At 65.5% G+C, this 55,550-nt stretch carries 55 protein-coding genes and 2 pseudogenes (1 of these 57 running past the window's edge); 24 read left to right on the forward strand and 33 right to left on the reverse strand.

The window, feature by feature from the left end; translation table 11 throughout:
- From AB4099_RS20675 to map, 9 genes and pseudogenes are all read left to right on the forward strand, one after another.
- A pseudogene (locus AB4099_RS20675) lies at positions 1 to 563 on the forward strand (outer membrane protein); the annotation flags it as partial.
- Between the two features lie 44 nt (positions 564 to 607).
- Positions 608 to 1,306, forward strand: a complete 699-nt coding sequence (locus tag AB4099_RS20680) for a hypothetical protein (protein WP_441479441.1) — start codon at positions 608 to 610, stop codon at positions 1,304 to 1,306.
- A gap of 138 nt (positions 1,307 to 1,444) precedes the next feature.
- Positions 1,445 to 2,887, forward strand: a complete 1,443-nt coding sequence (locus tag AB4099_RS20685) for a DUF1254 domain-containing protein (protein ID WP_441479442.1) — start codon at positions 1,445 to 1,447, stop codon at positions 2,885 to 2,887.
- Between the two features lie 200 nt (positions 2,888 to 3,087).
- Complete coding sequence (locus AB4099_RS20690) at positions 3,088 to 3,444, forward strand: HdeA/HdeB family chaperone (protein WP_113511793.1); 357 nt, start codon at positions 3,088 to 3,090, stop codon at positions 3,442 to 3,444.
- Positions 3,445 to 3,609: 165 nt separating this feature from the next.
- Complete coding sequence (locus tag AB4099_RS20695; RefSeq protein WP_441479443.1) at positions 3,610 to 3,831, forward strand: hypothetical protein; 222 nt, start codon at positions 3,610 to 3,612, stop codon at positions 3,829 to 3,831.
- Positions 3,832 to 3,940: 109 nt separating this feature from the next.
- Positions 3,941 to 4,336: a hypothetical protein gene (locus AB4099_RS20700; RefSeq protein ID WP_113511789.1), complete on the forward strand. Its 396-nt coding sequence runs from the start codon at positions 3,941 to 3,943 to the stop codon at positions 4,334 to 4,336.
- Between the two features lie 115 nt (positions 4,337 to 4,451).
- Positions 4,452 to 5,177 (forward strand): outer membrane protein, encoded by a 726-nt coding sequence (locus tag AB4099_RS20705; protein WP_441479444.1) that lies wholly within the window; start codon positions 4,452 to 4,454, stop codon positions 5,175 to 5,177.
- A gap of 68 nt (positions 5,178 to 5,245) precedes the next feature.
- Complete coding sequence (locus tag AB4099_RS20710) at positions 5,246 to 5,467, forward strand: hypothetical protein (protein WP_113511785.1); 222 nt, start codon at positions 5,246 to 5,248, stop codon at positions 5,465 to 5,467.
- A gap of 208 nt (positions 5,468 to 5,675) precedes the next feature.
- Positions 5,676 to 6,428: a type I methionyl aminopeptidase gene (map, locus tag AB4099_RS20715; RefSeq protein WP_113511783.1), complete on the forward strand. Its 753-nt coding sequence runs from the start codon at positions 5,676 to 5,678 to the stop codon at positions 6,426 to 6,428.
- 137 nt (positions 6,429 to 6,565) lie between these two features.
- Here the strand turns inward: map and AB4099_RS20720 are convergent, their stop codons facing one another.
- On the reverse strand, positions 6,566 to 6,940 hold the full coding sequence (locus AB4099_RS20720) for a hypothetical protein (protein ID WP_441479445.1): 375 nt from the start codon (positions 6,938 to 6,940) through the stop codon (positions 6,566 to 6,568).
- Positions 6,941 to 7,252: 312 nt separating this feature from the next.
- Entirely contained in the window at positions 7,253 to 9,160 is a 1,908-nt protein-coding gene (locus AB4099_RS20725) for a potassium transporter Kup (protein WP_441479446.1), read from the reverse strand.
- A 504-nt stretch (positions 9,161 to 9,664) separates the two neighbouring features.
- Here AB4099_RS20725 and AB4099_RS20730 point away from each other — a divergent pair.
- The 5 genes and pseudogenes from AB4099_RS20730 (at position 9,665) to AB4099_RS20750 (ending at position 13,553) form a co-directional block, all read left to right on the forward strand.
- Positions 9,665 to 10,942, forward strand: coding sequence for a PQQ-dependent sugar dehydrogenase (locus AB4099_RS20730; protein ID WP_441479447.1), 1,278 nt, complete (start codon positions 9,665 to 9,667; stop codon positions 10,940 to 10,942).
- Positions 10,943 to 11,165: 223 nt separating this feature from the next.
- Entirely contained in the window at positions 11,166 to 11,480 is a 315-nt protein-coding gene (locus AB4099_RS20735) for a c-type cytochrome (protein WP_113511977.1), read from the forward strand.
- Between the two features lie 179 nt (positions 11,481 to 11,659).
- Positions 11,660 to 12,103, forward strand: coding sequence for a hypothetical protein (locus tag AB4099_RS20740; RefSeq protein ID WP_162767961.1), 444 nt, complete (start codon positions 11,660 to 11,662; stop codon positions 12,101 to 12,103).
- Between the two features lie 90 nt (positions 12,104 to 12,193).
- A pseudogene (locus AB4099_RS20745) lies at positions 12,194 to 12,284 on the forward strand (sugar ABC transporter ATP-binding protein); the annotation flags it as partial.
- A 156-nt stretch (positions 12,285 to 12,440) separates the two neighbouring features.
- Positions 12,441 to 13,553, forward strand: a complete 1,113-nt coding sequence (locus AB4099_RS20750; protein ID WP_113511775.1) for a Gfo/Idh/MocA family protein — start codon at positions 12,441 to 12,443, stop codon at positions 13,551 to 13,553.
- Between the two features lie 53 nt (positions 13,554 to 13,606).
- Here AB4099_RS20750 and AB4099_RS20755 read toward each other — a convergent pair whose 3' ends face one another.
- Positions 13,607 to 14,437 (reverse strand): acid phosphatase, encoded by an 831-nt coding sequence (locus tag AB4099_RS20755; protein ID WP_441479448.1) that lies wholly within the window; start codon positions 14,435 to 14,437, stop codon positions 13,607 to 13,609.
- 41 nt (positions 14,438 to 14,478) lie between these two features.
- Complete coding sequence (locus tag AB4099_RS20760) at positions 14,479 to 15,219, reverse strand: hypothetical protein (protein ID WP_113511773.1); 741 nt, start codon at positions 15,217 to 15,219, stop codon at positions 14,479 to 14,481.
- Positions 15,220 to 15,569: 350 nt separating this feature from the next.
- Between AB4099_RS20760 and AB4099_RS20765 the strand changes: the two genes are divergently transcribed.
- Entirely contained in the window at positions 15,570 to 16,571 is a 1,002-nt protein-coding gene (locus AB4099_RS20765) for a helix-turn-helix domain-containing protein (RefSeq protein ID WP_441479449.1), read from the forward strand.
- A 134-nt stretch (positions 16,572 to 16,705) separates the two neighbouring features.
- Here the strand turns inward: AB4099_RS20765 and AB4099_RS20770 are convergent, their stop codons facing one another.
- The 4 genes from AB4099_RS20770 to AB4099_RS20785 form a co-directional block, all read right to left on the reverse strand.
- Positions 16,706 to 17,647, reverse strand: a complete 942-nt coding sequence (locus AB4099_RS20770) for an ABC transporter substrate-binding protein (protein ID WP_441479450.1) — start codon at positions 17,645 to 17,647, stop codon at positions 16,706 to 16,708.
- Positions 17,648 to 17,881: 234 nt separating this feature from the next.
- Entirely contained in the window at positions 17,882 to 18,220 is a 339-nt protein-coding gene (locus tag AB4099_RS20775; protein ID WP_441479451.1) for a 4a-hydroxytetrahydrobiopterin dehydratase, read from the reverse strand.
- A gap of 126 nt (positions 18,221 to 18,346) precedes the next feature.
- Entirely contained in the window at positions 18,347 to 19,444 is a 1,098-nt protein-coding gene (locus tag AB4099_RS20780; RefSeq protein WP_441479452.1) for a CapA family protein, read from the reverse strand.
- Positions 19,445 to 19,531: 87 nt separating this feature from the next.
- A complete protein-coding gene (locus AB4099_RS20785; protein WP_113511765.1) occupies positions 19,532 to 19,990 on the reverse strand; it encodes a YbhB/YbcL family Raf kinase inhibitor-like protein in 459 nt (152 codons plus the stop codon).
- Between the two features lie 537 nt (positions 19,991 to 20,527).
- Here AB4099_RS20785 and AB4099_RS20790 point away from each other — a divergent pair.
- The 6 genes from AB4099_RS20790 to AB4099_RS20815 all read left to right on the forward strand — a co-directional run bounded on the left by AB4099_RS20790 (position 20,528) and on the right by AB4099_RS20815 (position 26,752).
- On the forward strand, positions 20,528 to 21,358 hold the full coding sequence (locus tag AB4099_RS20790; protein ID WP_441479453.1) for an AraC family transcriptional regulator: 831 nt from the start codon (positions 20,528 to 20,530) through the stop codon (positions 21,356 to 21,358).
- Positions 21,359 to 21,557: 199 nt separating this feature from the next.
- On the forward strand, positions 21,558 to 22,283 hold the full coding sequence (locus tag AB4099_RS20795; RefSeq protein WP_441479454.1) for an alanyl-tRNA editing protein: 726 nt from the start codon (positions 21,558 to 21,560) through the stop codon (positions 22,281 to 22,283).
- Positions 22,284 to 22,293: 10 nt separating this feature from the next.
- Positions 22,294 to 23,229, forward strand: coding sequence for a DMT family transporter (locus tag AB4099_RS20800; RefSeq protein WP_441479455.1), 936 nt, complete (start codon positions 22,294 to 22,296; stop codon positions 23,227 to 23,229).
- The gene (locus tag AB4099_RS20805; RefSeq protein WP_441479456.1) at positions 23,226 to 24,293 is read left to right on the forward strand and encodes a Glu/Leu/Phe/Val family dehydrogenase; all 1,068 of its coding nucleotides are present in this window, start codon (positions 23,226 to 23,228) and stop codon (positions 24,291 to 24,293) included. Before AB4099_RS20800 ends, AB4099_RS20805 begins: the two co-directional genes overlap by 4 nt.
- Positions 24,294 to 24,299: 6 nt before the next feature.
- The gene (argE, locus tag AB4099_RS20810) at positions 24,300 to 25,412 is read left to right on the forward strand and encodes an acetylornithine deacetylase (RefSeq protein WP_441479457.1); all 1,113 of its coding nucleotides are present in this window, start codon (positions 24,300 to 24,302) and stop codon (positions 25,410 to 25,412) included.
- 47 nt (positions 25,413 to 25,459) lie between these two features.
- Complete coding sequence (locus tag AB4099_RS20815; protein WP_441479458.1) at positions 25,460 to 26,752, forward strand: MFS transporter; 1,293 nt, start codon at positions 25,460 to 25,462, stop codon at positions 26,750 to 26,752.
- 72 nt (positions 26,753 to 26,824) lie between these two features.
- Here AB4099_RS20815 and AB4099_RS20820 read toward each other — a convergent pair whose 3' ends face one another.
- The 3 genes from AB4099_RS20820 to AB4099_RS20830 all read right to left on the reverse strand — a co-directional run bounded on the left by AB4099_RS20820 (position 26,825) and on the right by AB4099_RS20830 (position 28,692).
- Positions 26,825 to 27,412: a hypothetical protein gene (locus AB4099_RS20820; protein WP_441479617.1), complete on the reverse strand. Its 588-nt coding sequence runs from the start codon at positions 27,410 to 27,412 to the stop codon at positions 26,825 to 26,827.
- A 168-nt stretch (positions 27,413 to 27,580) separates the two neighbouring features.
- Positions 27,581 to 27,886: a hypothetical protein gene (locus AB4099_RS20825; protein ID WP_441479459.1), complete on the reverse strand. Its 306-nt coding sequence runs from the start codon at positions 27,884 to 27,886 to the stop codon at positions 27,581 to 27,583.
- Complete coding sequence (locus AB4099_RS20830) at positions 27,883 to 28,692, reverse strand: DUF2092 domain-containing protein (RefSeq protein ID WP_441479460.1); 810 nt, start codon at positions 28,690 to 28,692, stop codon at positions 27,883 to 27,885. The genes AB4099_RS20825 and AB4099_RS20830 overlap by 4 nt, the downstream gene beginning before the upstream one ends.
- Before the next feature lie 544 nt (positions 28,693 to 29,236).
- Here AB4099_RS20830 and AB4099_RS20835 point away from each other — a divergent pair.
- Complete coding sequence (locus AB4099_RS20835; RefSeq protein WP_441479461.1) at positions 29,237 to 31,843, forward strand: diguanylate cyclase; 2,607 nt, start codon at positions 29,237 to 29,239, stop codon at positions 31,841 to 31,843.
- A gap of 457 nt (positions 31,844 to 32,300) precedes the next feature.
- Here AB4099_RS20835 and AB4099_RS20840 read toward each other — a convergent pair whose 3' ends face one another.
- The 7 genes from AB4099_RS20840 to AB4099_RS20870 all read right to left on the reverse strand — a co-directional run bounded on the left by AB4099_RS20840 (position 32,301) and on the right by AB4099_RS20870 (position 39,458).
- Positions 32,301 to 32,954 carry a glutathione S-transferase family protein gene (locus tag AB4099_RS20840; RefSeq protein ID WP_441479462.1) on the reverse strand — a complete coding sequence of 218 codons (654 nt, stop codon included), beginning with the start codon at positions 32,952 to 32,954 and terminating at the stop codon, positions 32,301 to 32,303.
- 114 nt (positions 32,955 to 33,068) lie between these two features.
- Positions 33,069 to 34,145, reverse strand: coding sequence for an ABC transporter ATP-binding protein (locus AB4099_RS20845; RefSeq protein WP_441479463.1), 1,077 nt, complete (start codon positions 34,143 to 34,145; stop codon positions 33,069 to 33,071).
- A 78-nt stretch (positions 34,146 to 34,223) separates the two neighbouring features.
- Positions 34,224 to 35,300, reverse strand: a complete 1,077-nt coding sequence (locus AB4099_RS20850) for a Gfo/Idh/MocA family protein (RefSeq protein WP_441479464.1) — start codon at positions 35,298 to 35,300, stop codon at positions 34,224 to 34,226.
- Positions 35,300 to 36,340: a Gfo/Idh/MocA family protein gene (locus AB4099_RS20855; protein ID WP_441479465.1), complete on the reverse strand. Its 1,041-nt coding sequence runs from the start codon at positions 36,338 to 36,340 to the stop codon at positions 35,300 to 35,302. Before AB4099_RS20855 ends, AB4099_RS20850 begins: the two co-directional genes overlap by 1 nt.
- Before the next feature lie 11 nt (positions 36,341 to 36,351).
- Positions 36,352 to 37,230: a carbohydrate ABC transporter permease gene (locus AB4099_RS20860; RefSeq protein WP_113511741.1), complete on the reverse strand. Its 879-nt coding sequence runs from the start codon at positions 37,228 to 37,230 to the stop codon at positions 36,352 to 36,354.
- The gene (locus AB4099_RS20865) at positions 37,223 to 38,167 is read right to left on the reverse strand and encodes a carbohydrate ABC transporter permease (protein WP_441479466.1); all 945 of its coding nucleotides are present in this window, start codon (positions 38,165 to 38,167) and stop codon (positions 37,223 to 37,225) included. The genes AB4099_RS20860 and AB4099_RS20865 overlap by 8 nt, the downstream gene beginning before the upstream one ends.
- 4 nt (positions 38,168 to 38,171) lie before the next feature.
- Entirely contained in the window at positions 38,172 to 39,458 is a 1,287-nt protein-coding gene (locus AB4099_RS20870) for an ABC transporter substrate-binding protein (protein WP_441479467.1), read from the reverse strand.
- A gap of 415 nt (positions 39,459 to 39,873) precedes the next feature.
- Between AB4099_RS20870 and AB4099_RS20875 the strand changes: the two genes are divergently transcribed.
- Positions 39,874 to 40,614, forward strand: a complete 741-nt coding sequence (locus AB4099_RS20875) for a GntR family transcriptional regulator (RefSeq protein WP_113511735.1) — start codon at positions 39,874 to 39,876, stop codon at positions 40,612 to 40,614.
- Between the two features lie 85 nt (positions 40,615 to 40,699).
- Positions 40,700 to 41,968, forward strand: a complete 1,269-nt coding sequence (locus AB4099_RS20880) for a Gfo/Idh/MocA family protein (protein WP_441479468.1) — start codon at positions 40,700 to 40,702, stop codon at positions 41,966 to 41,968.
- A 96-nt stretch (positions 41,969 to 42,064) separates the two neighbouring features.
- On the opposite strand, the gene dhaK is transcribed toward AB4099_RS20880, so the two are convergent.
- The 15 genes from dhaK to AB4099_RS20955 form a co-directional block, all read right to left on the reverse strand.
- The gene (dhaK, locus tag AB4099_RS20885; RefSeq protein WP_441479469.1) at positions 42,065 to 43,051 is read right to left on the reverse strand and encodes a dihydroxyacetone kinase subunit DhaK; all 987 of its coding nucleotides are present in this window, start codon (positions 43,049 to 43,051) and stop codon (positions 42,065 to 42,067) included.
- Complete coding sequence (locus AB4099_RS20890) at positions 43,048 to 43,506, reverse strand: hypothetical protein (RefSeq protein ID WP_113511731.1); 459 nt, start codon at positions 43,504 to 43,506, stop codon at positions 43,048 to 43,050. The genes dhaK and AB4099_RS20890 overlap by 4 nt, the downstream gene beginning before the upstream one ends.
- Positions 43,503 to 45,107, reverse strand: a complete 1,605-nt coding sequence (gene ptsP, locus AB4099_RS20895; RefSeq protein WP_441479470.1) for a phosphoenolpyruvate--protein phosphotransferase — start codon at positions 45,105 to 45,107, stop codon at positions 43,503 to 43,505. The genes AB4099_RS20890 and ptsP overlap by 4 nt, the downstream gene beginning before the upstream one ends.
- A gap of 6 nt (positions 45,108 to 45,113) precedes the next feature.
- A complete protein-coding gene (locus AB4099_RS20900) occupies positions 45,114 to 45,392 on the reverse strand; it encodes an HPr family phosphocarrier protein (protein ID WP_113511727.1) in 279 nt (92 codons plus the stop codon).
- A gap of 53 nt (positions 45,393 to 45,445) precedes the next feature.
- Entirely contained in the window at positions 45,446 to 45,844 is a 399-nt protein-coding gene (dhaM, locus tag AB4099_RS20905; RefSeq protein WP_113511725.1) for a dihydroxyacetone kinase phosphoryl donor subunit DhaM, read from the reverse strand.
- A 4-nt stretch (positions 45,845 to 45,848) separates the two neighbouring features.
- The gene (gene dhaL / locus AB4099_RS20910; RefSeq protein WP_113511723.1) at positions 45,849 to 46,451 is read right to left on the reverse strand and encodes a dihydroxyacetone kinase subunit DhaL; all 603 of its coding nucleotides are present in this window, start codon (positions 46,449 to 46,451) and stop codon (positions 45,849 to 45,851) included.
- A gap of 3 nt (positions 46,452 to 46,454) precedes the next feature.
- Positions 46,455 to 47,468: an ABC transporter ATP-binding protein gene (locus tag AB4099_RS20915; protein ID WP_113511721.1), complete on the reverse strand. Its 1,014-nt coding sequence runs from the start codon at positions 47,466 to 47,468 to the stop codon at positions 46,455 to 46,457.
- Positions 47,461 to 48,582, reverse strand: a complete 1,122-nt coding sequence (locus AB4099_RS20920) for an ABC transporter ATP-binding protein (RefSeq protein ID WP_113511719.1) — start codon at positions 48,580 to 48,582, stop codon at positions 47,461 to 47,463. Before AB4099_RS20920 ends, AB4099_RS20915 begins: the two co-directional genes overlap by 8 nt.
- Positions 48,583 to 48,585: 3 nt before the next feature.
- Complete coding sequence (locus AB4099_RS20925) at positions 48,586 to 48,834, reverse strand: hypothetical protein (RefSeq protein WP_441479471.1); 249 nt, start codon at positions 48,832 to 48,834, stop codon at positions 48,586 to 48,588.
- Positions 48,831 to 49,799 carry a carbohydrate ABC transporter permease gene (locus AB4099_RS20930; RefSeq protein WP_113511717.1) on the reverse strand — a complete coding sequence of 323 codons (969 nt, stop codon included), beginning with the start codon at positions 49,797 to 49,799 and terminating at the stop codon, positions 48,831 to 48,833. Before AB4099_RS20930 ends, AB4099_RS20925 begins: the two co-directional genes overlap by 4 nt.
- Positions 49,796 to 50,716 (reverse strand): carbohydrate ABC transporter permease, encoded by a 921-nt coding sequence (locus AB4099_RS20935; protein WP_441479618.1) that lies wholly within the window; start codon positions 50,714 to 50,716, stop codon positions 49,796 to 49,798. Before AB4099_RS20935 ends, AB4099_RS20930 begins: the two co-directional genes overlap by 4 nt.
- A 137-nt stretch (positions 50,717 to 50,853) precedes the next feature.
- Complete coding sequence (locus tag AB4099_RS20940; protein WP_113511715.1) at positions 50,854 to 52,182, reverse strand: ABC transporter substrate-binding protein; 1,329 nt, start codon at positions 52,180 to 52,182, stop codon at positions 50,854 to 50,856.
- A 621-nt stretch (positions 52,183 to 52,803) separates the two neighbouring features.
- Positions 52,804 to 53,940 carry a M24 family metallopeptidase gene (locus tag AB4099_RS20945; protein ID WP_441479472.1) on the reverse strand — a complete coding sequence of 379 codons (1,137 nt, stop codon included), beginning with the start codon at positions 53,938 to 53,940 and terminating at the stop codon, positions 52,804 to 52,806.
- Positions 53,937 to 55,157 carry a M20 family metallopeptidase gene (locus AB4099_RS20950; protein ID WP_441479473.1) on the reverse strand — a complete coding sequence of 407 codons (1,221 nt, stop codon included), beginning with the start codon at positions 55,155 to 55,157 and terminating at the stop codon, positions 53,937 to 53,939. Before AB4099_RS20950 ends, AB4099_RS20945 begins: the two co-directional genes overlap by 4 nt.
- A gap of 17 nt (positions 55,158 to 55,174) precedes the next feature.
- Positions 55,175 to 55,550, reverse strand: the end of a protein-coding gene (locus tag AB4099_RS20955; RefSeq protein WP_441479474.1) for a dipeptide ABC transporter ATP-binding protein. 1,247 nt of this gene lie beyond the right edge of the window; the window shows 376 of its 1,623 coding nt (coding positions 1,248-1,623); its start codon lies off the right edge, out of view; its stop codon occupies positions 55,175 to 55,177.

Here is a 55,550-nt window from a genome sequence, read left to right on the forward strand (position 1 = left end):
CGCGCTGGATCACGCCGGTGATCGCGCAACCGGCCCTGACGGTGAATGGCGAGCGCGAGTTCGGCCTCGGCGACATCAACCCGAGCTTCTTCTTCTCGCCGAAGCAGCCGACACACGGCATCATCTGGGGCATCGGCCCGACCTTCGTGCTCCCCACCGGCACCGACAAGACCCTGACCGCCGGCAAGTACTCGGCGGGCCCGGCCTTCGTCGCCCTGGCGATCGAAGGGCCCTGGGTCGTCGGCGTCCTCGTCAACAATGTCTGGTCCTTCGCGGGCAAGAGCAATCGCAGCGCGGTCAACGCGATGACGCTGCAGCCCTTCGTGAATTACAATTTCCACGGCGGCTGGTACCTGACCTCGTCCCCCATCATCACCGCCAACTGGGAAACCGGCCATGGCGACCGCTGGACGGTGCCGATCGGAGGCGGTTTCGGGCGCGTGTTCAAGATCGGCCATCAGCCCGTCAACGCGCAGCTCGCAGCCTATTACAACGTGGCAAAGCCCAGCGGCGCCGCCGACTGGCAGCTCCGAGCCCAGCTCCAGTTCCTGTTCCCGAAATAGAGTCAGTAGACCGCACTAACGCATTCAAACGAAGGAAGAGCGCCATGAAAACCGCGCGAAATACAATTGCCCTGTTCTTTCTTCATGCTGTCGCGGTTTCTGCCCTGACATTGATGTCCAACTCTGCGTCAGCTCAGGCGACGCCGGCCGTTCCCCCGCATGTGCCGCTGCAGAAAGCGATCGGCACGCCCGCGAAGCCCGAACTCGTGCCTTCACTCTTTGTCCTGAGCGCTCGCGGTGCGACCTTGCAGGGTGGGAAGCTGGTGCTGAGCGGCCTGTCGCCGAATTCCATTGTGTTCGCCGACCGTCCCGTGAGGTCCGCTGGTCACGAACTCACGGCGCATATCCTCGAGGAGTGGCTGCCGGGCAACCAGAGCCCCGACAGCTTCTACAAGGACCCGCCGAATGCGACCGTGTCAGCTTTCACAAGGGATGGCTCGGGTATTCGCGACGCGGTCGTGGTCCTGAAGACACCGAAGCTCGAAGGCGACCAGGTCACATTCGACGTCGACGTGATGGAGGGCGACCTTGCGGGCGGCGACGGCCCTGCATCGATCTTCATCGACCTGATTGGCCGGCCCTTTACGCCATTGTCCTTCGCCGGCGTGGCGCGCCGCAGCGCATTTCGCGGAGCCTATTACAGGGGCGCGGTGGCCGCCGGCGCACTGGGTGCCGCAGCGTATTACGCCCCGTATGCCTATCGACCGGCCTGCGGATATTATCCGTATCCGCCCTGCTACTGACCCTCGGCTGTCGAATCCGATGTCCGCTCCAAGGATCGGTCATCCCTGCATTGTCGATCATCGCCAAGGCCGCATAGCGTTCACCTGCGACCTACGCGCGCTTGACCACACGTTGCGAACCAGAAGGAAGCTCCTCACATGCTGACGAAACGCGATCTGCTTGGCTCTGCTGCGATGGCCGCATTCGCCGCCGCCACAGTGAAGTCCAGCCCTGTCTTTGCACAGACCAAGCCCGAATGGCCCAACGTCTTCGAGGCGAAGGACATCGCCGAAGAAGGTTTCATCTACGGCCTGCCGCTCGTGATGAACTATGCGGTCATGCAAGAATTTGCCGTGGACAGGAACTCCGGCCAGTTCAAGGCACCGTTCAACGAGATCGACAACCAGCACCATGTCTCCACCCCGGCGGACACGGCCGTCATCACGCCGAACAGCGACACCCCATACTCGACGATCTGGCTGGATTTGCGCGCTGAACCGATGGTCATCTCGGTGCCGGCGATCGCAAGGGAGCGCTACTATTCGGTCCAGCTCATCGACGGCAATACCTATAATTACGGCTATATCGGCACGCGCGCCACGGGCACGGAGCCTGGCGACTATCTGGTGGTCGGCCCCGACTGGAAGGGGGAAAAGCCGGCCGGAATCAAACAGGTCTTCCGATCGACGACGCCGTTCACGCTCGCGCTGATCCGCACCCAGCTCTTCAACCCCGGCGACATGCCCAATGTCGAAAAGGTCCAGGCCGGCTACAAGGCCCGCCCGCTTTCGGCCTTCCTCAAGCAACCCGCCCCGCCGGCCGCGCCGACAATCGCCTTCGTTCCCGCCACCACGGCCGGGATCAAGGACAACTTCTTCGAGTATCTCGACGCGGCCCTGCAATTCGTCCCCGAGACGCCAAGGGACAAGGCGGTTCGTGCGAAACTCGCGAAGATCGGCATCGGCCCCGGCAAGACCTTCGCGTTCAAGGATCTCTCGCTCGAGCACAAGGCTGCAATCCTGATCGCCATGAAACAGGGCGACGACAGGGTCGCCAAATGGCTGGCCAGCGGAATGAAGACCATCAACGGCTGGAATATCGGCTCGTTCTTTGGCGACGAGGCCTTCTACAACGGCGATTGGCTGATGCGGGCCGGCGCCGCCAAGGGTGGTATCTATGGCAACGATGCCGTGGAAGCCACGTACCCCTATACCCGAGTCGACGCGGCCGGTGAGCCGCTCGACGGCAGCAGGCACAAATACACCATCACCTTCGCACCCGGCCAGTTGCCGCCGGTCAATGCGTTCTGGTCCGTGACGATGTATGACGGCAAGAGCCAGCTCCTGGTCAAGAACCCGATCGATCGCTACCTCATCAACTCTCCGATGCTTTCGGCGATGAAGAAGGACGCGGATGGCTCGCTGACGCTGTACATCCAGAAGGACAGCCCGGGTGCCGACAAGGAAGCCAATTGGCTTCCGGCGCCGGATGACACGATCTATCTCGTGATGCGCCTCTATTGGCCGAAGCCGACGCCGCCCTCGATCCTGCCGGCGGGCGAAGGGACATGGCGGCCGCCGGGTGTGAAACGAGCCTCATAGCGGACGAAAGCTTCCTCCGCCTCTCCATCGCAAGTTCGTTGCGACAACGTCGCCGGTTCTCCTGCTGTGCGCCCATAGCGCCGGCAAAGGACGCACCGCGCGATCTCTCCAGGGCGGTCCGGAACCAGGCCGCCGGCGCGATCAGCGCGCGATTCCAGCTCTTTAGTCACGCTTCCCACAGTTCAAAACAGGAGATCATCATGTCAAAAATTCTTGCCGCCATGGCGGTATCGGTCGTTTGCGCAGCCTCGACTGCCGCGACCGCCCAGGTTCCGCTGACGAGCTATGCCGATGCCAACGGCTTCATCGACGTCCAGGCCCTGACCTGCGCCCAGCTGGCGGGGACCTTCCAGGAGGACGCCGATGCGCTCTCGGCATGGTATAGCGGCTGGTATAACGGCCTCGCCAAGAAGCATTTCCTCGACCTGAAGAAGGGCAAGGTCGTCGAGCACGAGGTCATCCTCTACTGCAAGGCCAATCCAGGTAAGAAGATCATCGAGGCGCTCGCAGTCGTGTTCAAGGATGAGCGCGCCAAGCTGGGCATCCAGATGAAATAAGCGCCTGCCGGTAGGTTCGCAGGCGGGCAGCTTGCGGCCGATCGGATCAACGACGCGAAGGCCGGTCAGACCGGCCTTCCGAGGCGACATGGCGGCCGCCCGAACGGGGCGTCCGCCTCTCATCGAACCGGCAAGCTCCAGTACTGCAGGCACACAGAGGGCGACATGAACAGGTCTATCCTGGCAGGGATTGCGTTATCGATCGGACTGATCCTGGCAGGCTGCCAGTCGTCGCAATCGCGGCAGGCGCAGCTTGCCGCAATCTGTGCAGATCCCGCCAATCGGCAGCCCAAGACCTTCTACTGGGCGGAATGCCAGACGCTTTATCCGTCGTCGGACCAGGCATTGCAGAAGGATTATCTGCTCGGCTCCGCCGTCGGCAACTAGGTCCCGGAACTCCTCCTCTCGCCCGTTTGGCGCCCGACATGCGCGGCGAATGCCGCCGCGTGCCGGCGTCAACACGTCGCCTAAGTCGAACCTATCTCTGGAGAATGTCATGACATCGCGCGTCGTCGCTGCGCTTGCAGTCTCGCTCGGGCTGGCCCTGGCCGGTTGCCAGTCCACGCCCCAGGCCGTGCAGCAGAAGGAAGACCTGCTCTCGGCGGCCGGCTTCGTTCCACAGCCCGCAAACACGCCACAGCGCCTTGCGGCCATGAAGAAGCTGCCCCCCAATAAATTCGTTCAACAGGCGAAAAACGCTGAGATCGTCTACGTCTACGCCGATCCCATCGTCTGCCAATGCGTCTACTTCGGCAGCCAGGCGGCTTACGCCCAATTTCGCCAGATGGTCTTCGCGCAGAAATTGGCCAACGAGCAACAGATGACAGCAGTGATGAACCAAGACGCCTTCGATTTCGGACCCTGGGGTGGGCCAGGACCATTCATGTACTGAAATCGCTGTCGAATCTGAACTGAATAAACCCGAACTCCATGAAAGCTGATCGCCCGCATCCATTTGCGGGCCGGCGCATGCAATCGATCCGACATTCACGAAGGGCGCGTTGAAGATGTCTACCTCATCTACAGTATTCGGTGCCGGACTTGCTTTCGCACTGTTCTCGCTCCCCGCGCAGGCTGCCGATCTGCCGTCGCGGCGGATCGAACCTGCCATTCCCATGCCGCCGGCCTTCACATGGACCGGTTTCTATGTCGGTGCCCAGGCCGGCTGGGCGCAGACCAGAACCGAACTGACGCCGGGCGCCGTGATCGCCGGTCGGGCCGCTGCCGCTTCATTGCCGAGCCTGAACAGGGACGGCGCTACGGTCGGTCTGCTGGCGGGCTACAACTACCAGATCGGCCAGCTTGTCCTCGGCGGCGAGATCGACGGTGCAGCCCTGATCACCGGCAAGCAGCGCTTCACCGCGCTGACCGGCGATTTCATCACCGCCCATACCAACTGGGCCGGCTCGGCCAGGCTGCGCGTCGGTTATGCCTTCGACCGGTTCATGATCTACGCAACCGGCGGCCTCGCATTGGCCGACGCCAAGTCGACGGTGACGGGCACGGGTTATTCCTATGGCGCAGGCGACAGCACCCGCCTTGGCTGGACGCTCGGCGCCGGCGCCGAATACGCCATCACGAACAACTGGATCGCCGGCCTGGAGTATCGGTACTCACAATTCCAGGAGGATACCTACACCTACCCGGTTAGCGTCGGCGGGCTCGGGATCGTCGGTTTCAAGCAGCAATTGAGCACCAATCAGGTTGTCGGGCGCTTGCTCTACAAGTTCTGATCCTCTCATCGCCAAACTTTGATCCTCTGGGAACCTTCCCACTCTTAAACTCCAAAAGGGACCACGACATGAAATATGCCATCTTCGGCCTCGGAGCCTTGGCCTTGGCCGCTGCCCTCTCTCCGACGGAGGCCAGCGCCGTGGTCTGCGCACGCGGCGTCGTGCGAGCTGGTTGTGCCGGGCCGAACGGTGCGGTCGCAGTGCGTCGCCCGGTCGCCCCGCGTGCCGTGGTTGTCGCGCCCGTGCGACGCGGCTGCACGATCATCAACGGCAGGCGCGTCTGCCGCTGACGGCAAGCCGGTCCCCGCCGATTCTACAGAGATCGGGAGTAGCTTAAGCCGCGGCCGACAGCCTGGGTCTTGCATCGCCCCCGAAAACCGCGCTCCACTTTTCCCGCCGATGCTTTAGCCTTCTTTGCATCGGCTCTTTCCGAAAACCGCGCTCCACTTTTCGGGCCGATGCTGTAGAGCCTCATCCGGCTTTGCCAGGGGAAACGACATGACGGTGACGAACGACGACGATTTGACCGGGCTGAAGCAGATCGGGCGCATCGTTGCCAACACGCTCGAGGTGATGGGCAAGGCCGTCGAGCCCGGCATGACCACGCTCGAACTCGATCAGATCGGGCGCGCGTTCATGGAAGCCGCCGGGGCCCGCCCGGCTCCGGAACTGGCCTACGCCTTTCCCGGAGCGACCTGCATCAGCGTCAACGAAGAGATCGCGCATGGCATCCCGGGTGCCCGCAGGATCAATCCGGGTGACCTGGTCAATATCGATGTCTCCGCAGAGAAGGACGGCTACTTCGCCGATACCGGGGCGTCGTTTGCCGTGCCGCCCGTGACGCGCGCGGTCGAGCGGCTGTGCCGGGACGGGCGCCGGGCGATGTGGACAGGATTGCGCCAGGTCGGCGCCGGCAAGCCACTTGCCGGCATCGGACAGGCTGTCGGCACCTTCGCGCGAAAGAACGGCTACACGCTGGTGCGCAACCTCGCCAGCCACGGCGTGGGCCTGTCGCTGCATGAGGAGCCGACCGAGATCGCAACCTGGCCCGATGCCTCCGAGCGCCGGGTCATGCAGGAGGGGCTGGTCTTCACCATCGAGCCCTTCCTGTCCCTCGGCGCCGAATTCGCCGAAGATGGCGACGACCCCTGGACCCTCTACAGCCAGCCGCGAGCCCTCACGGTCCAATACGAGCACACCGTCATTGCCTCGCGCCACGGACCGCTGGTCCTGACCCTGCCGGGACAATAGAGGCGCAAGGCCGAGACTGCCGTCTCTGCTCGACCAAGCATCGCCTGAACACAGCGCCGAGACGCCTGGCGTCAGGAACGCCACATCCTGAGGCGGCATCGCCGCAGGTTCAGCGCCGTCTCGGCGAAAGGCGCGCCTCAGCGCGCTGGTCGGGTTTCCAACAATGCGCGAAGTCCAAGAACGGTGGTCTCGTCGAAGCTGATATCGATATCCACGCCGGAGCGGGTTTTCGTCCTCAGGATCAAGGTTCCATCCTCCGCCTTCACGAAACTGGTCTGTTCGGCCAGGACGGCGTTGACAACATCGGCATGTGAAGGAGAGCCGCGCAGTTCGGCGGCGTGCATGGCGGCAGCTTCGAACCGCGACAGGAAATCCCCTTCGAGCAGGCGCGGAATGTGAAGGATGAAGCGACGTCCATTGCTGTCCGTCAGATCGAGGCAGCTACTTTGCCCGCTCGCGGAGGCGCCGTGGCCATTGACGCGGCTCAAGAGGATCGTGGCGGGCTCTGTCATCCTGGCATTCCCTGGGATGTGCTGATGTCGCCCGCCTCATTAGCCGTTTCCCCTCGAAGTCGGAACTCGGATGCTGTCCGGTTCAGGGGGCATTCTCCAGCCACCCCGGGCACCTGACAGCGGACGTCGCGATACTCCGCAGGGGGGGGTGAATTTTCGCGTGGACGTTTGGCCTGGGGGATGGCGGGCCGGTCCAGCCCAGGACACGGGCCTCGCGCGGCGCCAATGCCCCGCGTCGCCTCGCGGGCCAGCCCACTGGAGGAGCTGGGCTTCCATGCCACGCCGGGGATGGCGTGCCTCGCCTGGCAGGCGTCAGATCTCGATCTCGGTTCCGAGCTCGACCACCTGCTTGGTCGGCACGCCGAAGAACGCAGCCGAACGCTCGGCATTGCGCTGCAGGAAAGCAAACAGCGTCTCCCGCCAGACCGCCATGCCGGCGACCTCCTCGCTCGGGATGATCGTCTCGCGGCTGATGAAATAGGTGATCTCTGCAGGGTGCACTCCGGGCAGCCTGCCCTGTTCGCAGGCCATCCGAAGTCCGTCGGCGATGTTTGGATACTGCATGAAGCCGAAATGCAGGATGATCCGGGTGATGCTTTCATGGATTTCGATCACCTCGACCCGAGCGTCCTCCTCGACGCGGGGAACCTCTGCGATGACGACCGTCACCAGCAGGATGCGCTCATGCAGCACGCGGTTGTGGCGGACGAACTGCGTCAGCGCCAGCGGCACGCCATGGGGAGCAGACGCCATGAAGACGGCGGTTCCGGGTAGCCGCGAACGGCAGGTCGCGACCGCGCTCTCGATCAGTTCCTCCTCCGGCTGGCGCAATTTGCGGCGCGCCCGCTCGACCAGTTTGACGCCGGCGCGCCAGGTCAGCATCACGAAGGCGGCGGCTCCGGCCAGCAGCAGCGGAAACCAGCCGCCTTCAAACAGCTTGGTCGTGTTCGCTGCGAAGAAGATGCAGTCGATGACGAAGAAGAAGCCGTTGACCGCAATCACGATCACCGGCGGATAGCCCCAGTGCAGCGCGACGAGCGCGGCCAGCAGAGTGGTGATCGCCATCAGCAGGGAGACGGCAATGCCATAGGCGCCGGCCAGCGCGTCGGACGAGCCGAAGCCGACCACCGCGCCGAGCGTCGCTGCCGCCAGCAGCCAGTTGACCAGCGGCACATAGATCTGGCCGATCTCGTGGCTCGCGGTGTGCGCAATATGCATGCGGGGCAGGAATCCGAGCTGGATCGCCTGCTGGGTCAGGGAGAAAACCCCGGAAATGATGGCTTGCGAGGCGATCACCGTCGCCACCGTGGCAAAGGCGACGAGGGGGTAATGCGCCCAGTCCGGCGCCAGCTGGTAGAATGGATTATCCAGCGCGGCAGTGTCGGTGATCAGGAGCCCGGCCTGGCCAAAATAGTTCAGCACGAGCGCCGGCAGGGCAATGCCGAACCAGGCGAGCCTGATCGGCAGGCGGCCGAAATGTCCCATGTCGGCATACATGGCTTCGCCGCCGGTAACGGCCAGGAATGCTGCGCCGAGAATGGCGAAACTGACATGGAAATCCTGGTGGATCAGGAATGTGACGGCGTAGAGCGGGCTGAGCGCCGCGAGCACGCCGGGCGCCCGGGCGATGCCGTGGAGGCCAAGCAGCGCGATGATGATGAACCAGCAGAGCATGACCGGCCCGAAGATCGCGCCGATGAAGCCGGTGCCCTTCTTCTGGACGGCGAACAGGCCGATCAGAATGACCACGGTCAATGGCACCACGACATGCTGCAGCGCCGGTGCGTCGAGCTTCAGGCCTTCGACGGCGCTCAGCACCGAGATCGCCGGGGTGATGGCGCCGTCGCCGTAAAGCAGCGCCGCACCGATCAGGCCGACGACCAGAAGATAGGCGCGCCAGCTTCCAGGCTCGGCGTTGCGGGCCGAGAGCAGGGCCAGCATGGCGACGATGCCGCCCTCTCCGCGATTATCGGCGCGCAGGATCAGCAGCGCATATTTCATGGAAATGATCAGGATCAGCGCCCACAGGATGAGCGAGACGATGCCGAGCACCGCATCCTGGCCGAGGCTGCCGCCCTGGCTCGCCGCCCTCGCCGCTTCCCGCAAGGCATAGAGCGGACTTGTCCCGATATCGCCATAGACGACGCCGAGAGCGCCGAGCGTGGCTGCGATCGGCAGGGTTGCGGGCGGTCTCGTCACCTGAACGCTGTTGGCAGTCATGGTTCGATCCCAACTGCAACCCAACACATAATCTGCGAACGTTCGGGGCAAATTGCTAGGGGGACGCTGGTCTTGTGCTGCGTAAAGCAGCTGCCGGACGGAAGCCGAGAATAATCCAGACATGTTCTGGATTACATCTCCCCGGCTTTCTTGGCCTAGACAATAAGTTCCCCCTGGCTGATCGATCACCAGGTCACGCACCGTAACCCCGGCATGACCTATGGGTATGCTCTCGGATGACGGCATTTCGCGCTGCACCCCCGGTACCTATCCTCTTGCGGAAGCTGTCTCGTCATCGCCAATATTGGAACGGGCGGTTGGCAGCCAAGATCAGCCTTGACCCAAAGTCCGATGTACGCGATCGGCATCCTCCACCCCCGCGAAACGATGTTGCGCGATCCTTGACGCTCGCATAACAATCGATCTGTCGAACAATGCTTTCGGCCCAGGTCCGGCAGATCGCTGACCGTTTCAAGGATGCTCAATAACTCGGAGGAGACATCGATGACTCGACGTATTCGCTTCGTGTTGCCCTATACGTTACTGGCCTCACTCGCCCTGCCCGGGGCGGCGGCGGCCCAAAGCCCAAGTGGAACGCCCGGACTCACCAGCACCACCGTGATGTCCGGACGCGAGCTGACCTGGGACATGGCCTTCCTGCCCGACGGCACGATGTTCTTCACCGAGAAATGCGGCGGGCTCTCGGTCCGGCTGCCGTCGGGCAAGATCAACGCCCTGCTCGGCATCAAGGATTCCAAGAACTACCCTGAGACCGCATCCGACCTGTTCTGCAGCGGCCAGGCCGGCATGAGCGGTGTGGCGATCGACCCTGACTTCGCCACCAACCGCTTCATCTACGTGTCCTCGGCATCGAACATGACCGCGCCAGGAACCAATCGGGTGCTGCGGCTGACGGTCAATCCCGATCTGACCAAGGTCTCGAACCGGCAGGATATCGTCACCGACATCGTCTACAAGGCGGCGCCCAGCAACCATCCCTTCGGCGATGCCGGCGCGCATAATGGCGGGCGCCTGCGCTTTGGCCCCGCCGACGGCTTCCTCTACGTGACGACGGGCGACACCCATAATGGCGAGGTGCCGCAAAGCCCGACCCGCATGGGCGGAAAGGTGCTGCGCATCGACCGGGACGGCAAGGCCGCGCCGGGCAACAACCCGCCGCAGGGCTTCGATGCCCGCGTCTTCACCTACGGCCATCGCAATCCGCAAGGCATCTGTTTCCGCCCCGGCACCAATCAGCCCTACACGGCGGAGAACGGCCCCTGGCATAGCGACGAGGTGACGGCCCTGACCGCCGGCGGCAATGGCGGCTGGGATCCGCGCCCGAACATGGCCGGCCGCGCCGACTGCCCCGACAAATATTGCGGATACTCGCCGAACCAGATGGGCGCGGTCGATCCGAAGGAGCGCTCGGCCTTCATGCCGATGACCGACACCAAGACCTATCCCAACGCCATGAAGCCGGCCTGGAACAACGACACGCTGTCACAGGGCATGTCGTCATGCGTGTTCCTGAAAGGCCCGCAATGGAAGGACTGGAGCGGCCGGATGGTCGTGACCTTCATGGGCATCGGCATCCACGGCACGCCGGTCGGCAACCGTCTCGACGTGCTCGACATCACGCCCGACGGCTCGTCCGCCACGCGCAGCACGGTGTCCCTGCCGATGCCGGCCGGACGCTTCCGCTCCGTCGTGCAGGCGCCGGACGGCAGCATGTACGTGGCCACCGACCAGGGCGACGTCTACCAGCTCAAGCCCAACTGAGCCTGATCGGCAGCCGCGTCTCCCGCAGGGGCGACGCGGCTGAGCTTTCGCCCGCGCCCGCAGAGGACGCGACCGGATTTCGCAGCCGCTTCCGGCACCGGATGTCCGGTTCGGGTCCGCCCGCCGAGCCGATGATGGTGCTGCGCTGTTGCCGGTCGCTTTGTTTCGATCACTGGCCTGCGATACCGCCCGAGCCGGATCGCGCATGATGGGAAACCTGCCCATGCTTGACTTTCGCCACCTCACCGCAGCCGCTTTCGTCGCGATTCTGTCCTCGTCGGGCGCCTTCGCCAGCGCCGAACTGGCCAGGAGCAAAAACTGCGTGGCCTGCCATTCCATCGAACGGAAGATGATCGGCCCGGCCTACAAGGCCGTGGCAGAGCGCTACGCCAAGGACGAAACCGCGCTCAAGGCCTTGAGCGAAAAGGTCGTGAAGGGCGGCGGCGGCAATTGGGGTCAGATGCCGATGCCGCCTCAACCCGGCGTTTCGCCAGAGGAGGCCGAAGGTCTGGTGAAGTGGATTCTGTCCCAGCAATAGGACCTGCCGGCGGCGACGGCCTTCGGCCATGGTGCCGACATGTGCCGGAGCCGCCGGGCGGGTCTGCCCCCCGGTTGGGACGACTTCTGCTTGCCGCCCGACTCTGGCACTGTCGGCGCGGTGTCGCGACGTCGGCAGCCGGCCTGCTGCGAGATCGACAGCGGAGAGGAATGCAAACGATGAAGCGAATCTTCGTAGCCACGGCGCTTGCGGCAAGCTTCGCCTACCCCGGCATGCTTGCCGCCCAAGACCTCCCGCGATCCATTTTGGAGCTCGGCCTGACCGACATTCAGACCCGCCCGAAGCCGCACATCGCCTATGGCAGATATGTCTACGGCACCCTGCCGGGCGGCGCGCGCATCAAGGTCGAGCTGGAGCAGAACGGGGAAATCGATGAAATCGAAGCACGAGGGCGCGCTCTCTTTCCCATTGACCAGATCCGCTCGCTGGTTCCGGCCCCAGTGCTGCAGAACCCGTCCTGGCCCGCCGGTGCTACGCTCGAACGGATTGAGTTCGAGCGAGGCGGACGCATCAAGATCGAAGGCCGCCTTGCCGACGGGACCAAGTTCGATGCCGAATTTGCAGCCGATGGGCAGCTGATCGATTTCGACAGGGACGACTGAAGACGTGGCCGAGGCGCGAGCGTGGGCGCCGCCAAAGGTCGATGTCATCACAATGCAGGGGCGCTGCGCAGCCTTTCGCCATTCCGTACAAAATCCGACATTGCCATGGACGAACTGCAGAACCTGATGGCTGGCGGCCAGGAACTGCACGCTCTCGGCGGGGTTCGGCGGCACGGTCTAAAGCACCGGCCCGAAACGTGGATTGCGGTTTTCGAGAAAGCCGATGCAGACACAAAAGGTTAGATCATCGGATCGGATACGATATCCGACCCGATGATCTAGAGCCCAACCTCTACCCTGACCTGAACAACCATCCCCCAAGCTCGGGAGAACTTGCATGCGCGCACTCGGCGTCGGCCTCATCGGCACCGGTTATATGGGCAAGTGCCATGCCCTGGCCTGGAACGCGGTTGCCCCGGTCTTCGGCGATGTGGCGCGCCCGAGGCTCGCCATGCTGTGCGAGCTGGACGATGCGCTGGCTGCAAGACGGGCACGCGAGTTCGGCTTCGCCCAGTCCACCGCCGACTGGCGAGCGCTCGTCGCCCATCCCGATGTCGACATCGTCTCGATCACCACGCCCAACGCCTTCCATGCCGAGATGGCGATCGCAGCGCTCGAGGCCGGCAAACATGTCTGGTGCGAGAAGCCGATGGCGACGAGCCTCGCCGATGCGCAAGCGATGCTGGCTTCCGCCCGGGCGGCCGGAACGGTCGCGGTGCTGGGCTACAACTACATCCAGAACCCGGCCATCCGGCTGGCGGCGCGGCTGATCGGCGAAGGCGCCATCGGGCCGGTCAACCATGTCCGCGTCGAGATGGACGAGGATTTCATGGCCGATGCCGAAGCCCATTTCTCCTGGAAGAGCGCGGCACAATCGGGCCATGGCGCGCTCGACGATTTCGGCGTGCACGCCTTCTCGCTGCTCAAGGTGCTGGTCGGCGAGGTGGCGCAGGTCATGGCCGACATGGCCAGGCCCTATCCGACGCGTCCGCGGCCGGAGGGCGGCGCGCGACCGGTCGAGACGCACGACATCGCGACCCTCCTGCTGCGCCTCGCCTCGGGCGCGTCCGGGCTCGTCGCGCTCAATCGCTGCGCCTGGGGCCGCAAGGGCCGGATCTTCGTGCAGGTTTTCGGGGCGAAGGGAACGATCAGCTTCGACCAGGAGAGGATGAACGAAATCGAGCTGTACACGGCCGACGGGCGCAGCGACCTGCAGGGCTTCCGCCGCATCCTGACGGCCCCGGCGCACGAGCCCTATGACCACTTCGTCCCTGCGCCCGGCCACGGGCTCGGCTTCAACGAGCTCAAGATCATCGAATGCCGCGAGCTGATGCGGAGCATCGCCGGCGAGCCGGCCCATCTCATCGATTTCGAGACCGGTCTGCGCATCGAACGCACGGTCGAGGCCGCCGCCCGGAGCTTCCGCGAGGGACGCTGGGCGGCGGTGTAGCGGCGGCCGGCGCCGGCTTGTGCAGGCGCGTGGCGGCCGCCCAACCGGGGGCGTTACTGCCCCGCCAGGGCCGCAGTTTCGGCAGCGCAATCCGGCGGGTTCAAGCGCTTCGCCTTCGCAGCCCGAACCTCCGCCTTCGCCGCTCTGAGATCGGCAAGGAAGGCCGCATTGGTCTGGAGCCGCGCGACGGCCGCCGCGCCCATGATCCGCCCCGCATCGACATCGCTCTGCCAATGCGCGTCGCAGATCACGCGGCTCTGCCCGAATTCGATGCCGCGCTTGAGCAGCTCGTTCGAGCGCTCCGGATTGATCTGCGCGAAGACGAGGGCCCATCCCCAGCCCGCGGCGGTGTGGCCGGACGGATAGGAGCCATCGCTCCGCAGAATCGCCTCCTGATCCGCCCTGCAGGTTGATTCATTGTGAACGACGAAGGGACGGACGCGATTGTACTTGTTCTTCACGCCATAGGTGGAGAGGCCGAAATCCGACAGCATCTTCTGCGTCATCGCATAGAGGCGGGGGGTCTGCTTCTTGTCGATCCGGACACCCATCGCGCAGGAAAAATTGTCGGCCGCTTGTGGAAAGGCGAGATCGGCATCGGTAGAGGCGAGCTTCCAGCGGCTGGTGTTCCGCAGCGGGAGCGTCGCCTTGCGCGCTTCTTCGTCCCTGGCCAAGGCAGCCGAATCCTTCTCGGGCGGCGGCCCCAGCAGGACCAGGCTGTTGGGCAGGTCGGATGGCTTGAGATAGCCCGGCGCGATCTTGAAATGCGGATCGGTGACCTTGGACTGGGCGTCACCCGCTTGTGCAAAGGCCTGCCCGCAGAGCGCGATGAGCGCAACCATCGAAACACCTGTGGCCCGAACCGCGTTCACCGTCATAGACATTCCCATTCCTTTCGACATCGCCGAACTCATAAGCTGCCCGGTCAAAACCGGTATGTTGCCGCAACCGCGGGACCGTGCTGCGTCACATCGTAGGAGAAACCGCCCCTGCGATAATCGACATGGAGCGCCCTGTAACCGGCTTTCAACGTCAGGCTCTCGCTCCAGGCGTAGTTGACGCTGCCCAGCCCTTGCCAGGTCAGGTGCGAACCGACGCCGAAACCGCCGACATCGCCAGCAACCGTCACGCTCCATGGGCCGCCGAGCTTGATCCCAAGCCGGGCACCGAGGATGGGGTCGGCCCAGATCTCGGAGTCGCGGTGGTCGATGCGGAGATTGGCGAGGCCCGGCAGGACCTCCAGCTTATTGTTCAGGTTCCAGAACCGGACACCGCCGCCCAGGTCCAGCGAAACGGCCGCGTCCTCATAGACGCGATAAAGGGCGGAGCCCTGCACGATCGTGCTCTGCGAGCGCAGCTTCAGCGCGGAAAAGAAGGGCCCGGGCAGGTTGCCGCCGGAGGTCACCTGCGAAAACTGGCCGTCGACCAGGAAGCCCCAGCGGTCGATACGCATCTCGGCGGATGCCATCATCGCACCGTTCAATTCCTTCAGCACATCGCGAAAGCGCAGGTGGATATCCGCGGCCGGCAGCGGCGGGAAGGTTGCGCTCTTTCCGTCGATCGCCGTCGCCCAGAGATAGCTCGTGATGGAAAAGCTTGGCCCTGAAGCAATGACGGGAGCTAGCGGCGGGGCAGGCTGTGGGAGATCGGACGCCCAAGCCGGCATGCATAATGCTGCCGACGTCAACGCGATGATGAGAGAGCGCACCGTTTCCCCTGTCATTGATCTCTGGTCTCGTGGCCTGTCCGCAGCCTGTTTCGAGCCGCCGCACGGGTGGGGCGACAGCGTTGCCGCCCCTTCGCGCAAGCGGACCGTCCGCGGAAGCCGACGCCTTCCGCCCCGCCGATCATGTCCCGACCGGCAGGCGAACTCCGTTCCGAGCATTTCGTGCATGGGCAGATCACAGTCTTGCCATTTCGCGCCAATCACGACCGGCTATTCTGCGCGTCGTTGGCGAATCCCAGGGAAGCCCCTCCCCAGGAAACGCGGCGCCCCGATGATCACTGCGAGATCCGATGGCTGATATCCCTTTGACGCGCGGCCAGTTCCTTCTGCCCTTCGTCGGAATTCTCGACGAGATGGGTGCGCCGACACATTCCCTCCTGGAGAAGTTCCGGCTTCCCTCGTCCCTGGAGGAGAAGAGCGATTTCTATCTCCCCCTCCTGCCGGTGCTGCGCTTCGCGGCAACCGCCGGGAGAACCCAGGGCATCGAGGATTTCGGCTTCCTCGCGACCCAGCGCCTGCATTTCTCGCATTTGAGAGAAAGGACCCGGGCCCTGATCGCTCACTCCCCGACCCTGCTCGTTGCCCTCAGGCACGCCTGCCGCTGGGCGTCACGGGAGGATACGATCCTGAGCATGTGGATCGAACACCACGACGATCACGCGCGGGTCTGCAGCAGGCTCGCCGGGACGAATGGGCTGCTGAACCTGGAATACGCGCAATGGATCCAGAACATTTTCCCGATCTACATCATCCGGCAATTCGCAGGGCCCGACTGGATGCCGACGACGATTGCCTTTGAAACGCGGTACACGCCTGGTCCCGCGACGCGATCCTCCTGGCCCAATGTGCGGTTCCTGTCAGGCCAGCATGCGGCCTGGATCAGCCTGCCGATCTCGCATCTCAGTCTTTCCAACCGTTCGACCGGCTCATCTGCTGCGCCGCACGATCACGCGGATGGTCCCTCCGCCTTCGACATCGTCGACCTGCTCAAACTGATGTTGCCGGCCTATCTGGATGAGCGGACGCCGGCTTTGGCCGAGGTCGCGGAGATGGCGGGCGTCAGCGCGCGCACCTTTCAGCGCAAACTCTCGCATGTCGGCCTGACCTATTCCGACATCCTCGACACGGTCAGGTATGAGAATGCGGCCAGGCTTTTGCGCGACACGGATTGCAGGATCATCGAGGTCGCATTTTCCTCCGGATATACGGATCCAGCCCATTTCAGCCGCGCCTTCCGCCGCATTGCCGGCGTAACGCCGCGTCAGTTCCGTGAGCAATCGCGGCTGGGATAAGCGCGTTTCGCCTTGCGCATCCTGTCGCTCGGCATCATCGCAAGAACGCAACAAAGCCTGCGCGGATTGCGGTAGCGCCCGTCGTGGCGGGTAGATCGAAGCCGCCCTGCGCAAGGTCGCCGGCAGGTCTGCGCCTACTCAAGAACCTCGTCGCTGCTGGCGATGAGGCTCTGCGGGACGGAGATGTTCAACATCCTTGCCGCCCTGAGATTGATGCTCATCCGAAATTTGGTCGCGAGCTGGATCGGAAGGTCGCCAGCGCGCTCGCCTTTGACGATCCGATCGACATAGTCCGCCGCTTGCCGGAAGAGTTCGGGGATATCAGCCCCGTAGAACATCAAGGCCCCGGACTCGACGAATGTCGGCCACTCCGAAATCACGGCGATCCTCAACTCGATGGCTGCGCGGATGATCTCGTCCCTGAGGCTCACGGTCAGGAAATCAGTGATCACGATGACGGCGTCACCGCCCCGGCTCCTCAAGGCCCGCAGATGTTCGATGACGTCTCCAGCCGAGCTGCTCCGCAAGCCGAGGCGCATGGTTTCGAAGCCCTGTGCCCGGGCTGCGATATCCGTTTGGGCGCCCCAATCCCTGAACACCGGATCGGCAACATTGTGCAGGATGCCGAGCACGGTGGACCCTGGCAGGATCTCGCGCAGGGCCTCGATCCGCTTCGCCGACAACGCCTCTCCGAAATAGGAGAAGCCCGTCACGCTGCCGCCGGGCTTTGCCAGGCTTGCAAACAGGCCCTGATCGTCGGCGACAGGGGGCAGGCCGAGTGCGACGATCGGGATGCGCGTGGCGCGGTGAATGGCCCGGGCCGCGGCCGGTCCGGGCGCGACGAACACATCGACCGGCCGGCGCACCATGTCGTCGATGAACTGAGCAGCCAGGCGCAAATCACCAGCGGCGTGGCGTGCTTCCAACAGGATCGTCCGACCCTCGACATGACCGCGCTCCCTGAGCCCTTGCCTGAATGCGACAAGCAGGGGCTGGTCGGCCGATTCCGAGGCAAGACCGAGGAAGCACACGACAGGCATACCGCCCTTCGCCTGTGCCAGGCTGCGTGGGGCCATGGACAATCCAGCAAGAAGAGCAAGGATATCGCGCCTGTTCATGCGATTGCCTCGGCCATCAGACCGACGATCACCCTACGCGCGTTGGGTCGGCTGTTCCACCGACGGCTTTCTCCGGACCGCTTCCGTCGATGCGCTAGACATCCTGCACGCTGGCTTGTTCGCACCGTAACCGCAGCCGGCCTCAGGGCCGCGCTGTCGACCCTGCCCGGAGCAACCGAAAGGCCGGCAGCGTTACGAAGCGACGAGTCGAGTGATTTTCGCCGCCATGATGAAGTCGTTCTCGTGCAGGCCTTTGATCTTGTGGGTGTGCAGCGAAATGGCGGCGTAGCCCCAGCCGAAGCAAATGTCGGGATGATGCCCCTCGTCTTCCGCCAACTCGCCGATCCTGTCGATGAAATCGAGCGGCTTGCGAAAATCCGAGAATGTGAACCTGCGACGCAGCAAGTGCCCATCCTCCGCGAGTTCCCACCCTGGTGTCTGTGGCAGATAGGCTGCAGCTTCCTCCCGCGTCAGCGGCGGGACGCCGCCGCGGCACGGCGTGCAGGTTTTCCGGGCAATGTCTTCAGTCATGACAACCTCCCCTTTCATGCCAGCGACAGTCTCGCGCTTCGTACCAATAGGGCCGCCTCACGGCTCTCGGCCCGGTCGTCCCCATGCCGCAATCCCGCAAGTCCGCCGGCATCGGAGGCGCTCACTTCATGGTGTCGGCCAGGATAACACGAGCCTGCCTCGTGACGCCGGCCCGATGCGCGTACCAAACGGCCGACTCTCCCGGTCCAGTGTCTGCTGCAACCAAGCAACGTCCTTCTCTGCGGGCCGTACGAGCCGGAAGCTGCGGATCCGAAACGGTACAAGCTCGAGCGCGAGCAGATCCGCGTTCCCGGGCTCGAGAGTGGCAATATACATCACCGCCAGGTCGGGCCGGAATTTCTCGTGGCCCCGGATGCCTTCATAATCGTTCAGGAAATCGCCGCAGCCATAGAGAATCAGCCGATTCCTGTAGATTTCGATGGCTTTGGGGTGATGCGATGAATGGCCGTGAATGACGGCAATGTCCGCCCGGTCGATCAGTTCATGGGCGAACCGTCTCTGCTCGTCCGGGATGCGGTAGCCCCAGTTTCCTCCCCAATGGACAGACATCACCACCACATCGTTGGCGCATCTCGCTGCAGCCACCAGATCGGCGATCGCCGCGGCGGTCGCGCTGGACAGTCCGGGCAGAAGGTTCACCCCGGCCTCAGTCTGGCTCGCCGCCCATTGCCGGGGTACGCCGCTTGTCTCCGATGCGTACGAGAAGACGAGCACCCGCCTCGCATCGGCGCCAGCCAAGACCGCCGGGGCGCTCGCCTGCGCTGCATCACGCCCTGCCCCCGTGGTCCTGATCCGCAATCGCTCCAGCGATGCGAGCGTCTCGCGCAGCCCGGCGCGGCCCCAATCGAGGACGTGATTGTTGCCGAGCACGCAGCAATCGATCCCTGCGGCGGTCAGACAATCGGCATTCTCGGGGCTCATCCTGTAGTTGATGCCCTTGGCGACATAAGCGTCGCTGCGCGTGATGCTGGTCTCAAGGTTGATGATCCGCGCATCGGCCTGGTTCAGTTCCTGCAGCGCCGCCCCCCAAATATAGGTCGGACTGACGGGTGCGGGTATTGGTCCGTGTGCCTCCTCCGCCAACCGCAGGTAGTCGATGGCCGATTGCACATAGGCCTCGTGAAGGCGCGGGGCGCAGGGACAGGGCAGCGCCTGATCTATGCCGCGCCCCGTCATCACGTCCCCGCAAAGAACAATTCGCATCGCGCCGTCCAGGCGGAGCCACGGCGGCCGCTCAGAATGCCGTGCCCCGCGCCTGCCTCACCGTGCCGAAAGGAGGAGGCATGATCATCACCGCTCAAAGACCCCGACCAGAATCGCCTCGGCGAGCAGGTGCTTGCGGGCCTCCTTTTCAACCTCCTGGCACGACGGGGTGTGGCCGAAGGCCAAATGATCGATCGACAGCGCAAGCAGCCGGAAGTGATAGTGGTGAGGACCGTGGCGACGCGGCGGACAGGGCCCGCCATAACCCGGCCGCCGGAAATCATTGATCGCCTGCTTGAAACCGCCCTTGCCGGAACGGCTGGCCTCGCCTTCCGCCAGCCCTGCGCGATCGGCCGACATGTCATAGATCGCCCAGTGGTGCCAGGTTCCCGCGGGAGCATCGGGATCATCACAGAGAAGAACGAAGCTGCGGGTTCCCGCCGGAGCGCCGCTCCAGTCGAGAGGAGGCGAAAGATCGTCTCCGTCGCAGGTAAAGCGCAGCGGCATCGTTGCGCCGTCCGCGAAACTGCTTGATCCGAGTTTCATGGGGCGCGCCTCCCTGACGTCCCCCCGGCCCTGCAGCGCTGCCCCTCACGCATCGCTGCACCATCTCCGCAGTGCGGCCCGCCTCTCCTGGCTCGCCGCAGCGGCGACTTTTCGACATCGAAGCCGGCCGCCCGTTTGCCGGGAGCGCACCGCGTCAACATTACCCCAAATGCCGCGACAGAGTCTCCTCAAACCGTCCTGTGAGACGCGCATAGGCAATGGTGGCAACAGCGCGATATCGCTCCGGAAACTGTTTCACCGTCATGTGCGCCCCTCGCCTGCTGACCGGATCGGTGCGGATCATGGCACTCTGGGCCTGATCTATGACGATGCTCCCGTCACGCGGCTCTCTTGAGAGCGGGCCGTTTCGATACTGAACGGATTCCCGCTCTTCACAAGGCGTGGCTTCGATCAGGCCAAGCGTCGAGGAGCAGCTCCGCGGAGCTGCCGATGCCGTGCCTTCGGCGGTGCAGCATGGTTGCGATCTTGCATGGATCGTCGCACCATCGCCGTCGCCCTGACCATCCGGACCCCACCTTGGCTCGCATCGACCACCGCAACTCCTCCCGTTACTGGCGCGACCCGCGGGTTCCGGGCCTGAGCTGTCTCGTTGCCGATTTCACCAGCCATGATTACGCGCCCCATAGCCACGAGGCCTTCGTCGTCGCCGTCACCGAGGCGGGCGGCTCCGAGTTCAAGAGCCGGGGCCGCAGCGACGAAGCCAAGACCTCGAGCCTGCTGGTGTTCAACCCCGACGAGCCCCATTCCGGGCGGATGGGCTGGAGCCGGCGCTGGCTCTATCGCGGGTTCTACCTGACGCCGCCGGCGATCGAGACGCTGAAGACCGCGCTCGGTCTCGACGAAACGGCCTATTTCACCCGCAACACCGTCCACGACCCCGACCTGATCGAGGCCTTCCTCGGCCTGCACCGCATCCTCGACCAGGGGGACGATCCGCTCGAGGAGCGCGAGCTTCTGCTGCGCAGCTTCGGCGCCCTGATCCGGCGCCATGCCGCAGGTGAGCCCCGGCTGATGCTGCCGGCGCGCGACCGCGCCAAGGCCGCCCGCATCCGCGAGATCATGCGGGAGCGTCATGCCGGGGACGTCACGCTGGAGCAATTGGGGGAAGAGGTCGGGCTGACGCCATTCCAGCTCATCGCCCTGTTCAAGCGCAGCACGGGGCTCACCCCGCATGCCTATCTGACGCAGCTGCGCCTGAGGGCCGCGACCGAGGCGCTCGGGCGCGGTGCGCCGATCGCTGCTGCGGCGCAGGACGCCGGCTTCTACGACCAGAGTGCGCTGACGCGGCATTTCAAGCGCGCCTATGGCATCACGCCGCTGCAATGGGTGCGCGCTGCGGCTGGCTGAAGCCTCGGCCCGAAACCTGGGCCGCCGTTTTCCGAGGATGCCGATGCAAACACGAAAAGGTCGGATGATCCGACCGGATTCGACCTCCGGTCCGATGATCTGAGCGGTTTCTCAATTTTCGCCAATAGATGCGCGCCGCGCCGCGCCACTCTCGCCTGCAGCCAACAGCCCCGTCGGGGCTGCCCGCAAGGTGAGACCCATGACCCGCTATTACTGCCTCGACCATCCCGACGTCCTGACGCTGACGACCGAGGTCGTGGACGCGCAACCTGGCCGAGTCGTTCTCTCGCAAAGCCCCTTCTATCCCGGTGGTGGCGGCCAGTTGCCCGATCGCGGCACGCTCGCCTGGACGGGCGGCGAGGTCGCGATCACGGGTTTCGAAAGCGAGGGCGGCCGGCTCTGGCATCGGTTCGTCGAGCCGCTCGAACTGCCGTCGGCGCCCGTCGAAGCGCGGGTCGACGGCCCGTTCCGGCAGCTGATGCGGGCGCTTCATACCGACCTGCACATCGTCAACGCCGTGGTCTACCAGGATTTCAATGGTGCGCTCGTCACCGGGGTGCAGATGAACGAGGACGGCACGGCGCGCATCGATTTCGATTTGCCCGAGGCCGATAACGATCGCCTGCGCGCCATCGAAGCCACGATCAACCAGCTGATCCGGCAGGACCTGGCGGTGCGGCAGAGCCATGTCGCGGAAGCCGCAGCCTTCGCGGAGCCCGGCCTGATCCGCTCGCGCTCGGTCGCGCCCCCGCCGACCTCGGACGGGCAGGTCCGCATCGTCGAGATCGTCGGGCTCGACCGGCAGGCCTGCGGCGGCACGCATCTCGCGTCGACCGGGGGCTCGCCACCGATCAGCATCCTCAAGATCGAGAACAAGGGCCGGCATAATCGCCGGCTGCGCATCGGCCTCGCCGGCCTCGCGTGAGGCCGGGGCGATGAAGATCCTCCAGCGCCTCTGGGCGCAGCCCCTGCTGCTGCTGCCGCTGCCGCCGCTGTTCTGGGCGGGAAATCTCGTCCTCGGCCGGGCGCTTGCGGGCTCCTTTCCGCCGATCTCGCTCGCGGTCGGCCGCTGGCTCGTCGCGTTCGCCTGCCTGCTGCCCTTCATTCTGGGCTCGCTCGGGGCGCAGCGCCAGGCGCTCATCCGCGCCCGCGGCCTGATCTTCGCCTGCGGCGCCTTCGGCATCGCCGGCTACAATGCGCTGGGCTATCTCGCCCTGCAGAGCGCACCGGCAGCGAGCGTCGCCTTCCTGAATTCAACCCTGCCTCTGATGGTGCCGCTCGCCGCCTTCCTGCTCGGCGTCGAGCGGGTCTCGGCCCGCACGCTGGCCGGCATCGCCATCTCCTTTGTCGGCGTGAGCTGGATCGTCGCGCGCGGTGCGCCCTCGACGCTCTCAGGGTTCAGCCTCACCGGGGGCGAGCCGCTGGTGCTGATCGCGGTCGCGAATTACGCGCTCTATTCGGTGCTGCTGCGCCGCCGCCCCGCCGATCTCGACCCGCTCGTTTTTCTGGCCGCGACCATGGCCGCGGGGCTTCTGGTGCTGCTGCCGTTCTGGATCTGGGAGCTCGCCCGGGGCGCTGTGATCCCGACATCGCCCGGCCCGATCGCGGCCGTGCTCTATATCGGCGTCTTCGCCTCGCTGCTCGCCTTCATCATCTGGAACCGCTGCGTCACCGCGCTCGGGCCGAGCGTGACGGGCGCCTCCTTCCATCTCGTCGCCCTCTTCACCGCCGCGCTCGCCTTCCTGCTGCTCGGCGAGCCCGTGCAACCGTTCCATCTCGTTGGCGCAGCCCTGATCCTCGGTGGCTTCGGCCTTGCCGCGACTGCCGGCCGCTCGCGCGTATCCCGACGCCCCGGAGAAGCCAGATCATGACCGTGTTTGCGCAGGAGGATTTCGCCGATCACGAGCAGGTGGTCTTCGTCTCGGACGCGGCAGCGGGGCTGAAGGCTCTGATCGCGATCCACGACACCACGCTCGGGCCCGCGCTCGGCGGGTGCCGCATGTATCCCTATGCCGATGAGGCGGCGGCGCTGCGCGACGTGCTGCGTCTCTCGCGCGGCATGACCTGGAAGGCCGCGGCGTCGGGCCTTGATCTCGGCGGCGGCAAGGCAGTGATCATCGGCGATCCCCGGAGCCAGAAGACGCCGGCGCTGCTGCAAGCAATGGGCCGGGCGGTCGAGAGGCTCGCCGGGCGCTACATCACGGCCGAGGATGTCGGCACGACGGTCGCCGACTTCGCCGAGGTGAGAAAGGCGACGCGCCATGTCGTCGGCCTTCCCGTCGAACTCGGCGGCACCGGAGACCCCTCCCCGACCACGGCGCTCGGCGTCTTCCACGGTCTTGCCGCCGCCGCGCGCCACCGCTGGGGTGCAGCGAGCCTCGCGGGCAGCCATGTCGCGGTGCAGGGCCTCGGCAATGTCGGCTGGCACCTCTGCCAGCTGCTGCATGAGGCCGGGGCCGCGCTGACGGTCAGCGATGTCGACGCCAGCCGTGCGGCGAAGGCCGTCGCGAGTTTCGCCGCGCGGGTCGTCTCTCCTGACGCGATCTATGCCGCGGAGGCCGAGATCTTCGCGCCCTGCGCCATGGGCGCGGTGCTCAACGACGAGACGGTGGCACAGCTGCGCTGCGCCATCGTCGGCGGTGCGGCCAATAACCAGCTCGCCCGCGAGGAGCATGGCGAGCAGCTGCGCACGCGCGGCATCCTCTATGCGCCGGATTTCGTCATCAATGCCGGCGGCATGATCCGCGTCGCCTCCGAGCGGGATGGCTTCGACGAGGGGGTCGTCGATCGCGGCGTCGCGGGCATCGGCGACACGCTGCTCGCAATCTTCCAGGGGGCCGAAGCGGACGGCGTCCCGACAGAGACGGCTGCACTCCACCTCGCACAGGCCCGTCTCAGCCAGGCGCGGGCCGTGCAGGCGGCACTGGCGGCGTGAACGGCGATGAGCGCAACCATCGCCCTGCTCGAGGAACTGGTCGGTTTCGACACGACGTCGAGCCGCTCGAACTTGGCGCTCGTCGAACGCGTCGCCGACCGGCTCGACGGCATCGGCGCTCGGGTCCGGCTGAGCCATGACGAGGGTCGCAGCAAGGCCAATATCCTCGCGAGCTTCGGGCCCCGCGCACCGGGAGGCGTCGTCCTCTCCGGGCATACCGACACGGTTCCGGTCGACGACCAGAACTGGTCCTCAGACCCGTTCCGCCTGAGCGAGCGCGACGGCAAGCTCCATGCTCGCGGCGCCGCGGACATGAAGGGCTTCATTGCAGCCTGCCTCGCCGCGGCGGAGGGTTTTGCAACCGCCGATCTGGCCCGGCCGATCCATATCGCGCTGTCCTATGACGAGGAGGTCGGCTGTCTCGGCGTGCAAGGCCTGATCGACGAGCTGCTCGCCCAAGAGGAAAAGCCGGAGCTCGCCATCATCGGCGAGCCGACGCTGATGCGGCTCGGCGACCGCCATCGCGGCTTCCTCGGTTTCCGCACGCGCTTCGAGGGCCGAGCGGCGCATTCGAGCGATCCGAGCGCGGGGGCAAGCGCGATCTATCCGGCAGCCGAATTCGCCGGCTTCCTCCGGGCTGTCGGGCACCGCGCCGGGGCAATCGACCGCACGACCGTCAATCTCGGCCGGATCGAAGGTGGCTCGGCGATCAACATCGTGCCCTCGGCCTGCGAGCTGCTCTGGGAGTTTAGGCCGGTGACGCCTGAGGATGCCGACGAGACCGAGCGGTTGGTCGCCTCCTATCTCGCCCGCGCGACGCCGCCGGAGATCCGCCAGTCGACGCAAAGGCATGTCCATGTTCCGCCGCTGTCCTGCGCCGCCGATGAGCCGGCGCTCGCCGTGGCGGCCCTGCTCGGCGGCATCGGCCCGCCCTTCGCCATGCCCTTCGGCACGGAGGCCGGCTTCTTCCAGGCCGCCGGCATCTCCCCGGTGGTCTGCGGGCCGGGCTCGATCGCGCAGGCGCACCAGCCGGACGAATGGATCGAGCGCTCGCAGCTCGCGGCCGCCGACGCGTTCCTCGCCCGCCTGGCGGGCTTCGCAGCTCGCCGTCAATCCTGAAGGGCCACGGCCTCGACGCCACGGTCCATTGCAATGAGGGGACCACCATGACGCAACTCGCCAGCACGCATCCCGACCGGGATGTCGCATCGACCTCCCGCATGCTCTCTGGCCGGCGGGCGGTGATCGCCGCCGTCGCCGGCAACACGCTGGAATGGTACGATTTCGCGGTCTACGGCTTCTTTGCCCTGACGCTTGCCAAGCTCTTCTTCCCGGCGGGCGACGCCACCACCTCGCTGCTCCTCACCGTCGCCACCTTCGGCGTCGGCTTCATCATGCGCCCGGTCGGCGCGCTCGTCCTGGGGACGCTGGCCGACCGGCGCGGACGCAAGCTGGCGCTCTCCCTGACGATCCTGCTGATGGCGCTGGGGACGGCGATGATCGGCTTCGCGCCGACCTATGCGACGGCTGGCGCCTGGGCGCCTGCGATCATCGTGCTGGCGCGGCTGATCCAGGGCTTCTCGGCCGGCGGCGAGATCGGCGGCGCGACCGCCTTCCTGGTCGAGCACGCTCCGCCGGAGCGCCCCGGGCTCTATGCGAGCTGGCAGCAGGCGAGCCAGGCCGGGGCCCTGCTCCTGGGCTCGCTGACCGGCGCCTTGCTGACCAGCCTCCTGCCCCAGGCCGATCTCGAAGCCTGGGGCTGGCGGATCCCGTTCCTGATCGGACTGCTGATCGCGCCGGTCGGCCTCTATATCCGCTTCCGCGTCAGCGAGACGGATGCCTTCAAGGCGATCCTGCGCGAGACGCTGGGCCAGCACCGCACCGCAGTGCTCGCCGGCTTCGGCATCACCATCGCCTGGACGGTGTGCACCTATTTCTTCCTCGTGACGATGCCGACCTATGCCGTGCGCCAGCTCGGCGTGCCGCAAAGCGCGAGCTTGCTCGCCAACAGCATCGGCCTCGTGCTCATCGTCATCCTGGCGCCGGTCTTCGGCGGCTGGTCAGACAAGGTCGGGCGGCGCCCGATCATGCTCGTCGCGGCATTCGGGCTCCTCGTCTTGTGCTGGCCGCTGCTGTTCTGGCTGAGCACGCATCCCGGCGTCGTCAACCTCATCCTCGCGCAGATCGTCTTTGCCGTGCTGATCGCCGCCTTCAGTGGACCGGCCCCGGCTGCCATGGCGGAACTCTATCCGCCTGCAATGCGCTCGACGGGCCTGTCGATCGCCTACAACCTCGCCGTCACGATCTTCGGCGGGTTCGCGCCCTTCATCACGACCTGGCTCATCCTGCAGACGGGAAGTTCCCTCGCACCGGCCTGGTACGTCATGCTGGCGGCGGCCATCAGCCTGATCACCCTGCTCGCGAGCGGCAGCCTGCTCAGGGCACCGTTCGGGAGATAACCAGCGGCGCGCAATCGCGGTGATCGGCGCAGGCTGCGCGGAAAACCGCGAAGACCGCGTCGGCCCGCGCCGTCACTGCATGGTGTAGACGATGCGCCCGACCCAATAGGCCTGATAGGCGATATGCACCGCAGCGATGGCGATCTGGACCCGGAACTGCGCGAAAACACACCCGATCAGGCAGAGAGCCAAGCCGATCGGCACCTGGATCACGTAATCGCCGCTGAGTAGAGACCAGCGCTCCGGGCCCTTGATCAGGGTATCGACCATGTCGAGGACGAAGGAAGCCGCCATGAGGCCGAAGAACCAGCGGCGCCGGTTGATGAAGAAATCCTCGTAGCCGGCATATTCCGCGACATTGTCGGGAAAGAGCAGCGCCGCCAGCAGATAGAGCACGATCGCATAGCCGATCAGGAAGATGTAGACGCTGAAGCTCCAGGTGGCGATGCGCGACAGCCCGAACTCCCACCACCAGAACAGCACGAGCTCCAGGAGAATGGAGCCGACCCAGAGCATGTGAAGCATCGAGACGCGATAGCGATCGGGGTGCTGGATGAAACCGGCGATGCCCGTCAGCATCCGGGTGATGCCGAGACCGATGATCATGCCCATGACGATGCGGACATGGGGGAAGAGTTCGTGCGACGCGGCGGTCTCCATCACGGCTGATTAGACCATCCGGCTGAAAAATGGAATCTGCTGGACGTTGCGCCACGGTCCTCATCCGGCTCGGGATTCCCGGTTGGCGGCGCTGGCCAAGAGGCTTGCGGATCGGCCCCTCTTTTTCGAACCTCAGCGCCTACGCCGCCCCGCGATCGAGCAGGTTGACTACGGACATTGGTAGACGATCTGGCCGTAGGAGTTCACAACCTGCTGGCAGCCCGGGTTGGCGTAATAATAGCCCCCAGCCGCCGCAGCTCCGGCCGCCGCCCCGTAGGCGGCACCTCTGCGGGTGGTCCGGCGGGCCACGCCGGCGTAGCTCATGGGTGTCAACGGCCGCCCGACCCTGGCCTCCGCCTGACTGGTGAACGAGCCCGGTGGAACGGACATGTCGCCGCTCCAAAGCAGGGCCGCGCCACCGGCCAACACTGCGAGCGCGGCGCGGGACATGAACTTCGATGCCAACTTGTTCATTTCGGACCTCCGGGAACGACGCCGGCTGGAATTTCGTCAATGTCCTTAAGCAGCGTGATCGCGACGCCGCTGGCGCCTTCCGGCGGCTTGAATGCGAACGCATCCGGCGCCGGACTGACGCCGGTCTTCCAGTCCCTGAACCGGAGCGTGTACTGAGGCGCGGCGCCAACCGCCTTGCTCGTGATGACGTATTTGCACGGCAGCGGCCGGTCACCGACCTCGACCCAGATCTGCCAGTCGGTGTCGAGATTACGGAAAGCGAGATGTTCGCACTCAACGCCCCCGACGACGCCGCGGCCGAGATGCTTGGCCTCCAGCACGCCTGCCATCAGCTCCTCGTAGGGCTTCGATAGAAGAAGGTCTGCACCTGGAAGCTCGAGCATGGTTTCGGTGCGGAGCTTGTCGACCAAAGTGTCGAAGGAACCGACGGCAGGAACCTGTGCGAACCTGTTTCCGCCGCGGTCAAAGACCGTCACGTTCGAGCCGTCGGAGATCAATTCGACATCGGCATAGCCGCCGGTTCGGCTGATGCGAAACTTGTTCGGGCGGCTCATGGTGACCTCACCCGAGGCGCTGAACTGGATCTTCTCGACGGCTGGGGTCACCACCTCGACGTCGGCATCGAACTTCAAGGACAGGTTCTCCTGGCGGCTGAGATAGTCCGCCATGGCCTTCACGATGCTCCGGGCGTCCCCTTCCGCCGAGGCGACAGGCGCCGGAACGCCTGTGACGGCCATGGCGGCGAGAAGGCCGAGCACGGACTTCGTGAGCGCAGCGCGCGGATGCAAACAGATCCTTCGGTTCATTGCGCGATCCTCCCTGGTCTTCCTCGGGAACGAACCAGCGGAGAACAAGCCCGCTCGTCCCATGGGATCAACGGCCCTCTGGGACACTTTACGCCTTTCGGAACAGCGTGAACACCGCGCCTGACCGGTGACCGCACTCTCCTGGCAGTCCAGTCGGTCAGCGGGCCGGCCGCAAGCGCGCCTTCGCGGCCAGCCTCCTCACCAACCCTCCCCACGACCGCGCAGGAGAGACGATCACGACCGACGAGGACACGCGCCAGCCGCAGATCGGCGGCGCGGCGTTGTTGGTGCCCCCTTCCGATGGAGATGGCGAGCCGGGCCCGGACCGGGTCACGACGCTGGCCCGCCGAAAGAGCTGCGCTTCGACGCGCTGCGGTGATGCAGTGCATCAGTATTTGAGTTGCAAGCTGAAATGGCTCAAACACTGCGGCAGCAGTGGAACGCGCCCATTTGGCAACCAAGTTTCAATCGTCGTGAGGGATGTTGCCGGCAAATTGCTGCATCGCCGCATCCAGGCGGCCCCGACCGGGACTGATCACAAACCATGAACCTCCGGAATCTGCTGACGCCTCCGATGAGGCGGACAGTCGTCATTGCGGCTGCAGTGCTTGTCGCCGGGTTGGTGGCAACCTTCATGGCCCAGACAGCGGCAGAGCGCCTGATCGCCACCGAGATGCAGCGACGCTTCACGACCGACGCGGCCGAGACAACCAGCGCGATCGGCGAGCGCCTGCGCGCCCACGCCGAAGTGCTGGTCAGCATGCAGGGTCTCTATGCCTCGGTTGGACGCGTCGACCGCGCTCAGTTTCGACGTTATGTCGATGTCCTTGATCTGAAGCGACGCTATCCGGGCTTCCAGGGGCTGCAGGCGTTGCGCCATGTAACCCCGGAGGCACTGGACCGGTTCGTCGCCGAGGTGAGATTGGATACGAGCCTCGATCCGCGCGGGCAGCCGGACTTCGCCGTCCATCCCGAAGGACATCGCCCGACATACAATGTCGTCGAAGCCGTCGAGCCTCCGCAAGGCAACGAGAGCTCCCTCGGCTTCGACGCCGGCGCCAGCCCCATACAACTCGATTCCCTGCGCCGCGCTGCTGAAAGCGGGCGTATCGTTGCGACACCGCCGGTCATGCTCGTTCAAGACACCTCCGGAGGACAGGGCTTCATCCTGCGCGCGCCGATCTACCGCGTCGGCGAACCCGTGCAGACCGCAGCCCAGCGCCGTGCGGCGCTGCGCGGCTTCGCCGCCGCCGTCTATCGGGTGAACGATTTGATGCGTGGCGTGCTCGACATGAAGAGCCTGCAGCAGATGCATATCCGTGTCGTCGACCGCGGCTATGCCAAGGCGACGCCGGAGGGCGTCATCACTGACGAGCCGGAGGATCCGTCCAGCGCCGCGACGCTGATGTATGACAGCCTTGAACCCAATCTCAGGCTGGTCACGCCGGTCGCGACCACAGCACCCGGGATTTCCGCGGAACGCTCGCTCGTGGTTGGCGAGAGGGTATGGCTGGTGCAGTTCGCTGCCCGGCCGGGTTCGGGCTACGAGTCCGATCGGATCGTTCCCAATCTCGTGCTGGCGAGCGGATCGATTATCAGCCTGCTGGCTGCGCTGCTGGCCTTGATCGTGCTGCGTTCCCGCCTCCTCTCGGGCAATCTCACCGAACTGGACGCCGAGCAGCGCGCCCTCGTCGAGAATCCGCTGGCCGGCATCCTGTTCACCGATGGTCGCAAGGTCCTGCGCGGCAATCGCCGGATCGCCGAACTCTGCGGGCTTGCGGCCGAAAATCTGAGCGGCCTCGAGATCGGGGCCCTTGTTGCCGGATCGGACAGCGAGGCAGCGTTCGACATGGCGCTCGCCAAGATTCGCAGCAACGGCGCAGCCGGTGCGGAATTGCACCTGCGTCGCGCCGACGGCACGACCTTTCTCGTCGATGCCTATGGCAGGCCTCTCATTGCCGGCGTGCGCAACAGCCCAAGCGGAATTCTGTGGGTCATTCAGGACAAGACCGACGCCCTGCTGGTCGAAGAGGAGCGCCGCAGTCACGCTCGCGAGCTGCAGATCGCCAATGAACGCCTGACCGCATCGCTCTACGCCGCCGAAGCGCGTACCGAGGAAATCGAGCTGCTCACGGAGCTCAGCGGCATCCTGCAATCCTGCCAGAAGTCGGACGAGGTCTTCGCGGCGGTGCAGAGCTATGCCAGCCGCCTTTTCCCGGCCGAGGCCGGCGCGCTCTACGTGATCAACGAAACACGCGATCTGGTCACCCGCGGCGCGCGTTGGGGCGATCTCAAGGCTGATGCAGCATCGTTCCATCCGGATGAGTGCTGGGCCCTGCGACGGGGCCAAACCTTTCCGCTCTCGGAAGCAAGCCGCGGCCTGAGCTGCGGCCATGTCGCCGCCTGCTGCTCGGCACCGCCATCGAACGTCGTTTGCCAGCCGCTCATCGCCCAGAACAACCTGCTTGGTCTGCTCTATCGTGAGACCGGCAAGGCCGCCATCGACGGCTCGGCCCAGCAGCTCGCGACGATGCTCGCCGAACAGGTCTCGCTGGCCATCGCCAATATCGAGCTGCGCGAGCAGTTGCGCAGCCAGGCCCTCCGCGATCCGCTTACTGGCCTGCATAATCGACGTTTTCTCGAGGATGCTCTCTCACGGGAGATCGCCCGCAGCGCCCGCAGCGGCAAGCCGCTTTCCCTGGCCATTCTCGACCTCGACCATTTCAAGCGCATCAACGACACCTATAGTCACGAAGCCGGAGATGCCGTCCTGCGCGACATCGGCGAGATCCTGCGCAAGACGACCCGCAAGAGCGACATTGTCGGCCGCTTCGGCGGTGAGGAGTTTCTGCTGTTGCTCCCCGAGGCGGGGCTGGACGTGGCCACCAAGCGCATAGGCGAAGTGCTCGATGCGGTTCGCGGCATGCGCGTGACCTGGTCCGGCGAGCCGCTGAACGGCATCACCGCCTCGATCGGCCTCGCGGTTCTGCCCATGCACGACAGCCAGGGCGACGGCCTGATCGCCGCCGCCGACGCGGCGCTCTACCAGGCAAAGAGACAGGGGCGCGACCGCCTTGTCGTCAGCGACCGCATCACGGCTCCGCTCGATGATGCCGATCGGGTCCCCCGCGAGTTGCTCCGAATGGCATGAGAGGCGTTGGCTGCCTTTCGTTCATGGCGCTGTCGGTTCTCCCGATTAACCTGAGCGGCTCGCCGCCATACCCAAGACGCCGAGCCGGACGCGCCACGCCCGGAAGCCGCGAAGGGGCTGCCGGCATCGGTACGTCTCCGCATTCGCCGGTTCGGGTGGCTTCGGATCAGGGCCAAGATCAGCGCTATCGCGCCTTGGGGAATGCGCCAGTGGGCTAAACCGCTCTCGCGTTGGGGTGCTGCGGGCGGGTCGGCGCCAGGATTTCGCCTCGCGCCGACAGTCTCTGCATCGGCAATGAGACGAGGCTGCGAAAAAACGCGGTTGCCTTCGATCGGGCTCGGCCACAGAGAGCAGGGACATCCCGCGTCCGGGCTCGGCCATCTCCGCAACCGGCCCTGGGACCAGCCCCATGGACCGAAGGAAACACGGGGGATGGCGATGGCGAGCCGGACCTCCATCAGCCGGTCGGTGGCTTGCCGGTGTTGACCGCCCATTGAGCCTCAAACGCGCGCTTGTAGGCGGGCCGCGCTTCGCCGCGGGCCAGATAGGCGGAGAGGTTCGGATACGCGTCCAGCAGACCCGACGCTTTCAACCTGAGCAGCACCGACACCATCATCAGGTCGCCTGCGCTGAAGGCGCCATCGAGCCAGTCGGCATCGCCAAGGCGACGGGACAGTTGGCCCAGCCGATTATGGACGCGATCCTTGACGAGAGGCATGCGTTGCGCGGTCCACGACTTGTCGCCTTCAAGCAGCCTGGCGTTTCCCAGTTCAAGGATCGGCGGCTCCACCGTGCTGAGCGCGGCGAACATCCAGGTGATCGCGCGCGCCCGGGCATTCGCATCATCCGGAAACAGGCCCGCATGGCGCTCCGCAATATGGAACACGATCGCGCCCGTCTCGAACAGGCCGAGATCGCCGTCTTCATAGGTCGGAATCTGCCCGAAAGGGTGCAGCGCCAGATGGGCCGGTTCCTGCATCGCGCTGAACGAAACGAGACGAACGTCGTAGGGTTGGCCCACTTCTTCCAGCGCCCAGCGAACGCGCGTATCGCGCGCCAGTCCCTTGCCGCCATCGGGGGACCGTTCAAAGGCGGTAATCGTGATGGCCATCGTCAGGCTCCTCCCTGGCCACGATCATCGGCTGCCGGGCCGGCAAGCCATACGCACCGAGGCAGATTGCAGACGACCGCGCTCCGTCTCCGGTTTGCCCACTGGGCGCCTCGCTCAGCTGCGCAGCGCCATGCCCTGGCTGTCGAAGACGTGGCAGATCGCCGGATCGATGCGCAGCGGCACGTTCTCGCCGTGCCGGACGCGCAATTGCCCGGCGGCCGAGATCGTCAGGTTCTCGCCCCCCGCCGTGGTGGCGTAGAGCACGGTCCCGCCGCCGAGATGCTCGACGAGCTGGACCTTGACCTCGCCGAGCATTTCGCCCGCCTCGCCGCCGACCGCGATATGCTCGGGGCGGACGCCGAAGGTCAGCGGCTCGTCCTGGCGCACGGCCAGAGCCGCATCGAGGGAGACATTGCGGCCGGCGACCTCGATCGTGTTGGCCGCGGCGCTGGCGCGCGCCGCCAGGAAGTTCATCTTCGGCGAGCCGATGAAGCCGGCGACGAACTGGTTGGCCGGCCGGTTATAGAGTTCGAGCGGCGCGCCGGCCTGCATCACGATGCCGTCGCGCAGCACCACGATCTTGTCGGCCATGGTCATGGCTTCGACCTGGTCATGGGTGACGTAGATCATCGTGTTGCCGAGGTCCTGATGCAGCTTGGCGATCTCGACGCGCATCTGCACGCGCAGCTCGGCGTCGAGGTTGGAGAGCGGCTCGTCGAACAGGAAGATCTTGGGCTCGCGCACGATCGCCCGGCCGATGGCGACGCGCTGGCGCTGCCCGCCGGACAGGGCGCGGGGGCGGCGCTGCAAAAGACTCTCGATCTTCAGGATCCTGGCGACGCGCTGCACGCGCTCGTCGATCTCGGCTTTCTTGTAGCCGGCCGTCTCCAGGCCAAAGGCCAGGTTCTTGTAGACGCTCATATGCGGGTAGAGCGCATAGGACTGGAACACCATGGCGATGCCGCGCTGCGAGGCCGGGACATCGTTCATGCGCTCGCCGTCGATCAGGAGGTCGCCGCCGGTGATCTTCTCCAGCCCGGCGATCATCCGCAGCAAGGTCGACTTGCCGCATCCCGAGGGGCCGACGAAGACCACGAATTCGCCCGGATCGATCGCAAGGTCGATGCCGTGGATGACCTCGACCGCGCCATAGCGCTTCACCACCTTGTTGAGCTTGATGCTCGTCGCCATCTCGTTCTCCCCATCTTGCCGATCGCCCCGCCGTTCCGACCTTGTGACAGCGATCGGTCCTGGTGTTCTTGTCCCGGTTCAGTGCCCGTTCGGGCGCCAGCTCGTGTATTTCGGGTGATCCGGCCCGATCGGCAGCGAGACATCCGCGCCGGTCTGCGCCGACTGGTAGAAGGCTGTCGCCAGCTCCAGTGCCCGGCGCGCATCGGCGATCGTCACCGGAACCGGCGCCCGCCCGTTCAAGGCCTCGTGGAACGCATCCATCTGGCCGAGGAAGCGCCGGCCGACCGGTTGGTAGTCGGCCAGCAGCGCCTCGATCCGGGCAGCCACTGCGTCATTGGCCGGCAGGACCGTCCAGGGATCGTCGCCCGGCGAATAGCAGCCGCCGCCGCTCTCGAAGGTCACGTTCTCGAAGCAGAGCCGGAAGCGGCTGATCTCGTTCTGCGCTCCCAGCGTCGCGCTGGCCGCGACCAGGGCGCCGCTCTGCATCTCCAGCGAGGCGGCGACGCAATCCTCGACCTCGATGGCGTTGACCCGCGTCACGGCGCGGGCGAACAGCTTCGCCACCGGCCCCATCAGATAGGTCAGCATGTCGTGGATATGGATGGCATGGGTCATCAGCACGCCGCCGAGCTCGGTCTCCCATTTGCCGCGCCATGGCACGTCGTAATAGGCGGCCGTGCGCTTCCAATGGGTCTCCACCGTGCCGAGATAGGGTGTGCCGGCAATGCCGGAATCGATGATGCGCTTGGCCTTCTGCACCCCGTCGCCATAGCGATACTGGAAGACCGGCATCAGAATGCGCCCGCTCTGCGCCTCCGCCGTGAGCAGGCGGTCGGCATCGAAGAGCGAACCGACCAGCGGCTTTTCGCAGACGACATGTTTGCCGGCGGCGAGCGCCCTGCTGACGAGCTCGAGATGGGTCGCCGGAGGGGTCGAGATATCGATGACGTCGATATCGTCGCGGCCGAGCAGCTCATCGAAATACTGCGTGCGGCTTTCGACTGAGAACTCGTCGGCAACCTTGTCGAGCCGCTCCTGGTTGAGGTCGCAGACGGCGGCAAGGCGCCAGCGCTCGGGGCGCGGCGCATAGCCTTCGAGGATATGCGAGCGGCCGATATTGCAGCCGACCACCGCGACGGATTTCACTTCACTCATCAGGCAGCCTCTTGGGACGATGCGCTCGGCAGCCTGCCGGTCTCGGCAAGGTGCTGAGCCTTGAGGGCGATCTCCATCGCCTTGAAGCAGCGCGCCTGCGGCATCGCCGTCTCGGTCCGGTCGAAGACGTCGGCAACGAGTTGGCGGCCATAGGGCAGCTCCACGGCCGAGCAGTCGATATGCTGCATGCCGCGGCGGTCGACGAGGAAAAGATGGTCCTTGCCGGGGCGGCCGGCGATGTCGACATACTTGCGCAGCTCGATCGTGCCCTGCGTTCCGATGATGGTCAGCCTGCCATCGCCCCAGGTCGGCAGCCCATCGGGCGTGAACCAGTCGACGCGGATATAGCCGGTGACGCCATTTGGCGTGCGCAGGTGCATATCGCCGACATCCTGCAGGCCCGGACGGTCGGCATTGGCGCGGTTGCCGACCGAAGCGGAGAGGATCTCGGCGTCGTCGGCCGCGGTGAAGAACAAGAACTGCTCGCATTGATGCGAGGCGATGTCGGTCAGGATGCCGCCATAGCGCTCGCGCTCGAAGAACCAGCCCGGACGCTCGGGCTTGCGCAGCCGGTGCGGGCCCATGCCGATCAGGTTGACGACCTCGCCGATCGCACCGGCCGCCACCAGCTCGCCGGCCCTCACCGTCGCCGCCACCTCGAAATGCTCGGAATACATGATCGAGACGATGCGCCTGGTCTCGGCCTGCACCGCCTTGACCTCATGCAGCTGGGCCAGGCTGGTCACCCCCGGCTTGTCCAGCATCACGTCCTTGCCATGGCGCATCGCGGTGATCGCGATCGCGGCGCGGTCACCCGGAACAGCAGCGCTCACCACCAGGTCGATCGCCCGGTCCTCATAGAGCCGGGCCGCCTCAGTGACACGCGGGATCTCCGGGTATCTGGCCATGAACGCGGCCGCGAGATCGTCCTCGGCGGCGTAGAAGCCGGCGCAGGTCGCATCGGCGCGCCGGAGCGCGCCGATCTGACCATGGATGTGGTCGTGGTTGATGCCGATCACGGCGAAGGTCAGCACTCTCATCGCAGGCATCCTCAGCGCTTCATCCCGGTGGTGGCGATGCCTTCGATCAGCAGCCGCTGGAAGAACAGGAAGATCAGGAAGATCGGGATCAGCGACAGCACCGACATCGCAAACAGCGCGCCCCAATCGGAGGTGCCGCTCGAGTCGATCAGCGAGCGCAGGCCGATCTGCACGGTGTAGCTGTGAATGTCGCCGAGATAGATCAGCGGCCCGAAGAAATCCTCCCAGGTCCAGATGAAGGAGAAGATCGCGGCGGTCGCCAGAACCGGCAGCGAGAGCGGCAGCACGATCTTCCAGTAGATCCGCCAGGCGCTGCAGCCATCCATCATCGCCGCCTCGTCGAGTTCACGCGGCAGGCCCCGGAAGAACTGGACCATCAGGAAGATGAAGAAGGCGTCGACCGCGAAATATTTCGGCACGACCAGAGGCAGCCAGGTGTTCACCCAGTCCATCTTCAGGAAGAGGACATATTGCGGGATCAGGGTCACGTGATAGGGCAGCATCAGCGTGCCCAGCATCAGCGCGAACCAGAAACTCTTGCCGAAGAACTCGAGCCGCGAGAAGGCAAAGGCGGTGACCGAGGCGGCCATGACGTTGCCGATCGTCGCCAGCACGGAAATCGCCAGCGAGTTCAGGAAAAAGGTGCCGAAGCTGACCTGCAGGCCGAACCAGCCGGTCTTGTAGGCCTGCAGCGTCACCTGCGACGGGATCAGCGAGGTCTGCCCGCCGAACATGTCGTCGGCCGGACGCACCGAGCCCGATACCATCCAGAGCAGCGGATAGAGCATCAGGAACGAGACGCCGATCAGCGCCGAGTGGATCAGCACGGAGTGCAGGATGGGCCGCTCCGGCGTATCGCCGGGCGGGGCGGCATGCGCGGCGTCATTCATCGTAGTGCACCCAGTAGCGCGCCGTGAGGAAGGAGAAGGCCGTGAAGACGGCAATGATCAGCACCAACACCCAGGCGAGCGCCGAGGCATAGCCCATGCGAAAGAAGCCGAAGGCCTCCTGATAGAGGTAGAGCGTGTAGAACAGGGTCGAGTTGATCGGCCCGCCCGTGCCGGCCGAGATGATGAACGACGGCGTGAAGGCCTTGAACGCGTCGATCGTCTGGATGACGAAGTTGAAGAAGATCACCGGCGTCAGCAGCGGCAGGGTGATCCTGAAGAATTGCCGCGCCTTCGAGGCGCCGTCCATATTAGCCGCCTCGTACATGTCCTGCGGAATCTGGCGCAGGCCGGCGAGGAAGATGATCATCGGCGAGCCGAACTGCCAGACCGAGAGCACGACCAGCGTGTAGAGCGAGTAGTTCGGGTTGGAGATCCAGCTCGGACCGTCGATGCCGAAGACCGAGAGCACCGAGTTCACCAGGCCGTCGGCAGCGAAGAGCTGGCGCCAGAGCACCGCGATCGCGACCGAACCGCCGAGCAGCGACGGCAGATAGAACACCGCGCGGTAGAACGGCAGGCCCTTGATGCCGCGGTTGAATGCCATCGCCAGCGCCAGCGCGAAGATCAGCTTCAGCGGCACGGAGAGGATGACATAGATGAAGGTCACCTTCATCGCCGCAGCGAATTTTGCGTCCCCCGTGGCCATGCGCACGTAATTGTCCATGCCGACGAATCTGGGCGACTGCAGCAGATCGTAATCGGTGAAGGACAAATAGAGCGAGGCCAGCGCCGGGCCGAGCGTCAGGCCGAGGAAACCGATCAGCCAGGGCGCGAGGAACATGTAGCCCGCGCCGTTTCCGGCGAAAAAGAAGCGGCGGAGACGCCCGGGCTTGGCCGGGCGCCTGGCTACCGCGTCACCTGCGGTAAAGCTCACCATCGCGTCACCCGCGCTTGAGGATCGACGCGGCCTCGGTGACGAACTTTTTGCCGCCCTCTTCCGGTGAGACACCGAAGGCGACTTCCTGGCTGACCCGCTCCAGGACGAAGGCGACTTCGCCGGCGCCCTTGGGCGGGGACGGCGGCAGCTTGGCCGTATAGGGGCCGAGCTTGCCGATATAATCGACGACCTTCTTGCTGACCTCGTCCAGGTCCGGCCCCAGGAGTTCGCGCATGGCCGACGATGCCGGCACCCCGCGCTCGACGCCCAGGATCTTGGCGCCGCCCGCCTCCGCCACGGTGAAGTTCGCCAATTTCGCCGCGATCTCGGGGTTCTTCGAATCCGAGGCGATCGACCACATCTGCGACGGCTTCAGATACTGCCCCGGCTTGCCACCCGCCGTCACCGGGAAGGCGGTGATGTCGAGCTTGGCCTTGTTGAGCTGCTGGAGGCCGACGAACTGATTGGAATGCGGGAACGCGGTCGCCGCATAGCCGAGCGTCAGGGTCGAGGTGTCGAGCGTCGATTTGTCGAGGGCCTGGACATCGGGTGGCACGCAACCGCCCGATTTGCGCAGTTCGGCCCAGAGCTTGAACCAGTTGCCGGCGTCCTTCTCATCAAAGGCGAGCTTTCCATCCTCGCCGTAGAGCGCCCTGCCGTTCTGCACGAGCCAGAGCTCGAAGCCCGGCTCATGGCCGCTGGCATCCATGGTGGCGTAGAATTTCTTGCGCTTATTGCCCTTTGCGAAGGCCGCGCATTTGCTGACGAACTCGTCCCAGCTGTTGCCGAACGCCAGCGGCGCGACGCCAGCGGCCTCCCATGCCGCCGGATCGAACACGGCGCAGGATGAGTTCACGCCGAGATTGATGCCGTAGAGCTTGCCGTCGACGCTGCAGGATTCGAGGTTGGCCTTGCCGAAATCCTCGATCTTGAGTGCATTGCCCAGGTACTGGTCCAGCGGCACGATCGCGCCGCGGCGGGCGTATTCGAACATGTACCGGTAGTCCATCTGGAGCAGATCCGGCGCATTGCGTCCGGCGACCCGTGTGGCGAGGCGCGGCCAGTAATCGCTCCAGCCGGCGAACTCGGTCTTGGCGTCGATGCCGGCATTCGCCTTCTTGTAGGCATCGACGGCCCGGTTGGTGCGGTCGGCGCGCTCTTGCGAGCCCCACCAGAACACCCTGATGTCCTTTTGCTGCGCCGCTGCGGGCCTGAGGCCCAGCAGCGAAGCAGCCGCAATGCCGGCGCCGGCGCCGAGCAACTCCCGACGGCTAACAGAATAGGCGCTCATCGACTTTCTCCCTCGATTGGTGCGTTTCCAGATTTTGTTTTTGTTTGAACATGTTGCTCTTGGCGCGCCGGTGCGCGCGGAAGTATTCAGGCGTCAAAGCTACTTCAGGCATCAAGGCTACTTCAGGCGTCGAAGCTTCTGCAGTCGTCGGAGCTGGTATCAGGCGGCGAGCTGCACCCGCCCATGCTTGCACGAGCGCGGCCCCGATCCCAGCCCGCAGGTGCAGCGCCCCCTGCCCCGTCATGCCCAACAGACGGACGAACGCGGACGGGCATGCGTTTCGAGCGGTAGCGAGCTGGTTTCGTGGCGTTCCAACCAAGCGCCTTCCTTTGAGCCTTGATAAACTGATACACTAAGATACTAGTATGTCAAAACCGCATCGAGCGGTGCTGCACAGGCCGAACAGGCGAGAGCAATGGAACGCCAGGGCGAGCATGAGATCGCGGAGGGATCCGCCCCGCGGGGGCGGTCGGCGAAGTCCGGCCATCGTCCGCCGCAGCGACGCGTCACCACGGCGACGGTGATCTACGACGAGCTCTACGAGGCCATCGTCAACATGCATCTCGCACCCGGCACGCCCCTGCAGGAGAAGGCGCTGACGCAGCAATTCGGGGTCAGCAAGACGCCGGTGCGCGAAGCGCTGATCCGCCTCTCGGAGGACGGACTCGTCGATATCTTCCCGCAATCGGGCACCTTCGTCTCGCATGTGCCGCTCAGCGCGATCCCCGAGGCGCAGGTCATCCGGCTGGCTCTTGAAGACACGGCGATCAAGCGCACGGCCGAAATCGCCACCGTGGCCGACATCGCCCAACTCGACGCCAAGCTGGCGAGCCAGCGGATGCTGGCCGATATCGGCGACATGGACGCCTTCCACGCGGCGGACGAAGCCTTCCACGAGGCGATCGCGCTGATCGCCGGCTATCCCAGCATCTGGAAGCTGCTGCGGCAGGTGAAGGTCCAGATCAACCGGGCACGCCGGCTGACCCTGCCGGTCGCCGGCCGCATGCACCAGGTCATCGGCGAGCACGAGATCATCCGCGAGGCCATCGCGAGGCATGATGTCGAGGCCGCCAGGGAGGCCATGCAGAGCCATCTCAACGTGGTCATCCCCGATCTGGCCCGGCTGCGCGTCGCCCATCCCGACTATTTCGTCTGACGGCCGGCCATTGCAGCCGGCGCTCAAGCCCGGCGCGATGATCCGGAGGTTTCAAACAACAAGAGACTGACGAGGACATGCAGACATGACGGATGCGGCGATGACCTTGAGTGACGAACGCCATCGCGTGGCCCTGGTCGGCACCGGCCATCGCGGCGCCGGAATGTGGGGGCGGGAGCTCCTTGCCGGCTGGCGAGATTGCACCGAGTTCGTCGCGATCTGCGACGTCAACGAACTGCGCGCCAGCCATGCCCGCCAGGAGATCGGCACCAATGCGCCGATCTACACCGATGTCGACACGATGCTCGCCGTGGCCAGGCCCGAGATCGTCATCGTCTGCAGCCGCGACGACACCCATGACGACATCATCATCAAGGCGCTGGAAGCCGGCTGCCGGGTCATCACGGAAAAACCGATGACCACGACGCCGGAGAAATGCCGCCGCATCCTCGAGGCCGAGATCCGTACCGGACGGCAGATCGACGTGACCTTCAACTACCGCTTCGCGCCGACCGCCGCCCGGATCAAGCAGCTGCTGCTCGAGAACGCCATCGGCACCATCACCTCGGTCGATTTCCACTGGTATCTCGATACCAAGCACGGGGCCGACTACTTCCGGCGCTGGCACGCCTATGAAAAGAACTCCGGCAGCCTGTTCGTGCACAAGTCGACCCATCATTTCGACCTGCTGAACTGGTATCTGGACTCGACTGCGCTCGATGTCTCGGCCTTCGGCACGCAGCGCCATTACGGCCGCAATGGCCCGTTCCGTGGCGAGCGCTGTCAGACCTGCGCGCATACCGGCGCATGCGACTTCTATCTTGACATCCGCAAGGACCCCTGGCTGACGGCGCTCTATGACGAGCCCGCCGAGGTCGACGGCTATTTCCGCGATGGCTGCGTCTATCGCGAGGACATCGACATCCCCGACACGATGACGGCGATGCTGCGCTACGAGAACGGCGTGATCGCCTCCTACTCGCTCAACACCTTCATGCCGATCGAAGGTCACCATCTCGCCTTCAACGGCACCAAGGGCCGCATCGAGATCCGCCAGTACGAGCGCCAGGCCTTCGAGGTGCCCGATCACGACGAGATCATGCTGATGCGGAATTTCGGCAAGGCCGAGCGCATCCGCGTGCCACATGCGAGCGGCGGCCATTTCGGCGGCGACGACCGCTTGCGCGACATGCTGTTGCGCCCCGGCCTCAAGGACCCGCTCGGCCAGCGCGCTGGGGCGCTGGCCGGCGCCATGTCGATGCTGTGCGGCGCCGCCGCGATGGCCAGCGTCAAGCAGGGGCGACCGATCACGCTCAAGGAACTGGGCGGATTGCCGGACGGCATCCAGATCTGATCCGGGGCGGGGTTGCCTTGGGCAGCCTGCCGGGCCGTGCGCCGCAACCAGACATCAGGCCCCGCACCGATGGCTGCCATGCGAACGGTACGGCGCCTACCCCCAGCGGAGCGCAGCCGTATGGACCGGCGCGTCCCAGAGCTGGATCAGGCTGTCGTCCAGCGCCGTCACGGTCAGCGAACAGCCCGCCATGTCCAGAGAGGTGACGTAGGACCCGACCAGCCCGCGGGCGATCGAGAGACCGCGCCCTGCCATGACGCGTCTTGCCGCATTGGCCATCAGGTAAAGCTCCATGGCGGGCGTCCCGCCGAAGCCGTTGACAAGCAGCAGGCAGGGCGTGCCGCTCTTCAGGGCGAGATCGTCGAGGATCGCGCCCATCATCTCGTCGGCGATTGCGTCCGCCGTTGCCAGCTTCACGCGCCGCCGGCCCGGCTCGCCGTGGATGCCGACGCCCATCTCCATCTCGTCCTCGGCGAGCGTGAAGGTCGGCTTGCCGGCTGCGGGCACGGTGCAGGAGGTCAGCGCCACGCCCATCGAGCGGGTGCGCCGGTTGACCTCGTCGCCGAGAGATTTCAGCGCGTTCAGCTCGCGACCCTGCTCGGCGGCGGCGCCGACCATCTTCTCGACGATCAGCGTGCCGGCAACACCACGCCTGCCGGTGGAATAGGTCGAGGCCGGGACCGCGACGTCGTCATCGGTGATGACGGTCGCGACCGGGGTTTCGGCCATCTCGGCCGCCATCTCGAAATTCATCACGTCGCCTTCATAGTTCTTGACGATGAAGAGCGAGCCCGCCGCCGTGGCGACGGCATTGACGGCGGCGAGCATCTGGTCGGGCGTCGGTGAGGTGAAGACCTGGCCCGGGCAGGCGGCATCGAGCATGCCGGTGCCGACGAAGCCGGCATGCAGGGGTTCATGGCCTGAGCCCCCGCCCGAGATCAGCGCGACCTTGTCGGGCGTCAGCACCTTGCGCCGAACGAACTTCTCTTCGTCGCCGAGCACCAGGATATCGCCATGGATGGCGGCAAGTCCCTGGAGGCTCTCCGACAGGATGCTGTCGACCGCGTTGATCAGCTTCTTCATGGGCTCTCCCCCCGCATCTCGGCTTCATCGTCATCGGCCCCGGCCGGGATCAGCGAGACCAGGCCGCGCGCCACCCCCAGCACGATATGGTCGGCCCGGGCATTCAGGTCGGCACTGCCGAAATCCGGCAATTCGACCACCAGCCGGCGCATCGGCCGGGCGGTGTCGACCACCTCCAAGCGCCCGGGATGGGCGGCCCGATAGGCGGCGAGGAAGGCCTCGCGTTCCGGCGGCGCGAAATGGCAGACATGGAAGATCGTCTCCAGATGCTGGACCGGCACGGGCGTGACATAGGCCGGGTTGACGATCTGCGAGATGAAGCTGCGGTTCTTGCCGAGGGCTTCCGCCAGCCGCTGCCGTGTGCCGGAGGGGCGGTTCTCGATGACCGCCCGCAGGATCGCCTTGTACCCGGCCAGGGGCGAAGGCTCGCTGGCAAGGGTTTCGGAGCTGCTCATGCGTCCACCCCTGGCTGCGAGAGATCGACCGCGCGGATCGCGTCCTTCGCCAGCGCCAGCAGCCCGGGGGAGACCGATACGGCCCGGATTCCGGCCCGCAGCAAGGCGGCGATGGCGCGCGGATCGCCTCCCGCGTCACCGCAGAGACTGACCTCCCGACCACGCTCCACCCCATGGCGCGCGACATGGGCGATCATCGCGAGCACGCCGGGATGCAGCACGTCGGCATAGGCCGCGACCTCCGAGCCATCGCGCGCGGCGGCGGTCGCGTATTGCGTCAGATCGTTGGAGCCGATCGAGAAAAAGGCGGCATCGAAACTCGCGACCGCCATGGCGGCGGCCGGGACCTCGACCATGATGCCGAGCGCAGGCGCTGCATGCGGCACGCCTTCCGCCGCGAGTTCCCCCAGAACGCTGTCCAGCAGCCCCCTCGCCTGTTCCAGTTCGCGCGCTACGGTGACCATGGGCAGCATGACCTTGAGCGGACCGAGGCTCGCCGCCCGGGCCAAGGCGCGCAATTGTACACGGAAGATCTCGGGATGGCGCAGCGACAGCCTGATGCCACGCAGGCCGAGAAAGGGATTCGTCTCGCCATCGATCGTGTAGCCGGCGATGGGCTTGTCGCCGCCAGCATCGAGCGTGCGGATCGTCACCGGTCGGCCGGCAGCCCAGCGCAGCAAGGCGGCATAGGCCTCGAACTGGTGCGCCTCATCCTGCAAGGCCTGCTCGACCAGAAACTCCGTGCGGGTCAGGCCGATGCCGTCGCAGGCCTCGACCAGGAAGCCGGCGACATCGGCCATCCCCGCGACATTGACCAGCACGGCGATCGGGGTCCCGTCGCGGGTCAGCGCAGGCTCGCGCTTGCGGGTTTCCGCCTGGCTCCGCACCTGGCCGAGCTCGTCAGCCCGCCGCCGCGCCGCATCGATGCTCGCGCGCGACGGGCCGGTCAGGACGAGGCCTGCCATGCCGTCGACGACGACCGTCCCCGAGACCGCCTCCCAGTCGGAGCCGATGCCGACCACCATCGGCACGCCACGCCCGCGCGCCAGCATGGCGACATGGCTGGTCGGGCTGCCGGCCCCGAGCACGATGCCGCCGCCTTGCGACCAATCGATGCCGAGGAAGGCGGAGGGCGGCAGGTCCTGCGCCAGGATGACGGCGCCGGGCGGCGCATCCGCCAGTTCGGGCAAGCCGAAAAGCTGGCGCAGAACCCGGTCCCGGATATCGGCCAGATCAGCGGCGCGGGCGCGGAAATAGGCGTCATCGGCCGCCTCATAGCCGGCGATCTCGTCCGCCAGCGCCTGTCGCCAAGCCGCGTCGGCCGGCACGCCGCGCGCGATTGATTCATAGGCGCCCTCGGTCAGGGCGTCGTCCTCGAGCAGCGCTACCTGGAAGCCCACGATATCGGCAGCCTCGCCGTGAAGGCTGGCCGCCAAACCCGTGACGGCCTGGAGCGACGCGGCAACGGCATCCGCCAGGGCCTGTCGCTCGCTTGCGACCGGGCCCGTCTCGCGCCGCATCTCGCCGACGGCGCGAAAGGCCACCGCCGGGCCGAAGGCGAGCCCGGTCGATGCGGCGAGGCCGGAAAGGCGGCGTTCCATCACGCCTCACTCCTCATCGAACTTGCGGGCGACGATATCGACGAGCGCGGCGAGCGCCGCGGACGCATCTTCGCCGCTGGCCTTGAAATGCAGCACTTCGCCTTTGGCCGCCTTGACGCGCATGATCTTCACCGGGCTCTTGGCATCGGTCCACGGGCCGGCCGCGCTGGTGGCGACCTCGATACGCGAGCCGAAGCGCTTGGCGGTCTGGGTGAGCTTCACCGACGGCCGGGCATGAAGCCCGATCTTGTTGGTGAGCAGGGCGCTGGCCGTCACCTCCTGCATCCCTTGATTCCTCTCGCTACCTTGCCTCTGGCTACCATTGGCCGACATCTCGTTCATGCCGACATGAGTTCCTCGGCGGTCGCCTGCACGACCGCCAGCGGCGAACCGCCGGACGCTTCGGTCGCGGCCATCACGGCGCCTTCCACAATCGGTGCATTACAGATGACGATGCGCTCCCGCCGCTCCTCCGGCATCATTTCCACCGCCATCTCGCTATTGGTCTCGGCCCCGCCGAGATCGACCAGGATGGCGACGCCCGCTTCCGACCATGCCTTGTCGATCGCTGCCATGATGGCGGCGACATCAGTGCCGAGGCCGCCTTCGGCATTCCCCCCGGCCGCGGCGAGCGGGACATTGTCGCCGACCATCTGGCGGACCATGTCGGCGGCGCCTTCGGCGACCTTGGCCGAGTGCGACACGATGACGATGCCGACATTCTTGCTGGCTGGCATGCTTTCAAGCTCCGATGGTGTTGCAGATTGCGGTGGCGAGCAGCGCCGATGAGCGTGCCCCTGGGTCCATATGGCCGACCGAACGTTCGCCCAGAAACGAGGCGCGTCCGCGAATGGCCCTGAGCGGCACCGTCGCCTCGGCCGCATCCTTCACGACCTCGGGAAGGCGCTTCGTGAGGTCGGTGCCGCCATGGGCGAGTGCGACCTGGAGCGGCGCCAGCACGTCGAGCATGGTCTTCTGGCCGAGATCGGACTTGCCGCGCGCCTTCACGGCTTCGATCGCCGCGGCCAGCGCCCGCGCCAGATCCGTGACCGTCGGTTCCGGCGGCAGCTCCTTGCCGAGCGCCATGAACAGTGTGCCGTAGAGCGGGCCCGACGCGCCACCGACCTTCATCACCAATGTCGTGCCGATTGCCTGCAGGGCGTCGGGCAAGGGCTTTGCCGAGATCGGTCCCATGTCCGCCAGCACGGCTTCGAAACCGCGCTTCATATTCAGGCCGTGGTCACCGTCGCCGATGGCCTGGTCGAGCGCCGTCAGTTCATCGGTATGGCTCACGATCGCCCCGGTCATGGCCTCGATCAGCTTCTTCTTCAACGCGTCATCCATGGCTCACCTCACCCGCTGGCCGTCGGCATCGAAGAACAGCGGCTTGAGCAGGCTCACGCTCACCTCGTCGCTAACATCCAGGCCTTCATCGGGATCGACCAGGCTGACGATTTGCTGCTGGTTCACCGCGATATGCAGGTGGTTCTGGTCGCCGAGCCGCTCGATCCAGTTGACCTTGCCCGTCACCGCACCATTCCCCGCCTTGGCGATGGCGAGATGTTCGGTGCGCACGCCGATCGTGGTCGTGCTCGCCGGCGCCTCCAGATCGGGGAAGAGCGCGCGCGGCAACAGATTGATGCCGGGGCTGCCGAGGCGGGTCGCGACATAGATGTCGGTCGGGTCCTCATAGATGCTGCGCGGCGTTCCGATCTGCACGAGGCGGCCCTGGTTGATGACGCCGATGCGAGAGGCCAGCGTCATCGCTTCGGTCTGGTCATGCGTGACGTAGAGGATGGTCGCGCCCAGATCCTGCTGGATATGCTTCAACTCGATGCGCAATTCCGCGCGCAGCTTGGCATCGAGCGAGGAGAGCGGCTCATCCATCAAATAGATCGACGGGCTGCGCACCAAAGCACGGCCGATCGCGACGCGCTGCATCTGGCCGCCGGAGAGCTGCGTCGCGCGGTTCTGCAGCTTGTCCTCGATCTTGAGGAGCTTTGCGACATGGCCGACCGCGCGCCGGATCTCGTCCTCGGGCGTGCGCCGTGTCGGCGAACGCAAGGGGAAGGCGAGATTGTCGAAGACGCTCAGATGCGGATAGAGCGAATATTGCTGGAACACGAAGGTGACGTCGCGCGCGGCCGGCGGCAGCGCCGTGACATCGGCGCCGCCGATGAAGATGCGGCCGTCATCCGGGGCCTCCAGCCCGGCAATGAGGCGCAAGGCTGTCGTCTTGCCCGCGCCCGTCGGCCCCAGCAGCACGACGAACTCGCCATCGGCGATGGTGAGCGACAGATCGCTCGCGGCCTGCACCGCGCCGAACCGCTTCGAGACCTGAGTCAGCGTGACCTCAGCCATGGGTGCGCCTCGTCGTGCTGGCCTCATGCAAGGCGGAGCGGATCGCCTTTCCCGTCGCCGCATCGAACAGCGACAGCCGCTCCGGCCTGAACGACAGACTGACGCGGTCGCCGGCTGCCACTGGCAGATGGGCGGGCAAGCGCGCCTTGAGCTTGCCGCGCGGGGTGGCGACCGTCACGATCTGGGTCGTGCCGAGATATTCGGTGCCAAAAATCTCGCCCGGAAGGGCGCTGCCCTGCCGGCCGGGATCGCCGATGACGATCTGCTCGGGCCGCACCCCCAGCGCCAGCGGCCCGGGTGCATGGCTCTCGCGCAGTTCCGGCAGGGTCACGCAGGCTGCATCGATGCTGACCGAGGTCGAACCCGCAATCGCTGCGCCGTCGAAATGGATGAAGTTCATCGCGGGCGAGCCGATGAAATCCCCGACGAACATCGAATTCGGCCGGTCATAAATCTCCTGTGGCGAGCCGAGCTGCTCGATCACGCCATCATTCATCACCGCGATCTTGTCGGCCATCGACATGGCCTCGAGTTGGTCATGGGTGACATAGACCGTCGTCGCCTTCAGCCGGTCGTGCAGCGCGCGCAGCTCGCCGCACATCAGATGGCGGAATTCGGCGTCGAGCGCGCCCAGTGGCTCGTCCATCATGAAGGCCTTCGGTTCGCGCACGATGGCGCGTCCGAGTGCGACCCGCTGCCGGTCGCCGCCGGACAGACCGGAGATCGATTTGTCGAGCAGATGCTCGATGCGCAGCACGCGCGCCGCTTCCTCGACGCGCCGTCTCGTCTCGTCCCTGGGCACGCCCATCGAGACCAGCGGAAAACTGATGTTCTTGCGCACGTTCATATGCGGGTAGAGCGCAAAGAGCTGGAACACCATCGCGATGTCGCGTTCGCGCGCCCGCTTGAAGGTGACGTCCTCACCGTCGAGCTGGATGCTGCCGGAGGATGGCAGCTCCAACCCCGCAACCATGCGCAACGTCGTGGTCTTGCCGCAGCCGGAGGGACCCAGCAGGCAGAAGAAATCGCCGTTCTCGACCGTGAAACTGGTATCGCGCACCGCCATGAAGGCGCCGAACCGTTTCACCAGATTATCGACCCGGATCTCGGCCATGGCTCACTCCGGGAATTTGGTGACGAAGGTGAACATGACGACGCCGATCAAGGTCGTGACGAAGGAATAGCCGTAGAGCGTCAGCGAGAAGGGCTGCAGCAGCATCAGCACCCCGGCCGAGATCAGCACCGTCGCCAGTATCTCCATCGGTCCGCGTCGCAGCGCCTTTGGCCAGCGCGATGCGGCCGCACCTTGCGGCTCCCGGGGATGGCTCGGATACCGGTTCCCTTGCCGGTTCACTTGCAGGTTCATTTGCGCACCGCCCCAAAGGTGATGCCGCGCAGGAGGTGCTTGCGCAGCAGCACGGTGAAAACCAGGATCGGGATCAGGAACAGCGTCGTTCCGGCCGCCACGGCCGGCCAATCCTGGCCGCCCTCGCCGATGATGATCGGGATGAAGGGCGGCGCGGTCTGCGCCGTGCCCGAGGTGAGCAGCACGGCGAAGGCATATTCATTCCAGGCGAAGATCAGGCAGAAGATCGCGGTCGCGACGATGCCGGTCGTGGCCTGCGGCAGCACGACCTTGCGGAAGGCCTGCAGCCGCGTATAGCCGTCGATCATCGCCGCTTCCTCATATTCGCGTGGGATCTCGTCGATGAAGCCCTTGAGCAGCCAGACGGCCAGCGAGACGTTGACCGAGGTGTAGAGCAGGATCATTCCCAGCCGCGTGTCGGAGAGGCCGAGCTCGCGATACATCAGGAAGATCGGGATCGCGACGGCGATCGGCGGCATCATCCGTGTCGACAGGATGAAGAACAGCAGGTCGTCCTTCAGCGGCACCTTGAAGCGCGAGAAGGCATAGGCCGCGCAGGTGCCCAGCCCCACCGAGAGCAGCGTCGAGCCGAAAGCGATGATCAGCGAATTGACGAAGCGCGGCACATAATTCGACGGGCCGACGACCACCATGCTGCGCGAGCGCGTGATCTCTTCGCAGGCGGAATTCGCTGGCGGGAGCGAGGCGAGATAATCCGCCGTCTGGCGCGAGCGCGTGTTGAACAGGTTGCAATAGCCTTCGATCGAAGGCTCGAAATGCAGGAAGGGCACGACCTTGGGCGGGTAGGAGATCGAATCCGGCGGCGTCTTGATGCTGGTCAGGCCGATCCAGAGCAGCGGCACAATCGCCACCAGCGCGTAGAGAACGACGATGGTGCCGGCCAGCAGCTTGACGCGTCCGCTCGGCGCGACGACGGAATGGGCCGTGGAGAGAGCGCCACTCATCGTGCCTTCACCTTGTTCAGCGCCTTCACATAGATGTTCGCCAGCCCGAACACGGCGACGAACAGGATGATCGCGAAGGCGGAGGAATAGCCGGTACGCCAGGCCTCGAAGGCGGCGCGCTTCAGCGTGATCGAGGCGAGTTCGGTGGTCGAGCCCGGCCCGCCCGAGGTCAGGAGATTGACCATGTCGAACATCTTGAAGTTCTCGATGCCGCGGAAGAGCACGGCCAGCATGATGAAGGGCAGGCACATCGGCAGTGTGATCGAGATGAATTGCCGCCAGTTGCTGGCCCGGTCGACCTCGGCCGCCTCGTAGATGTAGTCCGGGATCGAGCGCAGGCCGGCGAGGCAGATCAGCATCACGTAGGGCGCCCACATCCAGGTATCGACGATGATGATCGCCCAGGGGCTCAGGTTCACATCGCCGAGCATCTGGAAGGAGGACGGCGGAATGCCGGAGAAGAACGAGACCACATAATTGAACAGGCCGATCTGCGGCTGGTACAGGAAGGTCCAGAAATTGCCGACCACCGCCGGCGACAGCATCATCGGGATCAGGATCAGCGTGGTCCAGAAGCCATGGCCGCGGAATTTGCGGTCGATCAGGTAGGCCAGCGCGAAGCCGATGACGGTCTGCAGCAGGATCGTCCAGAACACGAAATGCGCCGTCGCCTGCATGCGCTGCCAGATTTCCGGATCCGACAGGATCGTCTGGTAGTGCTCGAGCCCGACATTGCGCAGCGGTGCATTGGGGCGATTGGCGCGGTAATTGGTGAAGGAGAGCTGGATCGTCCAGATCAGCGGGAACAGGTTGATCGCGAGCAGGAGGGTCATCGTCGGCGCGATGAAGATCCAGGCGATGGCCTTGTCGCTGAGGCCCCGGACCCGGTGGGCGATCGGGGGATAGGCTGCGCGCATCGCTGCCGCGCTCCTGATGCCGGTGACGTCGCTCGCATTCATGACTCAGCACCGTTCAAAGGCAAGGTCGGGGACTGGCTGCGCCACCTGCGATGCGGCGCAGCCCCGGTTCGGCTGGGGGCGAAGGCCCGCTTGCGTCAGAACTTGCCGTCTTCCTTGAAGACCTTGGTCCAATCCTGGATCAGCAGGTCGAGCGCCTGTTTGGCGGTACCCTTCTCCGCCACGACATAGTCGTGGACGCGCGCCTGTTCCGCCTGCAGCAACTGCGCGTAGGAAGGCTCGGCCCAGAAATCGACGACCTGGCCCATGGCGACGAGGAAATCAGCCGCGAAGGGCGCGGATTTGGCGAAACCAGGATCGTTCAGCACGCCCTTGTGGCAAGTATAGCCGCCCAGCTCCCACCACTTCTTCTGCACGTCGAGCGAGGCGAACCATTTGACGTAGGACAGCGCCTCGGCCTGGTTCGGCGAATAGGCGACGACCGAGAGTCCCTGCCCGCCGAGCTGCGAGCCCTTCTCCTTCTCAGGCGGATTGACGAAGAAGCCGATCCTGTCGCCGCCGACATTGGGATCCTTGTACAGGCCGGGAAAGAAGGCGAACCAGTTCATCTGCAGGGCAGCCTGCCCGGATTTGAAAGCGTCCAGGCCCTCCTGCATATAGGCGTTGGAGTAGCCCGGCGGGGTGCAGCACTTGTACAGGGACTTGTAGAACTCCAGGCCCTTCACGGCATCCTCGGAGTTGACGAAACCGGCCATGGCGTAGGGCTTCTTCGGGTCCTCATATTTGAAGCCGAAAGGATAGAGCGCGTTGGCGACGCCCATCGTGATGCCTTCCGAGCCACGCTCGGTGAAGATCGCCGCGCCATAGACCTTCTTGCCGTCGATGTCGCGGCCCTGGAAGAACTCGGCGATCTGCTTCAGCTCGGTCTGCGACTTCGGCGCGGCGAGCTCGCGGTTGTATTTGGCCTTGAATTCGGCCTGCAGCTCGGGCCTGGAGAACCAGTCCTTGCGGTAGGTCCAGCCGAGCGCATCCCCCATGGCCGGCAGCGCCCAGTAGTTCGGCGTGTTCTTAGGCCATTCGGCATAGCCGGTGACGGTCGCCGGCATGAAATCGTCGATCTTGATGCCTTCCTTGGCGAAGAAATCGTTCAGCTTCACATAGTGCTTGTTCTCGGCGGAGCCGCCGATCCACTGCGAGTCACCGATGATCAGGTCGCAGAGCTTGCCCTTGGAATTGAGCTCGTTGAGCATGCGGTCGGCGAAATTCGGCCAGGGTACGAACTCGAACTTCATCGCGATATTGGTCTTGGCGGTGAAGTCCTTGGAGAGCTCGACCAGCGCATTGGCCGGGTCCCAGGCCGCCCAGCAGAGCGTCAGCGACTTGCCCTGCGCCTCGGCTCCCGTGGCAGCGAGCGCGGAGCTCCCGGCAATGGTCGCGGCCAGCATCCATGTCCTGAATTGTGTCATGTGCTTCCCTCCGTTGGCGTGCCGTCACCAGCCGTCATGGGGGTGACGGGCGAACCTGCGCGACCGCGAAGGGCACAGCCGCAATATGGGGCACAGCCGACGCGGGATGTTTCCTCACGCCGCCTCGGAACGAGCCGTCCAAGTTCAGCGATTTGTTTAGTGAACACTCAATCGCTAAACATGTCAAACAATGATGGCGGCGGATAACATATTGCAATGCATTCGTTTTTTTGCTGCATCGCACAAGTTCAGCGAATTCTGGATGTGGTGAGGTCGTGGCCGTGTTCTGGCCGTCTGCCGCAGGCGCGGTCCTGTTCGCCAGGAAGGGCCAAAGCGGCACGCCGCGGCCGCGCACCGAGACACCCTGCCCCGCGGGTCCGGGACGCCTATCGCTGCAATCGTGATCCCAGCAGACGCTAGCGAAGTTCGGCAGTCATCAGCGGCCAGTCGCCTCCCTTGCTCCAGCCCCTGCCCCCAGCCTCTGCGGCTACGTCTCGCGCGTACGGCAGAGGCAGACATTCGGCGCCCGTCGCAGCCCGGACAATCGCCGCACATTGGAGCCACGGGCGCCCTGCCCAATCGCAATCCGCACCGGGACCGAAACCGGCGTCGGACGACGCTTCAATGCACGGTGCTTGAGAGCAGCTTTCGGGGCAGCGAACTCAGGCGCCTGCAGCCGTCGCTTTCGACCACGATCGTCTCGCTGAACCCTAAGCCTCCAGCCGTCGTGTACATGTGAAAGACCATGCCCTCTTCGAGCCTCCAGCGCGCGTTCGGCAGGAACACGCGAGAGAAGTCGCTGGGGCGCGGGGTGCGAGCGTAGAGACCGAGCGTGTAACCGGTGACGTTGTCGTAAGCCCGACGCAGGCTCTCGCCCAGCACGGCGTCGCGCAGCACGGCATCGACGTCGCAAGCCAGGGCGCCCGGCCGCATGGCTGCGAACTGCTCGTCCTGGAGCGCGACCAGGCGCTCGGCGAGCGGGGTGAGCCCACGTTCGTCCCCGCCAATCAGGACGGGGCGCATCAGTCGGGCGCCGTAATGGCGCAGCTTCGGGATCAGTTCGACATGCAAGATGTCCCCCTCGGCGAGCGGCTGCGCCGTCATCACGCCGTGCAGGAATTCGTGGTCGCCAATGCCGGGCAGGATGGGACCGGTTTCACCCGTGTCGGCGCCATTCTCCAGGAAGCAGGCGGCGGCAATGGCTGCGGCCGCCCGCGGCGACAACCCGGGCCGCGCCCTCTCCGCGATCGCCATCATCGCCCTGTCAGCGATCGCCGCGGCTGCCGCGATCTGGTCGATTTCGGCCGGCGTTTTCACCGCCCGGAGCAGGTCGCTCGCCCCCGGCAGGTCGACGAACTGCGCCTGCGGCAGCAGCGCTGCGAACCGGTCGCGCGTCGCGGCCGTAAAGCCGTAGGAGAGATGATCGGCGCCGATCCGCGCGTTGCCGAGGCCGCGGCGACGGATTTCATCCGCCATCACGGCATGCGGCTCGGCGCCATCGGGAAATCCGACGATATCGACAAACCAGCAGGCGTCACGGCAGGGCCCGGCGTCGAGCTCGCGCAGCACGAACCAGGGTTCGCCGTCGCGCAGCAGGAAAGCCGCGCGATACATCGTCTCCGAGACGGTAAAGCCCGTCAGCCAGGCCAGGCACTCGGCATGGTCGACCAGCAGAAGCTCCGCGCCGGCGTCCGCCATCGCAGAGCGGGCTCGCGCCACCCGCCCCGCGAACTCCTCGCGCGGGAAGAGCAGGCTCACGCCACTTCGCAGATATCGAGGATGGTCAGCATGTAGATGCGAACCATGTCGAGGAAGTCGCGGATCTCGACGCGCTCGTCGGGCATGGTGTTGTAGCGCCCGCCCGGCCCGCAGACGATGCCTTCCATGCCGGCTTCGGCATAGAGATGGCCGGCATCGGTGCCGAAGAAGCCCGGCGGCTTGATCGCGCCGGTCGGCTGCTTTTCGCCGCGCACCGCCTCATAGGCCGCATTGACCGTCTTGACGATGCGCGCGTCCCGGGCGACCTCGAAGGCCGGCATCGACTGGTGGCCTTCCTTCTTTTCGATGCGGATCGTGGTCTTCAGGCCGGGGAAGCGAACCTCCAGCGCGGCGAGCTCGCGCTGCATGTCGGCGAGCGCGCCTTCTTGCGTCTGGCCGGGCGCATAGCGGCCGGAGCCCTTGAGCTTGCAATAGTCGGCGACCTGCGGCGCGCGCCACTCGTGCAGTTCCTTGCCGAGCGCGCCATGGACTACGCCGACATGGACGCGGTTGATCGATTCATGCTCGGCGGTCAGTGCACCGGAGAAAGCCATGCCGTTCAGCCGCGGGATCAGGTCGCAGGCCGCCATGATCGCGTCGACTGCCTGCTCGCGCTTGGAGAGATGGCGCGTGTTGCCGACGAGTTCGATGACGAAGGAGAAGGCGCAGGCGTGCATGGTCACGGCCTGCACGTCGGTCGGCTCGCTGTTGACGAAATAGTCGGCCCGGATGCCGTTGCGGATCGCGGCGACCGTGCCGACGCCGCCCTGCAGTTCGCCGACGACATAGGTCAGGACCACGTCGCCCTTCAGCTTCACGCCGGCATCGAGCAGCGTCTTCACCGCGCAATAGGAGGCCGCGTCGCCCGCCTTCATGTTGGAGACGCCGATGCCGTAGATGAACTGGTCGTCGACGAGCCCGCCCCAGGGATCGACCGTCCAGCCCTCGGTTGCCGGGTTCGTGTCGAGATGGCCGTTGAACATCAGGCTCTTGCCGCCGCCCGTGCCCTTCCAGCGCCCGATGGCATTGGCCCGACGGCCCTCGTCGAAGGCCTGCGCCTCCGCCTCGATGCCCATCGCCTTCATCTGGTCGACGACATGATGGACGAGCGCCCGCTCGCCGTCGGTCTCGGAATAGCTTTTATGCTGCACCCAGCCGGAGAGGAGCGCGAGGCAGGCCTTCTCATCGAGGGAATGGATCAGGTCGCGGGGATTCATCGTCAGGGCCTCGAATGTCAGGCCGCCGCCGCGGCCGGAGCCGGCACGGCGTCGAGCAGGGAGCGGGTATAGGGGTGGAGGGTTCCGTCGGTCAGCGCGGCGACATCGACGAGGTCGACGAGGTCGCCGCGATACATCACCGCGACCCGGTGGGCGATCTGCCGGACCAGGTTGAGATCGTGCGTGATGAAGAGATAGGCCGTGCCGAAGCGCTTCTGCAGGTCGACCAGCAGCTCGACCACCGAGGCCTGCACGGAGACATCGAGCGCCGAGGTGATCTCGTCGCAGATCACCAGTTTTGGCTTCGAGGCGAAGGCGCGCGCGATCGCGACGCGCTGCTTCTCACCGCCGGAAAGTTGATGCGGGTAGCGCTCGGCGAAGGCGGCGGGCAGC

The sequence above is a fragment of the Allobosea sp. 2KB_26 genome, from assembly GCF_052115715.1.
GTDB lineage: Bacteria > Pseudomonadota > Alphaproteobacteria > Rhizobiales > Beijerinckiaceae > Allobosea.

Bases quoted from the DNA above. Each gene is read 5' to 3' on its own strand.
- AB4099_RS20680 (WP_441479441.1), top strand. From the start codon at position 608: ATGAAAACCGCGCGAAATACAATTGCCCTGTTCTTTCTTCATGCTGTC.
- AB4099_RS20685 (WP_441479442.1), top strand. From the start codon at position 1,445: ATGCTGACGAAACGCGATCTGCTTGGCTCTGCTGCGATGGCCGCATTC.
- AB4099_RS20690 (WP_113511793.1), top strand. From the start codon at position 3,088: ATGTCAAAAATTCTTGCCGCCATGGCGGTATCGGTCGTTTGCGCAGCC.
- AB4099_RS20695 (WP_441479443.1), top strand. From the start codon at position 3,610: ATGAACAGGTCTATCCTGGCAGGGATTGCGTTATCGATCGGACTGATC.
- AB4099_RS20700 (WP_113511789.1), top strand. From the start codon at position 3,941: ATGACATCGCGCGTCGTCGCTGCGCTTGCAGTCTCGCTCGGGCTGGCC.
- AB4099_RS20705 (WP_441479444.1), top strand. From the start codon at position 4,452: ATGTCTACCTCATCTACAGTATTCGGTGCCGGACTTGCTTTCGCACTG.
- AB4099_RS20710 (WP_113511785.1), top strand. From the start codon at position 5,246: ATGAAATATGCCATCTTCGGCCTCGGAGCCTTGGCCTTGGCCGCTGCC.
- map (WP_113511783.1), top strand. From the start codon at position 5,676: ATGACGGTGACGAACGACGACGATTTGACCGGGCTGAAGCAGATCGGG.
- AB4099_RS20720 (WP_441479445.1), bottom strand. From the start codon at position 6,940: ATGACAGAGCCCGCCACGATCCTCTTGAGCCGCGTCAATGGCCACGGC.
- AB4099_RS20725 (WP_441479446.1), bottom strand. From the start codon at position 9,160: ATGACTGCCAACAGCGTTCAGGTGACGAGACCGCCCGCAACCCTGCCG.
- AB4099_RS20730 (WP_441479447.1), top strand. From the start codon at position 9,665: ATGACTCGACGTATTCGCTTCGTGTTGCCCTATACGTTACTGGCCTCA.
- AB4099_RS20735 (WP_113511977.1), top strand. From the start codon at position 11,166: ATGCTTGACTTTCGCCACCTCACCGCAGCCGCTTTCGTCGCGATTCTG.
- AB4099_RS20740 (WP_162767961.1), top strand. From the start codon at position 11,660: ATGAAGCGAATCTTCGTAGCCACGGCGCTTGCGGCAAGCTTCGCCTAC.
- AB4099_RS20750 (WP_113511775.1), top strand. From the start codon at position 12,441: ATGCGCGCACTCGGCGTCGGCCTCATCGGCACCGGTTATATGGGCAAG.
- AB4099_RS20755 (WP_441479448.1), bottom strand. From the start codon at position 14,437: ATGTCTATGACGGTGAACGCGGTTCGGGCCACAGGTGTTTCGATGGTT.
- AB4099_RS20760 (WP_113511773.1), bottom strand. From the start codon at position 15,219: ATGCCGGCTTGGGCGTCCGATCTCCCACAGCCTGCCCCGCCGCTAGCT.
- AB4099_RS20765 (WP_441479449.1), top strand. From the start codon at position 15,570: ATGGCTGATATCCCTTTGACGCGCGGCCAGTTCCTTCTGCCCTTCGTC.
- AB4099_RS20770 (WP_441479450.1), bottom strand. From the start codon at position 17,647: ATGGCCCCACGCAGCCTGGCACAGGCGAAGGGCGGTATGCCTGTCGTG.
- AB4099_RS20775 (WP_441479451.1), bottom strand. From the start codon at position 18,220: ATGACTGAAGACATTGCCCGGAAAACCTGCACGCCGTGCCGCGGCGGC.
- AB4099_RS20780 (WP_441479452.1), bottom strand. From the start codon at position 19,444: ATGCGAATTGTTCTTTGCGGGGACGTGATGACGGGGCGCGGCATAGAT.
- AB4099_RS20785 (WP_113511765.1), bottom strand. From the start codon at position 19,990: ATGAAACTCGGATCAAGCAGTTTCGCGGACGGCGCAACGATGCCGCTG.
- AB4099_RS20795 (WP_441479454.1), top strand. From the start codon at position 21,558: ATGACCCGCTATTACTGCCTCGACCATCCCGACGTCCTGACGCTGACG.
- AB4099_RS20800 (WP_441479455.1), top strand. From the start codon at position 22,294: ATGAAGATCCTCCAGCGCCTCTGGGCGCAGCCCCTGCTGCTGCTGCCG.
- AB4099_RS20805 (WP_441479456.1), top strand. From the start codon at position 23,226: ATGACCGTGTTTGCGCAGGAGGATTTCGCCGATCACGAGCAGGTGGTC.
- argE (WP_441479457.1), top strand. From the start codon at position 24,300: ATGAGCGCAACCATCGCCCTGCTCGAGGAACTGGTCGGTTTCGACACG.
- AB4099_RS20815 (WP_441479458.1), top strand. From the start codon at position 25,460: ATGACGCAACTCGCCAGCACGCATCCCGACCGGGATGTCGCATCGACC.
- AB4099_RS20820 (WP_441479617.1), bottom strand. From the start codon at position 27,412: ATGGAGACCGCCGCGTCGCACGAACTCTTCCCCCATGTCCGCATCGTC.
- AB4099_RS20825 (WP_441479459.1), bottom strand. From the start codon at position 27,886: ATGAACAAGTTGGCATCGAAGTTCATGTCCCGCGCCGCGCTCGCAGTG.
- AB4099_RS20830 (WP_441479460.1), bottom strand. From the start codon at position 28,692: ATGAACCGAAGGATCTGTTTGCATCCGCGCGCTGCGCTCACGAAGTCC.
- AB4099_RS20835 (WP_441479461.1), top strand. From the start codon at position 29,237: ATGAACCTCCGGAATCTGCTGACGCCTCCGATGAGGCGGACAGTCGTC.
- AB4099_RS20840 (WP_441479462.1), bottom strand. From the start codon at position 32,954: ATGGCCATCACGATTACCGCCTTTGAACGGTCCCCCGATGGCGGCAAG.
- AB4099_RS20845 (WP_441479463.1), bottom strand. From the start codon at position 34,145: ATGGCGACGAGCATCAAGCTCAACAAGGTGGTGAAGCGCTATGGCGCG.
- AB4099_RS20850 (WP_441479464.1), bottom strand. From the start codon at position 35,300: ATGAGTGAAGTGAAATCCGTCGCGGTGGTCGGCTGCAATATCGGCCGC.
- AB4099_RS20855 (WP_441479465.1), bottom strand. From the start codon at position 36,340: ATGAGAGTGCTGACCTTCGCCGTGATCGGCATCAACCACGACCACATC.
- AB4099_RS20860 (WP_113511741.1), bottom strand. From the start codon at position 37,230: ATGAATGACGCCGCGCATGCCGCCCCGCCCGGCGATACGCCGGAGCGG.
- AB4099_RS20865 (WP_441479466.1), bottom strand. From the start codon at position 38,167: ATGGTGAGCTTTACCGCAGGTGACGCGGTAGCCAGGCGCCCGGCCAAG.
- AB4099_RS20870 (WP_441479467.1), bottom strand. From the start codon at position 39,458: ATGAGCGCCTATTCTGTTAGCCGTCGGGAGTTGCTCGGCGCCGGCGCC.
- AB4099_RS20875 (WP_113511735.1), top strand. From the start codon at position 39,874: ATGGAACGCCAGGGCGAGCATGAGATCGCGGAGGGATCCGCCCCGCGG.
- AB4099_RS20880 (WP_441479468.1), top strand. From the start codon at position 40,700: ATGACGGATGCGGCGATGACCTTGAGTGACGAACGCCATCGCGTGGCC.
- dhaK (WP_441479469.1), bottom strand. From the start codon at position 43,051: ATGAAGAAGCTGATCAACGCGGTCGACAGCATCCTGTCGGAGAGCCTC.
- AB4099_RS20890 (WP_113511731.1), bottom strand. From the start codon at position 43,506: ATGAGCAGCTCCGAAACCCTTGCCAGCGAGCCTTCGCCCCTGGCCGGG.
- ptsP (WP_441479470.1), bottom strand. From the start codon at position 45,107: ATGGAACGCCGCCTTTCCGGCCTCGCCGCATCGACCGGGCTCGCCTTC.
- AB4099_RS20900 (WP_113511727.1), bottom strand. From the start codon at position 45,392: ATGCAGGAGGTGACGGCCAGCGCCCTGCTCACCAACAAGATCGGGCTT.
- dhaM (WP_113511725.1), bottom strand. From the start codon at position 45,844: ATGCCAGCCAGCAAGAATGTCGGCATCGTCATCGTGTCGCACTCGGCC.
- dhaL (WP_113511723.1), bottom strand. From the start codon at position 46,451: ATGGATGACGCGTTGAAGAAGAAGCTGATCGAGGCCATGACCGGGGCG.
- AB4099_RS20915 (WP_113511721.1), bottom strand. From the start codon at position 47,468: ATGGCTGAGGTCACGCTGACTCAGGTCTCGAAGCGGTTCGGCGCGGTG.
- AB4099_RS20920 (WP_113511719.1), bottom strand. From the start codon at position 48,582: ATGGCCGAGATCCGGGTCGATAATCTGGTGAAACGGTTCGGCGCCTTC.
- AB4099_RS20925 (WP_441479471.1), bottom strand. From the start codon at position 48,834: ATGAACCTGCAAGTGAACCGGCAAGGGAACCGGTATCCGAGCCATCCC.
- AB4099_RS20930 (WP_113511717.1), bottom strand. From the start codon at position 49,799: ATGAGTGGCGCTCTCTCCACGGCCCATTCCGTCGTCGCGCCGAGCGGA.
- AB4099_RS20935 (WP_441479618.1), bottom strand. From the start codon at position 50,716: ATGCGCGCAGCCTATCCCCCGATCGCCCACCGGGTCCGGGGCCTCAGC.
- AB4099_RS20940 (WP_113511715.1), bottom strand. From the start codon at position 52,182: ATGACACAATTCAGGACATGGATGCTGGCCGCGACCATTGCCGGGAGC.
- AB4099_RS20950 (WP_441479473.1), bottom strand. From the start codon at position 55,157: ATGAATCCCCGCGACCTGATCCATTCCCTCGATGAGAAGGCCTGCCTC.